The organism is Nostoc sp. (genome assembly GCF_036919575.1).
Lineage (GTDB): Bacteria > Cyanobacteriota > Cyanobacteriia > Cyanobacteriales > Nostocaceae > Nostoc.
This window is the reverse complement of record NZ_JBALBY010000028.1, coordinates 1-55,055: the sequence shown is the minus strand read 5'-3', so window position 1 is coordinate 55,055 and position 55,055 is coordinate 1. Positions and strand designations below refer to the sequence as shown.

Annotated in this window: 57 protein-coding genes and 26 tRNA genes (1 of these 83 running past the window's edge); 50 read left to right on the top strand and 33 right to left on the bottom strand. The window is 43.1% G+C overall.

The genetic code is table 11. The features are described 5' to 3' along the window. Positions 1-389, bottom strand: the 5' end (the start) of a protein-coding gene (locus V7K27_RS09395) for a hypothetical protein (protein ID WP_334946436.1). The gene continues 1,138 nt to the left of window position 1, outside the view; the window shows 389 of its 1,527 coding nt (coding positions 1-389); its start codon is at positions 387-389; its stop codon lies beyond the left edge, outside the window. A 548-nt stretch (positions 390-937) separates the two neighbouring features. On the opposite strand from V7K27_RS09395, the gene V7K27_RS09390 reads away from it, so the two are divergent. Then, complete coding sequence (locus V7K27_RS09390) at positions 938-1,633, top strand: esterase/lipase family protein (protein ID WP_334946434.1); 696 nt, start codon at positions 938-940, stop codon at positions 1,631-1,633. 358 nt (positions 1,634-1,991) lie between these two features. Next, entirely contained in the window at positions 1,992-2,603 is a 612-nt protein-coding gene (locus tag V7K27_RS09385) for a cytochrome b N-terminal domain-containing protein (RefSeq protein ID WP_334946432.1), read from the top strand. A 139-nt stretch (positions 2,604-2,742) separates the two neighbouring features. On the opposite strand, the gene V7K27_RS09380 is transcribed toward V7K27_RS09385, so the two are convergent. Then, the gene (locus tag V7K27_RS09380) at positions 2,743-4,662 is read right to left on the bottom strand and encodes a cation:proton antiporter (protein WP_334946430.1); all 1,920 of its coding nucleotides are present in this window, start codon (positions 4,660-4,662) and stop codon (positions 2,743-2,745) included. A 326-nt stretch (positions 4,663-4,988) separates the two neighbouring features. Between V7K27_RS09380 and V7K27_RS09375 the strand changes: the two genes are divergently transcribed. Further along, a tRNA-Glu gene (locus V7K27_RS09375) sits at positions 4,989-5,061 on the top strand. Between the two features lie 201 nt (positions 5,062-5,262). Here the strand turns inward: V7K27_RS09375 and V7K27_RS09370 are convergent. The 3 genes from V7K27_RS09370 to V7K27_RS09360 form a co-directional block, all read right to left on the bottom strand. Then, complete coding sequence (locus V7K27_RS09370; RefSeq protein ID WP_334946429.1) at positions 5,263-5,871, bottom strand: SRPBCC family protein; 609 nt, start codon at positions 5,869-5,871, stop codon at positions 5,263-5,265. A gap of 141 nt (positions 5,872-6,012) precedes the next feature. After that, positions 6,013-8,031: a GAF domain-containing sensor histidine kinase gene (locus V7K27_RS09365; RefSeq protein ID WP_334946427.1), complete on the bottom strand. Its 2,019-nt coding sequence runs from the start codon at positions 8,029-8,031 to the stop codon at positions 6,013-6,015. A gap of 985 nt (positions 8,032-9,016) precedes the next feature. Next, entirely contained in the window at positions 9,017-9,352 is a 336-nt protein-coding gene (locus tag V7K27_RS09360; protein ID WP_334946426.1) for a hypothetical protein, read from the bottom strand. 71 nt (positions 9,353-9,423) lie between these two features. Between V7K27_RS09360 and V7K27_RS09355 the strand changes: the two genes are divergently transcribed. From V7K27_RS09355 to V7K27_RS09345, 3 genes are all read left to right on the top strand, one after another. Further along, positions 9,424-9,672: a hypothetical protein gene (locus V7K27_RS09355; RefSeq protein WP_334946424.1), complete on the top strand. Its 249-nt coding sequence runs from the start codon at positions 9,424-9,426 to the stop codon at positions 9,670-9,672. 110 nt (positions 9,673-9,782) lie between these two features. Further along, positions 9,783-10,289 carry an HNH endonuclease gene (locus tag V7K27_RS09350; RefSeq protein ID WP_442947601.1) on the top strand — a complete coding sequence of 169 codons (507 nt, stop codon included), beginning with the start codon at positions 9,783-9,785 and terminating at the stop codon, positions 10,287-10,289. A 16-nt stretch (positions 10,290-10,305) separates the two neighbouring features. Next, positions 10,306-10,698, top strand: a complete 393-nt coding sequence (locus tag V7K27_RS09345; protein ID WP_334946422.1) for an alr0857 family protein — start codon at positions 10,306-10,308, stop codon at positions 10,696-10,698. A 332-nt stretch (positions 10,699-11,030) separates the two neighbouring features. Here the strand turns inward: V7K27_RS09345 and V7K27_RS09340 are convergent, their stop codons facing one another. Then, the gene (locus V7K27_RS09340; RefSeq protein ID WP_334946420.1) at positions 11,031-11,882 is read right to left on the bottom strand and encodes a polysaccharide deacetylase family protein; all 852 of its coding nucleotides are present in this window, start codon (positions 11,880-11,882) and stop codon (positions 11,031-11,033) included. A 468-nt stretch (positions 11,883-12,350) separates the two neighbouring features. Between V7K27_RS09340 and V7K27_RS09335 the strand changes: the two genes are divergently transcribed. From V7K27_RS09335 to V7K27_RS09225, 23 genes are all read left to right on the top strand, one after another. Further along, positions 12,351-12,424 (top strand) — tRNA-Asp (locus V7K27_RS09335). Between the two features lie 4 nt (positions 12,425-12,428). Then, positions 12,429-12,550, top strand: a tRNA-OTHER gene (locus V7K27_RS09330). A 3-nt stretch (positions 12,551-12,553) separates the two neighbouring features. Further along, positions 12,554-12,626, top strand: a tRNA-Cys gene (locus V7K27_RS09325). Positions 12,627-12,636: 10 nt separating this feature from the next. After that, positions 12,637-12,712 (top strand) — tRNA-Met (locus V7K27_RS09320). 3 nt (positions 12,713-12,715) lie between these two features. Beyond that, a tRNA-Trp gene (locus V7K27_RS09315) sits at positions 12,716-12,787 on the top strand. Between the two features lie 77 nt (positions 12,788-12,864). Further along, positions 12,865-12,937: transfer RNA gene (locus V7K27_RS09310), tRNA-Glu, on the top strand. Between the two features lie 7 nt (positions 12,938-12,944). Further along, positions 12,945-13,027: transfer RNA gene (locus V7K27_RS09305), tRNA-Tyr, on the top strand. Positions 13,028-13,031: 4 nt separating this feature from the next. Further along, positions 13,032-13,117: transfer RNA gene (locus tag V7K27_RS09300), tRNA-Ser, on the top strand. A 4-nt stretch (positions 13,118-13,121) separates the two neighbouring features. Further along, a tRNA-Arg gene (locus tag V7K27_RS09295) sits at positions 13,122-13,196 on the top strand. 22 nt (positions 13,197-13,218) lie between these two features. Further along, a tRNA-Phe gene (locus V7K27_RS09290) sits at positions 13,219-13,293 on the top strand. A gap of 6 nt (positions 13,294-13,299) precedes the next feature. Then, positions 13,300-13,374: transfer RNA gene (locus V7K27_RS09285), tRNA-Asn, on the top strand. 5 nt (positions 13,375-13,379) lie between these two features. Then, a tRNA-Gln gene (locus V7K27_RS09280) sits at positions 13,380-13,452 on the top strand. 3 nt (positions 13,453-13,455) lie between these two features. Continuing rightward, positions 13,456-13,531 (top strand) — tRNA-Gln (locus V7K27_RS09275). Between the two features lie 6 nt (positions 13,532-13,537). Continuing rightward, positions 13,538-13,614, top strand: a tRNA-Leu gene (locus V7K27_RS09270). Positions 13,615-13,620: 6 nt separating this feature from the next. Next, a tRNA-Leu gene (locus V7K27_RS09265) sits at positions 13,621-13,695 on the top strand. 4 nt (positions 13,696-13,699) lie between these two features. Next, positions 13,700-13,772: transfer RNA gene (locus V7K27_RS09260), tRNA-Pro, on the top strand. Between the two features lie 4 nt (positions 13,773-13,776). Continuing rightward, positions 13,777-13,849, top strand: a tRNA-Leu gene (locus tag V7K27_RS09255). Between the two features lie 10 nt (positions 13,850-13,859). Next, positions 13,860-13,936, top strand: a tRNA-Met gene (locus V7K27_RS09250). A gap of 8 nt (positions 13,937-13,944) precedes the next feature. Next, positions 13,945-14,017 (top strand) — tRNA-Thr (locus tag V7K27_RS09245). Between the two features lie 103 nt (positions 14,018-14,120). Continuing rightward, positions 14,121-14,194, top strand: a tRNA-Ala gene (locus tag V7K27_RS09240). Between the two features lie 6 nt (positions 14,195-14,200). Next, a tRNA-His gene (locus V7K27_RS09235) sits at positions 14,201-14,274 on the top strand. A gap of 7 nt (positions 14,275-14,281) precedes the next feature. Further along, positions 14,282-14,364 (top strand) — tRNA-Ser (locus V7K27_RS09230). Between the two features lie 137 nt (positions 14,365-14,501). Then, a tRNA-Lys gene (locus tag V7K27_RS09225) sits at positions 14,502-14,572 on the top strand. A gap of 104 nt (positions 14,573-14,676) precedes the next feature. Here V7K27_RS09225 and nagZ read toward each other — a convergent pair. Both nagZ and V7K27_RS09215 read right to left on the bottom strand, forming a co-directional pair. Then, entirely contained in the window at positions 14,677-15,762 is a 1,086-nt protein-coding gene (gene nagZ / locus V7K27_RS09220; protein WP_334946418.1) for a beta-N-acetylhexosaminidase, read from the bottom strand. A gap of 721 nt (positions 15,763-16,483) precedes the next feature. Further along, positions 16,484-16,672 (bottom strand): hypothetical protein, encoded by a 189-nt coding sequence (locus tag V7K27_RS09215; protein ID WP_334946416.1) that lies wholly within the window; start codon positions 16,670-16,672, stop codon positions 16,484-16,486. A gap of 29 nt (positions 16,673-16,701) precedes the next feature. On the opposite strand from V7K27_RS09215, the gene pds reads away from it, so the two are divergent. The 4 genes from pds (at position 16,702) to V7K27_RS09195 (ending at position 20,790) form a co-directional block, all read left to right on the top strand. Next, a complete protein-coding gene (gene pds / locus V7K27_RS09210; protein WP_334946414.1) occupies positions 16,702-18,141 on the top strand; it encodes a 15-cis-phytoene desaturase in 1,440 nt (479 codons plus the stop codon). Then, positions 18,125-19,057, top strand: coding sequence for a 15-cis-phytoene synthase CrtB (crtB, locus tag V7K27_RS09205; protein WP_334946412.1), 933 nt, complete (start codon positions 18,125-18,127; stop codon positions 19,055-19,057). Before pds ends, crtB begins: the two co-directional genes overlap by 17 nt. Before the next feature lie 126 nt (positions 19,058-19,183). After that, positions 19,184-19,275, top strand: a tRNA-Ser gene (locus V7K27_RS09200). A gap of 192 nt (positions 19,276-19,467) precedes the next feature. Then, positions 19,468-20,790 (top strand): ABC transporter substrate-binding protein, encoded by a 1,323-nt coding sequence (locus V7K27_RS09195; RefSeq protein ID WP_334946410.1) that lies wholly within the window; start codon positions 19,468-19,470, stop codon positions 20,788-20,790. A gap of 289 nt (positions 20,791-21,079) precedes the next feature. Here the strand turns inward: V7K27_RS09195 and V7K27_RS09190 are convergent, their stop codons facing one another. After that, positions 21,080-21,928: a hypothetical protein gene (locus V7K27_RS09190; RefSeq protein ID WP_334946408.1), complete on the bottom strand. Its 849-nt coding sequence runs from the start codon at positions 21,926-21,928 to the stop codon at positions 21,080-21,082. Positions 21,929-22,125: 197 nt separating this feature from the next. Between V7K27_RS09190 and V7K27_RS09185 the strand changes: the two genes are divergently transcribed. The 3 genes from V7K27_RS09185 to V7K27_RS09175 all read left to right on the top strand — a co-directional run bounded on the left by V7K27_RS09185 (position 22,126) and on the right by V7K27_RS09175 (position 24,799). Next, entirely contained in the window at positions 22,126-22,386 is a 261-nt protein-coding gene (locus V7K27_RS09185) for a hypothetical protein (protein ID WP_334946407.1), read from the top strand. Between the two features lie 104 nt (positions 22,387-22,490). Beyond that, positions 22,491-22,808 (top strand): hypothetical protein, encoded by a 318-nt coding sequence (locus V7K27_RS09180; protein ID WP_334827145.1) that lies wholly within the window; start codon positions 22,491-22,493, stop codon positions 22,806-22,808. A gap of 263 nt (positions 22,809-23,071) precedes the next feature. Beyond that, entirely contained in the window at positions 23,072-24,799 is a 1,728-nt protein-coding gene (locus V7K27_RS09175) for a succinate dehydrogenase/fumarate reductase flavoprotein subunit (protein WP_334946405.1), read from the top strand. An 86-nt stretch (positions 24,800-24,885) separates the two neighbouring features. Here the strand turns inward: V7K27_RS09175 and V7K27_RS09170 are convergent, their stop codons facing one another. From V7K27_RS09170 to V7K27_RS09160, 3 genes are all read right to left on the bottom strand, one after another. Next, positions 24,886-25,086, bottom strand: a complete 201-nt coding sequence (locus tag V7K27_RS09170; RefSeq protein ID WP_334946403.1) for a DUF6887 family protein — start codon at positions 25,084-25,086, stop codon at positions 24,886-24,888. Between the two features lie 15 nt (positions 25,087-25,101). Continuing rightward, on the bottom strand, positions 25,102-25,311 hold the full coding sequence (locus tag V7K27_RS09165; RefSeq protein WP_334946401.1) for a DUF6888 family protein: 210 nt from the start codon (positions 25,309-25,311) through the stop codon (positions 25,102-25,104). 76 nt (positions 25,312-25,387) lie between these two features. Then, on the bottom strand, positions 25,388-25,933 hold the full coding sequence (locus tag V7K27_RS09160; protein WP_334946399.1) for a T4SS efffector SepA family protein: 546 nt from the start codon (positions 25,931-25,933) through the stop codon (positions 25,388-25,390). Positions 25,934-26,227: 294 nt separating this feature from the next. Here V7K27_RS09160 and V7K27_RS09155 point away from each other — a divergent pair, with 294 nt between their 5' ends. Then, complete coding sequence (locus tag V7K27_RS09155) at positions 26,228-27,826, top strand: serine/threonine-protein kinase (protein ID WP_334946397.1); 1,599 nt, start codon at positions 26,228-26,230, stop codon at positions 27,824-27,826. A gap of 732 nt (positions 27,827-28,558) precedes the next feature. On the opposite strand, the gene V7K27_RS09150 is transcribed toward V7K27_RS09155, so the two are convergent. Next, positions 28,559-28,643, bottom strand: a tRNA-Ser gene (locus V7K27_RS09150). 340 nt (positions 28,644-28,983) lie between these two features. Between V7K27_RS09150 and V7K27_RS09145 the strand changes: the two genes are divergently transcribed. Further along, positions 28,984-29,847, top strand: a complete 864-nt coding sequence (locus tag V7K27_RS09145) for a class I SAM-dependent methyltransferase (protein WP_334946395.1) — start codon at positions 28,984-28,986, stop codon at positions 29,845-29,847. 57 nt (positions 29,848-29,904) lie between these two features. Here the strand turns inward: V7K27_RS09145 and V7K27_RS09140 are convergent, their stop codons facing one another. Then, on the bottom strand, positions 29,905-30,081 hold the full coding sequence (locus tag V7K27_RS09140) for a hypothetical protein (RefSeq protein WP_334946393.1): 177 nt from the start codon (positions 30,079-30,081) through the stop codon (positions 29,905-29,907). Positions 30,082-30,098: 17 nt separating this feature from the next. Between V7K27_RS09140 and V7K27_RS09135 the strand changes: the two genes are divergently transcribed. Further along, positions 30,099-31,103, top strand: a complete 1,005-nt coding sequence (locus V7K27_RS09135) for a 2-hydroxyacid dehydrogenase (protein WP_334946391.1) — start codon at positions 30,099-30,101, stop codon at positions 31,101-31,103. Between the two features lie 441 nt (positions 31,104-31,544). Then, entirely contained in the window at positions 31,545-32,780 is a 1,236-nt protein-coding gene (locus tag V7K27_RS09130) for an RNA-guided endonuclease InsQ/TnpB family protein (RefSeq protein WP_334946389.1), read from the top strand. 42 nt (positions 32,781-32,822) lie between these two features. Here V7K27_RS09130 and V7K27_RS09125 read toward each other — a convergent pair whose 3' ends face one another. The 6 genes from V7K27_RS09125 to V7K27_RS09100 form a co-directional block, all read right to left on the bottom strand. Further along, positions 32,823-33,566 (bottom strand): M50 family metallopeptidase, encoded by a 744-nt coding sequence (locus V7K27_RS09125; RefSeq protein WP_334946387.1) that lies wholly within the window; start codon positions 33,564-33,566, stop codon positions 32,823-32,825. A 258-nt stretch (positions 33,567-33,824) separates the two neighbouring features. Next, entirely contained in the window at positions 33,825-34,703 is an 879-nt protein-coding gene (locus tag V7K27_RS09120) for an FHA domain-containing protein (protein WP_334946385.1), read from the bottom strand. Positions 34,704-34,904: 201 nt separating this feature from the next. Then, the gene (locus V7K27_RS09115; protein WP_334946383.1) at positions 34,905-35,069 is read right to left on the bottom strand and encodes a hypothetical protein; all 165 of its coding nucleotides are present in this window, start codon (positions 35,067-35,069) and stop codon (positions 34,905-34,907) included. Between the two features lie 2 nt (positions 35,070-35,071). Beyond that, the gene (gene pgl / locus V7K27_RS09110) at positions 35,072-35,794 is read right to left on the bottom strand and encodes a 6-phosphogluconolactonase (protein WP_334946381.1); all 723 of its coding nucleotides are present in this window, start codon (positions 35,792-35,794) and stop codon (positions 35,072-35,074) included. A gap of 263 nt (positions 35,795-36,057) precedes the next feature. Then, positions 36,058-36,801, bottom strand: a complete 744-nt coding sequence (rph, locus tag V7K27_RS09105; RefSeq protein WP_334946379.1) for a ribonuclease PH — start codon at positions 36,799-36,801, stop codon at positions 36,058-36,060. A gap of 171 nt (positions 36,802-36,972) precedes the next feature. Continuing rightward, the gene (locus V7K27_RS09100) at positions 36,973-37,596 is read right to left on the bottom strand and encodes an adenylate kinase family protein (RefSeq protein ID WP_334946377.1); all 624 of its coding nucleotides are present in this window, start codon (positions 37,594-37,596) and stop codon (positions 36,973-36,975) included. A 332-nt stretch (positions 37,597-37,928) separates the two neighbouring features. On the opposite strand from V7K27_RS09100, the gene V7K27_RS09095 reads away from it, so the two are divergent. Beyond that, positions 37,929-38,465 carry a P-loop NTPase family protein gene (locus tag V7K27_RS09095; protein ID WP_334946375.1) on the top strand — a complete coding sequence of 179 codons (537 nt, stop codon included), beginning with the start codon at positions 37,929-37,931 and terminating at the stop codon, positions 38,463-38,465. Between the two features lie 53 nt (positions 38,466-38,518). On the opposite strand, the gene V7K27_RS09090 is transcribed toward V7K27_RS09095, so the two are convergent. From V7K27_RS09090 to V7K27_RS09075, 4 genes are all read right to left on the bottom strand, one after another. Next, complete coding sequence (locus V7K27_RS09090) at positions 38,519-39,091, bottom strand: deoxycytidylate deaminase (RefSeq protein WP_334946373.1); 573 nt, start codon at positions 39,089-39,091, stop codon at positions 38,519-38,521. Between the two features lie 24 nt (positions 39,092-39,115). Then, a complete protein-coding gene (locus tag V7K27_RS09085) occupies positions 39,116-39,574 on the bottom strand; it encodes a nucleoside 2-deoxyribosyltransferase (protein ID WP_334946371.1) in 459 nt (152 codons plus the stop codon). A 123-nt stretch (positions 39,575-39,697) separates the two neighbouring features. After that, positions 39,698-40,546 carry a hypothetical protein gene (locus tag V7K27_RS09080; protein ID WP_334946369.1) on the bottom strand — a complete coding sequence of 283 codons (849 nt, stop codon included), beginning with the start codon at positions 40,544-40,546 and terminating at the stop codon, positions 39,698-39,700. A gap of 247 nt (positions 40,547-40,793) precedes the next feature. Further along, complete coding sequence (locus V7K27_RS09075; protein WP_334946367.1) at positions 40,794-42,287, bottom strand: thymidylate synthase; 1,494 nt, start codon at positions 42,285-42,287, stop codon at positions 40,794-40,796. A 181-nt stretch (positions 42,288-42,468) separates the two neighbouring features. On the opposite strand from V7K27_RS09075, the gene V7K27_RS09070 reads away from it, so the two are divergent. Beyond that, a complete protein-coding gene (locus V7K27_RS09070) occupies positions 42,469-42,684 on the top strand; it encodes a chlorophyll a/b-binding protein (protein WP_334946365.1) in 216 nt (71 codons plus the stop codon). A 143-nt stretch (positions 42,685-42,827) separates the two neighbouring features. Then, a complete protein-coding gene (locus tag V7K27_RS09065; protein ID WP_334946363.1) occupies positions 42,828-43,433 on the top strand; it encodes a thioredoxin family protein in 606 nt (201 codons plus the stop codon). A gap of 182 nt (positions 43,434-43,615) precedes the next feature. Here the strand turns inward: V7K27_RS09065 and V7K27_RS09060 are convergent, their stop codons facing one another. The 4 genes from V7K27_RS09060 to V7K27_RS09045 form a co-directional block, all read right to left on the bottom strand. Further along, positions 43,616-44,128, bottom strand: a complete 513-nt coding sequence (locus tag V7K27_RS09060) for a hypothetical protein (RefSeq protein ID WP_334824965.1) — start codon at positions 44,126-44,128, stop codon at positions 43,616-43,618. A 592-nt stretch (positions 44,129-44,720) separates the two neighbouring features. Continuing rightward, positions 44,721-44,864 (bottom strand): hypothetical protein, encoded by a 144-nt coding sequence (locus tag V7K27_RS09055; RefSeq protein WP_334946362.1) that lies wholly within the window; start codon positions 44,862-44,864, stop codon positions 44,721-44,723. Between the two features lie 619 nt (positions 44,865-45,483). Continuing rightward, positions 45,484-45,774: an Asp-tRNA(Asn)/Glu-tRNA(Gln) amidotransferase subunit GatC gene (gene gatC, locus V7K27_RS09050; RefSeq protein WP_334946360.1), complete on the bottom strand. Its 291-nt coding sequence runs from the start codon at positions 45,772-45,774 to the stop codon at positions 45,484-45,486. A gap of 94 nt (positions 45,775-45,868) precedes the next feature. Continuing rightward, a complete protein-coding gene (locus V7K27_RS09045) occupies positions 45,869-46,390 on the bottom strand; it encodes a photosystem I assembly protein Ycf3 (RefSeq protein ID WP_334946358.1) in 522 nt (173 codons plus the stop codon). Between the two features lie 22 nt (positions 46,391-46,412). Here V7K27_RS09045 and V7K27_RS09040 point away from each other — a divergent pair, with 22 nt between their 5' ends. Beyond that, positions 46,413-46,559, top strand: a complete 147-nt coding sequence (locus tag V7K27_RS09040) for a hypothetical protein (protein ID WP_334946356.1) — start codon at positions 46,413-46,415, stop codon at positions 46,557-46,559. On the opposite strand, the gene V7K27_RS09035 is transcribed toward V7K27_RS09040, so the two are convergent. Continuing rightward, on the bottom strand, positions 46,556-47,299 hold the full coding sequence (locus V7K27_RS09035) for an SOS response-associated peptidase (protein ID WP_334946354.1): 744 nt from the start codon (positions 47,297-47,299) through the stop codon (positions 46,556-46,558). The genes V7K27_RS09040 and V7K27_RS09035 overlap by 4 nt on opposite strands. A gap of 418 nt (positions 47,300-47,717) precedes the next feature. Between V7K27_RS09035 and V7K27_RS09030 the strand changes: the two genes are divergently transcribed. Continuing rightward, entirely contained in the window at positions 47,718-48,329 is a 612-nt protein-coding gene (locus V7K27_RS09030; protein ID WP_334946352.1) for a glutathione S-transferase family protein, read from the top strand. Between the two features lie 186 nt (positions 48,330-48,515). Here the strand turns inward: V7K27_RS09030 and V7K27_RS09025 are convergent, their stop codons facing one another. The 4 genes from V7K27_RS09025 to V7K27_RS09010 all read right to left on the bottom strand — a co-directional run bounded on the left by V7K27_RS09025 (position 48,516) and on the right by V7K27_RS09010 (position 50,932). Then, entirely contained in the window at positions 48,516-48,743 is a 228-nt protein-coding gene (locus tag V7K27_RS09025; protein ID WP_334946350.1) for a DUF167 domain-containing protein, read from the bottom strand. Continuing rightward, positions 48,721-49,137 carry a ribosomal maturation YjgA family protein gene (locus tag V7K27_RS09020; protein ID WP_334946348.1) on the bottom strand — a complete coding sequence of 139 codons (417 nt, stop codon included), beginning with the start codon at positions 49,135-49,137 and terminating at the stop codon, positions 48,721-48,723. Before V7K27_RS09020 ends, V7K27_RS09025 begins: the two co-directional genes overlap by 23 nt. 183 nt (positions 49,138-49,320) lie before the next feature. Further along, entirely contained in the window at positions 49,321-49,872 is a 552-nt protein-coding gene (locus tag V7K27_RS09015; protein ID WP_334946346.1) for a DUF2231 domain-containing protein, read from the bottom strand. A 484-nt stretch (positions 49,873-50,356) separates the two neighbouring features. Next, a complete protein-coding gene (locus tag V7K27_RS09010; protein ID WP_334946344.1) occupies positions 50,357-50,932 on the bottom strand; it encodes a Uma2 family endonuclease in 576 nt (191 codons plus the stop codon). Between the two features lie 145 nt (positions 50,933-51,077). On the opposite strand from V7K27_RS09010, the gene V7K27_RS09005 reads away from it, so the two are divergent. The 5 genes from V7K27_RS09005 (at position 51,078) to V7K27_RS08985 (ending at position 54,660) form a co-directional block, all read left to right on the top strand. Beyond that, a complete protein-coding gene (locus tag V7K27_RS09005) occupies positions 51,078-51,644 on the top strand; it encodes an HD domain-containing protein (RefSeq protein ID WP_334946342.1) in 567 nt (188 codons plus the stop codon). 176 nt (positions 51,645-51,820) lie between these two features. Continuing rightward, positions 51,821-52,357: a hypothetical protein gene (locus V7K27_RS09000; RefSeq protein ID WP_334946340.1), complete on the top strand. Its 537-nt coding sequence runs from the start codon at positions 51,821-51,823 to the stop codon at positions 52,355-52,357. Positions 52,358-52,733: 376 nt separating this feature from the next. After that, positions 52,734-53,570 (top strand): CheR family methyltransferase, encoded by an 837-nt coding sequence (locus tag V7K27_RS08995; protein ID WP_334946338.1) that lies wholly within the window; start codon positions 52,734-52,736, stop codon positions 53,568-53,570. Positions 53,571-53,573: 3 nt separating this feature from the next. Continuing rightward, the gene (locus V7K27_RS08990; RefSeq protein ID WP_334946336.1) at positions 53,574-53,717 is read left to right on the top strand and encodes a hypothetical protein; all 144 of its coding nucleotides are present in this window, start codon (positions 53,574-53,576) and stop codon (positions 53,715-53,717) included. A gap of 163 nt (positions 53,718-53,880) precedes the next feature. Continuing rightward, positions 53,881-54,660 carry a hypothetical protein gene (locus V7K27_RS08985; protein ID WP_334946334.1) on the top strand — a complete coding sequence of 260 codons (780 nt, stop codon included), beginning with the start codon at positions 53,881-53,883 and terminating at the stop codon, positions 54,658-54,660. Positions 54,661-55,055: the final 395 nt, after the last annotated feature.

Here is a 55,055-nt window from a genome sequence, read left to right as displayed (position 1 = left end):
GACTGCCTTGTAGGTAAGGAAGAAACCCGATAGCTATTCGATGCTGGGGGTAGCGGAGGCAGTACTAGCTGACTGGATGGCGCTGGTGCCAATGGGGGCAATACAGTTTGGGCGCTAAAGTTGGGAGGAGAAACTGGCGCTACTGGAGGAAATGGTTGTAAACCAACTTGGGGTGTGGTTTGCGGCAAACGGTTTTGGTCGGCTTGGCTCAATTCCAAAAGTCCGACTGTTTTGGATGATGCTGTTTGGTTGGGCTTGCTAGAATCCATAGGCATCAATGGCACAATCATGGCGATCGCACCGTGGATACCAAGAGAGGCTATAGCTGCTATCCCAATTGGCTGGCTTAAGATTTCTGGTATATTTTTCAGCAGGGAGACGTAAGACATAGCTGTTATCGTTCACTCGGCTCAGTTGCAGTTTACTAGCGATTTTATCTTTCCGACCATATTGCAATATTTTGCAAAAGAGGCATCCGTCTAAGGAAATAATAACTTCCTATGCTAGCAATCAAAATGCCAAAATTGCAATTTATTGTTCTGACGCACACAATTAAGATTACTATCTGGGATATTTATAAAGTTTAAGTGAACGCACAAGTTTTAGTACTTCACAACATCTGCTGAAGTTGCCTTGTTTTTTCTACTGTTTTCCAGTCAACTAGGCTTCTGTGGCAGATGGCACACCTGCTGATCCCAGACTAACCCCTATGTAAAAATACTACCACATCAGCAGCCCCTAAAACTGTTGCAAATTGTACAATCTTATTGACTTTTGACTTCCCCGAAGGGGCTGACATTCCCGCCCTAAACGCCACCAAAGCTATTTGGGTTTTTATAAAAGGAGTCAGTCGCGCGATCGCAATTCTAGTTTCTGAATCTGACTACTTCTTCGTCAAAAATGTTCAAACCACCAATCATTGCATCCAAAATCTAAAATGCCGTTACCGACAGTTATTTTGCCTGGATATTTAGAAAGCGCGATCGCTTACCGTCAACTAGAACAATCCCTACAACAGTTAGGTTTTCCCACGGTTACAGTACCACTGCGACGACGTGACTGGCTACCCACTATTGGCGGAAGACCAGTAACACCGATTCTGCAACAACTCGATCTGACGATCAAGCATACATTGCAGCAACATAATGCTACTCAAGTTAATTTGATTGGTCACTCAGCCGGAGGTTGGATATCCCGCATCTACATGGGAGAAAAGCCCTATTTGGTACGTGGTGATGTCAAACCATTGATCTGGGAAGCGCATCCCCTAGTTGCGACTCTGATCACCTTGGGTACACCCCATATTAGTCAAGAACGCTGGACACGCTCCAATCTAGATTTTGTCACCAATAACTACCCAGGAGCTTTTTATAAAAACGTTCGTTATGTTTGTGTCGCTGGCAAAACTATCTATGGGGAAAGGCGACGTGGTAGTTGGTTAGCTTACAGTAGTTATCAATTAACCTGTGGTAAGGGTAACACCTGGGGAGATGGAATCACACCCATCCAAGCTGCTCACCTAAAAGGGGCAGAAAATCTGGTAATTGAAGGTGTGAGGCATTCTCCGAGAAGTCCTGGAATTTGGTATGGTTCAGCAGAACCTTTAAAAGCTTGGGTACAATATTTGATTTAGAAAACTTTATCGAACAGCAATATTGGCACCAGTCGTCAGAATTCAGTTGGGTATTCTGTACGACACAACGACCGGCTCAGTGCATCGCTGGCGGATGAATAACCTCTTTTTAGACCCCCACAAAATCCTAGATTTTGTGGTCAACTTTCGTAGTCGCAGGTCCCAATCCCCGACTGATGGTTACGTAGCTCTGCCGAAGTATTGATTCTGAATTCTGAATTCTGAATTCTGAATTCTGAATTCTGAATTCTGCATTCTTCTTCAACTTTTTCGGAAAATTGCAACATTTATTAATATTTCTTAGCTAAAATTGTAATAAGAAGAATAAATACTTAGTTAAGAACAGGAGGGGTGAGCCATGCAAAGCACCCAGTTCGATAGGATTTTGCGAAGAATAGCGACGATATTATCAGTCGTGATTTTGACTCTGTGCTTAATTTATGTATCTACCGGAGTTTTGCTTGCTTTTTACTATGAACCGACAGCAGGCGGAGCTTATAACTCCTTAAAGATGATTAATACACAACTGCCATACGGCTGGTTGTTTCGGAGAGCGCATGATATTGCTGGTAACGCGGTAATTGCGATCGCTCTAATTCAAATTGTGGTGATGTTTTTAGGTCGGCAATTTCGCAAGAGTTGGCTAGCGGCTTGGATTAGCGGGATTTTGTTGACCCTAAGTGCGATCGGGCTGGATTGGACAGCGATGATTTTAGATTGGACTCAGGAAGGATACTGGCGTTTTAACATTGAGCTAGGAACCATCGAAGCCATTCCTTTTATTGGTGGGCAACTGCGCGAGATCCTGACTGGTGGTGGAGCCATTAACACAGTTACCGTCGAACACCTTTATACAATACACAGTTATCTGATTTCGCTGGTAACGCTAATTCTTGCCATAGTAAATTTATCAGCTTTAGTGTGGCAGGAATGGCAAATGTATCAAGGTGAGTTAGGAGTTAGGAGTTAGGAGTGGGGAGTAGGGAGTGGGGAGTTAGGAGTTATCTCCCTCATCCCCCTCATCCCCCTCATCCCCCTCATCCCCCTCATCTCCCTCATCCCCCTCATCCCCCTCATCCCCCTCATCCCCCTCATCCCCCTCATCCCCCTCATCCCCCAGGAGCCTCACTAGCGGAAAGTTGAGACAATTGCCCCAAGGATACGTCTTCAACCTCCGGTAACTTTTCTAGCGAGAGGGGAGTGGATTGGGTGGCACCAGATAAGCGTTTTAAAAGGCTAGGTCTGGGGTCGTGCAACAGGTAAATAATGCGATCGCCAACTTCCCAATCTTGATTAGCTGGCATTACCTGTAAGCGTTCTTCTCGTTCTAGCAATAGCGGTATCAACACCCCAGTCCGAATCATTTCTTGAATGCGATCGCATTGAGTGGAAAATTCCGACTCATTCAGCGTGGTTGTCCCTAGCTTGACTCGCCCATCATTCAAATATTCATTCCAAGTTTTAATCGCTAAGTCTGGGATAAAAGCTTGATTAACTTTATTACTAACCGAGGTACTCGCTTGCGGATCACGGGGGAAAACAGCTAAGACACGCGGCGGATTAAATTCCTCAGCTGCCCTTTGAGCCAAAACAAAATTCACCTCACCATTATTTGTCATAGCCAAAAAAGTACCCATAGAGGCAAGTCCTGCCTCTTCCAAAACAGCAGCATCCAGCGCACTGCTGGCAATAACCCGGAGATTTTGCGCCTCAGCTTGCACAAGACATTGGGGGTCAGTATCAATCATCACCACGTTTTCTTCGCGTTCTTGAAAGAACCGGGCAATCAAAAGACTCAAGGGACTACAACCCACAATCACTGCCCCAGTTACATCTTTGGAGGTGATTTGCAGCCATTTAGCAACCCAGCCAGCTGTTAGCCCTTGACAGACAACAGTCATGATAATTGTCAGGAAAACTAGAGCTTTGATGGAATCACCGCCGTTAATGCCGCGCTGTGTCAGCGAAATCGCAAAAAAAGAAGCTACGGAGGCGGCAACAATTCCTCTAGGTGCAACCCAGCTTAAAAATAGTTTCTGTCGCCAGTTTAGGTCACTGTTCCAGGTACACAACAGGATATTAATCGGGCGAACGACAAACATTAGTACCAAAACAGTGAATAAACTACCCCAACCCAAAGCAAACACACTCGCAATCGATAGGTCAGCAGCTAATAAGATAAATAGCACCGAGACGCTGAGAATTGTCAGCTGACCCTTAAAGCTGCGTAATAAGCGTTCTTCTGGGACTGAGGAGTTAGCAAAGACTGCCCCTGCAACTACTGTTGTCATTACTCCCGATTCACTGCGGATCATTTGCGATAAGGTAAACAGGCTCCAAAGTATCGCTAACACCACTAAGTTTTTTAGCTCAAATGACAGAAAACTGGCACGTTTGAAAATCAAACTCATCAGATAACCGCCAGCACCACCAATTGCTGCGCCAACACCCAGGCGCATCAATAAACGGACGATCGCATTGATGGGGTCAGCATCGCCGCTCAAAATGGTATCGAGGACAACGAAGGCGAGGATCGCCCCTACAGGGTCAATTAAAATCCCTTCTCCTTCCAAAAGTGTTGCCACTTGCCGATCTACATTGATTTGTTTGAGCAAAGGACCAACGACGGTTGGGCCTGTCACCACAATTATGGAAGCATAGAGAAAAGCTATGTTCCAGGGAAATTCACCCAGCCAGTGGGCTGCCATACTCCCACCCAGCAATGTGATCAGCGTTCCGAGAGTCACAAGCAATTGCAGGCTGACTGAAACTCTGCCTAACTCTCGCAGATCCAAGTTAAGCCCGCCTTCAAACAAAATTATTGCCGTTGCTAGGGCGACAATAACTTCTAGCCCACTGCCTAGCAAATGGGGATGCAACAGTCCTAAGCCATCAGAGCCAAAGAGGATGCCTAATAGCAATAACAAGACGATGCTCGGTAAACGAAGGTATGCAGCCAGCACTTGGGCGCTAATGCCTGCAAAGACAGCGATCGCCATCTGTAGGGTGATTTCAAAAGATGCTTCCATGTTGTAGATTTTGAGCTATTTATTTCAAAATCTTTTGTCAGAAACCGTAGATATTAACTCTACAGGGTACAACATCATACCCTTTCTCCTTTCCTGAATTCAGCGTTTTTTCGATCTGTGTATCCCCCGAAGTTGCGATCGCCCGATGCTGACGCACCCTGCGGGAAGCTGCACAAGCATCTACAGATTTCTCTTTGTGTTTCCATGTCTTTGTATCCTCTTCAAGTTTTTGCCTCCACCCAGTTTAGCTGTCACAAACTTTTTTTGGCAAAAGCTGTTGACAAGAGCCAGGAAATTCGTTACCTTATAAAAGGTCTGAGTCCGATGCCCCCATCGTCTAGAGGCCTAGGACACCTCCCTTTCACGGAGGTAACGGGGATTCGAATTCCCCTGGGGGTACTTAAAATAATTCGTAATTCGTAATTCGTAATTAAGTTTTGTGAGGGGCATTTCAATTAGGCTTCAATTCGTGCTGCCGTCGTTAGGCAGGGGAATTAAACTGAACATACTTTGTTAACAACAATAAAAAGCAAAAGCTTTTTTACTCGAAATCTAGGAAGCAAAACGATCATTCAAGATTCTTCCTGAATGATCGTTTAACTAGACATCAGGTTCTTTGCTCGCTAACTCTTCTACACGTTGGTAAATAGCCAGAAGATTTAATCGCAAATCTTTGCTCAGGCGATTTTCAATGATTCCCACTGGCATAGTGCGTTTAGGCCAAACTTGAATTATATAGCACAGATTTGTTCCTATATACTCACCGAGGGAATAAGGCTCTAAGCACCAGCTACCAGAAAAGTCTTTAAAATCTCCCTCTACCATGCGGAAATTAATTTCTTTAGGGAAGTATTCTTCCAGATCCAGAACTACCCGCGCACTAAAGTTGAAATTTAGTAAGCGCTGGGAGCCTACTTGTTCCAGTCGAATACCACCATTAGGATGCTCGATTAGACGACTCTTGGCGAGGTTGGGGAGAAAGTCAGGTAAGGCTTCATAATCTGTCAGAACCTTCCAGATTTGTGCCACTGGGTGGGGAATTTGGACTTTAGCAGTAATTCGCCGTTGCCGCTCTGCTATTTTCTCAATTTCAACTTCTACCTTAGCCGCCAAAGCAAATGCATGAGTAGGTAAATCCTCCTCTTGCTTGGTGCGATCAGTGAGAGACTGGAAATCAGGGTTCTCTGTGGTGTTTTGTTTTTTAGTCACTTTCAGAATTATCAAAAAATTGGGTTTAAAACCCCGTGCTTCTAGCACGGCTTTAAGTTTTGTGGCTCTTGTCTTTCATCCCCGTTACAAAAGTACAGACGCGATTAATCGCGTCTCTACGACTTCCGACTTCCGACTTCATTAAGGTTTGCTTTCGTCAGAAAACTGAGGCAGAGTCAGGGTGAAGCAAATTTCGCTCTGCTCAGAATCCGAGATTTGGAGACTTTCAACAGCGATCGCTCCATTCAGATGTTGCACTAAAGACTTGACTAGAGCAAGTCCCAAGCCAGTTCCGGCAGTCCAGCGCCCTTTGCCGCGACGGAACTTGTCAAAGATGTAGGTGGCTTCTTCTTCGGAGATGGCACGTCCTGTATTCGTCACCTTTATGATAACTTGATCAATTTGTTGATCAACTCGGTGAGCAGCTTGCAAATGTACAATTGTATCACGCTCTGAGTATTTACAGGCATTTGTTAACAACTCTTGCAGAATGCGGTCAAAACTCTCTAGTTCAGTTTGCAGTTTTAGCGACTCTTGGGGCAAATCTACAGAAATCTTTAATCCCTTATCTGCGAGTTTTTTCTCAAAAGATGCTGCTATATCCTGGATTCTAGTATTTAAATGTATAGGTTGTAATTGCGGAGCTTCGTGAGGCGACTCTAGTTTCTGGAGTGTCAACAAGTCATTAATCAAGTTGATTTCCTTTGTACATTCCTCCTCTAGAATATCCATATATCTAACTTGACGCTCTGGTGTTATCCCTGGCAAACGTAAGTTCCGAATTGACATCAGCATATTTGTCAGAGGATAGCGCAAGCGATCGCTCATGTTGCTCAAAAATTCATCTTTGAGTTCGTTAAGTTTCCGCAGTTGCTCAACATACTGCCGTGTTCTTTCATGCAATTTCGCCTGGAGTTCCAGACTACTCTGGAGTTTCGCTGTGCGCTCATCTACCAAAGTTTGCACTTGGCGCAATGTCTGTGACTGAATTATGGCGTTACTCACTTGAGCAGAAACCATTTCTACAAGATTTAATTCTGCTAGTTGCCAACTGCGAGTCACAGATTGCTGTAGCACCAAGAATCCTAAGATTTTACCCTGAGTCTCTAATGGCACTAATAGTACCGCAGGAAATTCCTCGACTGCAAATAATGCAGCAGCTGGCGAGGTATCGTTTTGGTCTGTATAGTCATCAAAGCTTAGTGGTTTTGCAGAATCGATGAAGGCACGCTGGCATAAACCACAGTCTGAAAGCAAGAAAGACTGATTTAAGGCATTTGGTTTACTAGTGCGGAGGCTTTGCATTTGCCCAGTCCATTCACCAATCACAGTAGCTTTCGCTTTCGGAATTTGTTTTTTAGCTTGAGTCCTAAATAGGGGATCTGTATATTTTAGTAGTATAAGTAAACCCCGATCTGCCTGTAGAGATTCGGCAGTCGATGCGATAACTAGCTGGAGCATTTGATTAAGCTCCAAGTTGCTACGACTCAATATAGTTAATTGCTTGATTAAGCTTTGATGCTGCTTGCTCTTTTCCAGGTACTGCTGTTGATGAGCAATTAGTTGAGCTTGTGCCACACCCGAAAAAGCGAGCGCGCAAGCCCACTCCACTTGTTTGAGCAATTGTATTTCTGATTCACTCCAATCATAAGGTTGGAATTTAATCAGACCAATCACCCCATTATTATTGCCACCAAATCGGGTGGTAATTGCCAAAACTGCTTTTATCGGTAGTGGCAAATATTGACAACCAATTACCAGACTGTTGTGAATCAGGGAAATATCTTCAATAGTCAATGGTTGGGCAGCACATTGCAGCACTGGCGAGTGCATAAGCAACTGTTCCATTGAAAACATCTTTTCTGGGTGTGGCAACCCTAGATACTCATCAGCACACCAATTAGTACTAATTGGTTCGTCGGATGTCTCACCCGTTACTGAAACCAAACAGCAACAATCTACTTGAAAGACAACCCCTAGCAAATGGGCAATATCTTGCAGTACCAATGCCGTCGCCGAGCTATTGGCAATGATTTGGTTAATCTTCTGTACCAACTGGTGGGCAGATTCTTCCTGATGTAGCATCAGCTCCCCTTGGTAAGGTTGTAGTCGATCTATCTCATCGACGTAATCTTGCGGCGACGATAAAGGCTTTTTCATTCTTAGTACGCCCTTGGATAATAACACCATTGTTTTTGCACCCAACCTCTTGGCATATTCTTCACCATTAGTTGTGTTGTATTGCTACACCCTGATAATTGACATATCTTGTATAGATACTTCGTCTCACCTGTTATAGCCCTTTTCTATCTCAGATCGTCAAGTTACCACTTGCTCAAGTAAATTGCTACATTGCTATATAAGTAACTGAATACTTAAGATATCCTATAACTGATTCATTTAGCTTATTTTTGACTGCTCTATGTTGAAATTATGTATTAACTTTATCCGATATTTAAGTATACACAAACCGTAATTTCTCTGGAATTTCACCAAAACTGCCTTTAATTTCACGTAAAATTACTTAAGTTATTCTGATTTCTTTAATAAATTTTTATTACATTTTGTCTTAAACCGAGTAGGTTCAACAAGCTACTCTTTGATCTCCGTAACTCTCAGTAAGATTTTCTTGAAGAAGAATGCAGAATCCAGAATTCAGAATTCAGCAATCTTTCAGTCGGGGATTCAGCGCAAAGTGCGGTCTTGGGGTCTCCCCCGCCGCAGGATGCGCGAAGCGCTGTAGAGGAGCAACTTTGTAAGAGAGACCCGCCACTAAACTAAATTGTTGCACCACCAAATCATAGATTTGGTAAGGGTCTTAAACCCAGTTATTCAGACGCTCGCGGACTCGCTAACGCTGCGCTATCCGCTTTTTCGTTCAGAATTCATTCTGAATTCTGAATTCTGACTCCTGACTCCTGAATTCTGTTCGATAAAACTAAATTTTGAATGCAGCCCAATTATTTTTACCTTACTGAGTGCTGAGTAATGCAAAAGTACCCATCAGTGATGTACTTGGGTTTTTGCCCCGCCCTTTGTGGAGCCACTGCGGTCTTTTTAATTTCCACGGAGGAGCAAATGGCGTGGCGGTCTTTTAACTCAGCACTCTTGATTAATAATCGGGCTGCATTGCCGAAATATAAGACTAGAGAGCCAAACTCTCGACACTCAGAGGAACCATATCGCCATTCCTCGTTAGTCCTAACAACATCGGTTGTTGGGGTTGAATTAGTTGACCTGTAAGTACACAGCGTTCTTCTTGTTGAGCTGTGGCAGCTATGCTAGCTCGAATGTCGGATCGCGAAAATCGCGGCTTCCACTCACCTGATTTTTGCTGGACATAATTCCAAAGGATATCTCGGATCAGAGCTTGATATCCCTGATTCCCAGCTATTTCTTTGAGCTTATCTTTGAGTTCCCGCTCCAGGCGGATGCTGGTAACTTCCATATCGGTGGTTGGGGTGCGAGCGATCGTATGCATCACTTTTTCTCCTTGAAAGTATAGACAGGATAGTAATACAAGTGTAGTATGTTTAAAGGAATGTTCAATAGGTGAAATTTTCTGTGAAATCCATTTACCCCATCTCTACTTCTTTGGGCGCTACCAATTGCCGAGCCGGTTGGGAATCAGCTGCTATGGGATTGGAGTATTTATTTATGGGCGATGGTAGCCGAAATCATGGGCAAATCACAGAGGGTAATTATGATTTTAGACATCTCAGCATTAGTGCGCTGATTGCAAAACCACAACTAGACGAAAAAAGCGGGGGGTACAGGCAAAGAAATACTGTACCAATATAGACCAGAAAATTTTCCGGTCAATTCTAACCCCCGCTTCACCCAAACGAAGCGGGGGTTTTTTTATAAGGAGTTAAGCTGTGACGATATCTTCCATGCGCGGCGCGATCGCAATGCAAGTGTTAGAGCAATCTGTGGTGGTGTTTTCTCAAAATTACTTGCCACTGTGTCGGGTCAATATCAAGCGGGCGATTGTGCTGTTAGTAACCAACAAAGCCCAAGCGCTGGGTTTTACCACAGAAGGCGGATGGCGAGTTCACTCACCCAGTTTGGTAATTGATGTGCCAAAACACATTCGCTTGACAATCACTTCCAATGAGCGGATGTGGAAAGTTCCGCCAGTGAATCGGCGGGAAGTGTTGCGACGAGATCATCACAGTTGCCAATATTGCGGTAGCGGCAAACATCTAACGCTAGATCATGTGATGCCGCGATCGAAAGGCGGTTCTCACACTTGGGATAACGTAGTCACAGCTTGTGAGAGATGTAACTCCCGTAAAAGCGATCGCACCTTGTTTGAGGCTGGTATGCAACTGCGTACCAAACCAAAAGCACCAATGCACCCTGCGATTTCTTTTGCTGAACAGTTTTGGATAGATATGCAAGGAAGCCTGGAATAACAGGAGAGCATAAGGAATGCTGAAATTAACTTACACTGAAAGTAGCTTTGATTTGGAATGTATCACTCTGTCGCTAGAAGAATGGGTAGCGCAGCGAGTGATTTTAGCCCTGCGAGTTGGGCAAAGTTTATGCATTGAACCCAGTACCGCTTCCTTTTTGCTTCCTGTTGATTTGCCAGGAGTAGAAGTACTCAGGGCTGAGGTAAAAAGAGATGACAGAGGAATCATTGCCCTCTGTGCCTGCGATGCCGAATATATGGAAGTCACCCTGCGGGGTTCTTGGCTATCAGATAGTTATAAGGATGCTGTAGGTGTGTTTGTCACCACTATGAGCGATCGCGCTGAGTTCTTTTTGCATAAACTTTGGCAGGAAGCTCAAGAGAGCAGTGCTTCTGTCATGAGCGAATAAACAAATAGTAGGGTGACTCAATTTTGGATTTTGGATTTTGGATTTTAGATTTTAGATTTGTTCTCAGGTTGAAATTCGGGGGCAACTTTCAATACGGTTCGCATAAGAGTTGATCCCCCCAACCCCCCTTAAAAAGGGGGGCTAATAATGGCTCTATTTCCCCCTTTTTAAGGGGGACTAAGGGGGATCTTTAAGGACTATGCACCTTAACCGAACCGTATTGGGGCAATTCTTGGAGAAACTGCGAGAACAGACCTTTTTGGATTTTGGATTATTCAATCCAAAATCCAAAATTTAAAATCTAAAATTCGGTGAGTAGAATTTCTCACCCTTTATTGTCCCATTTCCAGTAGTTCGGGAATTGTCACAAATCGGTAGCCCTGCTCTTTGAGTCCGTTGATGATTTGTGGCAAAGCTTGTACAGTTCTTTGGCGATCGCCACCACCATCATGCATTAAAACAATAGAACCAGGTTTGGCGCCTTTCAGGACATTATTTACAAATGCCTGCGGTTTGGCGTGAGGATCAGTATCAGCTGAAGTTACTGACCACATAATTACAGCGTCCTTCTGGCTTTTGGCGTAAGCGGCTAGTCCGTTATTTAAAACACCTCCAGGAGGACGAAACAGAGCAGTTTTGACTCCTGTAGTTTTATATATCAGGTCAGATGTGCGATCAATTTCACTCTTGGCTGTGGCTTCATCCATTCGCCGATACCAATGATGCCAAGTATGGTTGCCAATGGCGTGTCCCTCGGCTACCTCACGCTTGGCTAGGTCAGGACTGGCTTTCAAGGCTTGTCCTACCCAAAAGAATGTCACCTTAACATCATTTTGCTTCAAGATATCCAGCATTTCTAGGGTTGTCTTTGGCCAGGGTCCATCATCAATGCCTAAAGCAATAACCTTCTCGTTGTTCCTGGGATGCACCTGATAAACAGTTTTTCCCTGAAATTTAGCTGGGACTGTAAAGGTAGGGTTTTCTACTTTGGCTGATGGCGGTAGTTGGGCATTAATTTGGCCTTTTGCTGGATGATCTGGATCTTGTGCAGTATGGATTTTGCTTAAAGGCTGGTTCAACCCCAATTGTGGGGAGGTGCCTGGAGCAATACTACAAGCTGTAATCCAAGAGGCGATCGCAACAACACTAATTATCTTTTGTCGCTTGAGGTAGTTGTCTGTCACGTCAGGCTTTTAAATACTCACCCAATCATAACTGTAGTTTAACTTTTCAGAGGGGTTAGCAAGTTCAAACCTAAGTGCAGCAGCTTTTCTAGACAATTTCAAAAAAACTTTCTCAAACCCCTTGACACCTCTTGTAGTATTTTGTAGTATGCATGTAGTGAGGCGAAAGACAAAGCTTCGCAAGGGTCAAAGTTATGTTCTACATCCAACTAAAGGACAGGCGTTGGAATAAACCAAAGTCCACAGTCAACAAAGCTGCTTTTACTTGCAAACCATCTAAGTTTGCACTCATGAAAACCACTGAATACATCCGTAATACACAATAGGGTTGCTACCTAGAGTTTCGGTTGTTTTCCTAACAGTTTCTATAATTTTTCTGAACCTTGAAAACTAAATAAGAAATGGGCAAGTTCACCAAAAAAATCTGTGCCTAAAAACCTCAAAGTTTAGGCACAAATTCCAAAAAATCGGGGTGTAGCTCAATTGGCTAGAGCGTTCCGTTGTCTGCGGAAATGTTGCGGGTTCAAGTCCCGTCACCCTGGTTGTAGTCCCGTAGGCGAATAGTTTAAGCCGTCAGTCTACGGCAGTCGCTACAACGGAGGGAACCTCCGCAACGCGCTGCCTCCTCAAGCTGAAAATTGCGAGTGCGAATCTCGTCGGGACTCCCAAATGGCTGAGTAGCCAAGTGGTCGAAGGCGTCGGTCTGCAAAACCGATATCGTGAGTTCAAATCTCACCTCAGCCTTTGGTGCGATCGCAGCGTAGCTTAATTAGCAAAGCCCCAGGTTCATACCCTGGTATATGCGGGTGCAAATCCCGCCACTGCCACCAAATGCAGGGATGGTGTAACGGCAACACCTCGTGACTCCAAATCCGATGTTCTAGGTTCAAATCCTAGTCCCTGTGTCAGACAATTTTGGATTTTTTAGATTAATAAATTTAATCCAAAATCTAAAATCTAAAATCCAAAATTCGATAAATTATGCCCTCGTGGACGAATGGTTAAGTCATTGCTCTTTCAAAGCAAAGATGCGAGTTCAATTCTCGTCGGGGGAATGATTATGGGTCGGTGGCCGAGTCTGGCTGAAGGCGACAGTCTGTAAAACTGTTCTTTTTTGCACGCAGGTTCAAATCCTGCTCGACCCACTGTGGAGAGGTGGCTGAGTGGCTGAAAGCGGCAGATTGCTAATCTGTTGTACGGTCTCCGTACCGAGGGTTCAAATCCCTCTTTCTCCGCCTTGAGAGTGTGGTGTAACTGGATAACATCTCAGTCTACGAAACTGAAGACTTGAGGGTTCGATTCCCTCCGCTCTCGTTACATCATCTCTCCTCTTTATCTCCCGGTAGCTCAGTTGGTAGTTAGCGCCTGTCTGAAGAACAGGAGGTCGTCGGTTCGATTCCGACCTGGGGGGCTTCGTTGCCTCATAGCTCAATGGTAGAGCAAGCGGCTGTTAACCGCGCGGTTGTAGGTTCGAGTCCTACTGAGGCAGCCATTCATTGCCGGGTGGACGAATTGGTAAGTCGCATCGCTCTGAACGATGAGGTTGCAGGTTCAAACCCTGCCCTGGCAATAAAGCCCTGTGGTGTAATTGGCAACATAGCGCCCTTTGAAGGCGAAGATTCCAGGTTCGAGTCCTGGTGGGGCTGCCAAACTCTGCTCTTGTAGCCCAATTGGAAGAGGCTGCCGTCTCAAAAACGGTATGTTGTGGGTTCGATTCCCACCAAGAGTACCAAAACTTGCTCCTGTAGCCCAACTGGAAGAGGTGGCAGACTTAAAATCTGTTTGGTTGTGGGTTCGACTCCCACCAGGAGTACTATCTGGGTGTGGCGCAGTTGGGAGCGCGGGAGTTTTGGGAACTCCAGGTCGCAGGTTCAATCCCTGTCACTCAGACTTTGCCCTTGTAGCCCAACGGAAGAGGCGCTTCGCTTAGAACGAAGAGGTTGCTGGTTCAAATCCAGTCAGGGGTATTGGTGAATATGCGGGGATAGAGCAACGGTGGCTCGTCAGGCTCATAACCTGAACATCAGCAGGTTCAATTCCTGCCCCCGTCACCAAAAACAGTGCTGGTGTAGCTCAATTGGCAGAGCAACTGATTTGTAATCAGTAGGTTGCAGGTTCAATTCCTGTTACCAGCTTGATGCGGGTGTGATGTAACGGCAGCATGAGACGTTGCGCTATGCCTAACAGCAGGCTACGCCAACGCGAACGCTCCAACTGTTAACTGGTAACTTATTTAATGGGTCTGTAGCTTAACTGGGAAAGCGTCTGCCTTGCAAGCAGAAAGATGTCGGTTCAAATCCGACCAGTATCCACTTTTGGTATCTGAAGCCAAAGTGGTCGAGGCACTGGTTTGTGGAACCAGTCATAGCGGGTTCAAGCCCCGTCAGATACCCCTGAATGGAAGATGCTGCTGAATGGACGGCAACCAAGCTTGAACCTTGGAGTATGGGCAACTGTAGGGGTTCGATTCCTCCATCTTCCTCTTTTCCACCTGAAGCCGAAAAGTGAGGCGCTGTGCTGATAACACAGAAATAGGAGGGGCAGTACCTCCCAGGTGGATTTATATCTAATATTGGTATTACAAATCGCACTTGCCCATTTCTTTATTTAAATTAACTAGGGTGGTTGGCATACCGGCTGTGCAGCGGGCTTTTAACCCGCAGAAATAGGTTCGACCCCTATACCACCCATTAAGCAATTCAAAATTCAAAATTCAAAATTCAAAATTAAGAAATACAATCTTAGCTGGCGTTTTGGCAATTGCTAATATGCAGCTTGAATGCACATTAGCTTATTAATAGGAACTAGCGATCGCTAGTTGAGCATGTTGCAGTAGTATATCTTTATCCAAAGTATCTATGGAATATTGCGGTGTTACTGCCAGTAGTTTATCGATTCTTTCTCTGGCTGCTTCCACTACTGATTCATCTAAGCTGCCCTTATTTAAGGAATCGGCAAAATCTTCAGCAATCTGATAAGTTCTTTCTATAGATGATGAGTTGATATTGCGCGAGACAATAAACAGGTCGCAGCCTGCATGAATTGACCGCGCCACAGTACCAGCTTTAATAAACATATCTGAGATCGCTTTCATATCCAAGTCGTCAGATACAACTACTCCCTCAAAGCCTAGTTCCTCTCTAAGTATGGTTTTGAGGATAGCCTGAGAAAGCGTTGCTGGCACATCAGCATCTATCTTGGGAAATAAGATATGAGCAGTCATAATTAAAGGAATCTGTATTTCGATTAGGGCTTTGAAAGGTATAAGTTCTCGAAGTCGCAGGTCTTCTAGAGTTAAATTCAGTATTGGTAGCTCAATGTGAGAGTCTTTGCTGGTATCCCCATGTCCGGGGAAGTGCTTGGCGCATCCCAAAATTCCTGAATCTTGAAGTCCAAGGTAGTAGTTACGGGCACCTTGAGCAGCAGTATCGGGAGTGTTACCAAAGGCACGAGGCCCAATGACGGGGTTGTGGGGATGGGAAAAAATATCTGCTACAGGTGCCCAAGATAAATTAATTCCCAGTGATTTTAGTTCTACTGCTGTGGCTTTTGCTACTTCGTAGGCGTGCGATCGCAGCAACAAGGCATGAGGAAAGCGGGTAATTGGTAGTGGTGTACGAATTACACGACCTCCTTCATGATCGAGGGTGATGAACATTAAATCACGTTCTGTATATTCTCGTATCTGGCTATTCAAATCTTTGAAGGTTTCCAGCCAAACCGGATATGGGGTGCCATCCAAAAAGTTCTTAGCAAAAAAGATCACCCCAACCGGCCTCAATTCATTGAGTGCAAGTTTATCATCATCGCTTAATGTAGTGCCGGAAATACCTAGAATCAGATGATGTCCAAAGCGCCTTAGCTCCTGCGATACACCCATAATCTTTTACCTATAAGTTGTGTGCGGTAAACAACTGAGTTGTCCAACCTAGAGAATATAAACTTTTATCCTACATCCTTATGGGGAACGGGGAGCTTTCAAAGGTAGATTTTTTATTCTCGTTCCCATGCTCAGTATGGGAATATATAGGGGCTGCTGCCTAAGAGAATTAAGCCAAAATATTCAGCATAATTACTGACGCTGCCAGAGATTAGTTTTCCCGCAAAAGCATTTTTACGATCGCATCCAGCTATTTCAATAGGTCAAAATTATTGGCAATAGCTGCTAAATATTTAACAGTTAAAATACTTAAATACAAATACAGGACTAGTATAAGATTAGTGAAATGCACGTAGTAGACCCTCTAGGCTAAAACAGTGCATTAGACGTAGGTTGGGTGGAGCGGAGCGCAACCCAACTAATTATCAGGATGTTGGGTTACGCAAAGCTCCACCCAACCGACAATTTTTTTGCAACATTTTAGGCAAGAGGGTCCACTACAAGACTACCGAGATTTTTTCAGAAATCAAATATTATGATTCCTATATAATTTGTCATTTTTACATGATTGATGTATTCACCGAAGAAAAATATATCGGAAATCAACTAGCAGTCTTTAACCAATAGCCCAGATATTTTCAAGAGAGCAAATACACGGATTAGCAAAGAAATCAACTACTTTCAGACAACATTTAAGATTACCTACTTTTAGTCAAAGGAATTACTTTTGTTTACCTATATCTAGATGAAATACTCGCCGCAAATCCATTGCCAATAATGGTATTGGCAATTTGATTGGGCAGGTGCGCCGAGGTAAAATTTCCTTTGGCAAAAGTTTTTTGGGGAAGCGATCGCACAATAACTGCCAAATGTAACAGATTGCAACGTATAATGAGAACGACAAAACCATAAAGAAATATTGAAGGGCATTAGGGTTAAATGCGAGTAGCGATCGCGGGTGCTGGTCTAGCAGGACTTTCCTGCGCGAAATATCTCACGGACGCAGGTCACACTCCCATTGTCTTGGAAAGCCGGGACGTACTGGGTGGTCTGGTTGCGGCTTGGAAAGACTCTGACGGCGACTGGTACGAAACCGGGTTACACGCCTTCTTTGGGGCATATCCCAATATGCTCCAATTGCTCAAGGAGTTGGGCATTGAAGACAGACTTCAGTGGAAACAGCATACGCTGATTTTCAATCAACCGGACAAGCCTGGGACACTCTCACGTTTTGATGTTCCAGATATTCCATCTCCTTTCAACGTGATTGCGTCGATTCTTCGCAACAAAGACATGTTGACTTGGGAGCAGAAGATTCGATTTGCAATTGGCCTACTTCCAGCAGTGGTTCGGGGTCAAAAGTATGTTGAAGACATGGACAAGTACAGCTTCTTAGAGTGGTTGAAAAGGCAAGGTGTTGACGAGCGGGTAACTAGTGACGTTTTTATTGCCGCATGTAAAGCCCTCACCTTTATCAATCCCGATGAAGTTTCGGCAACCATCCTATTAACTGCACTGAATCGATTTTTGCAAGAACGATATGGTTCCAAAATTGCATTTTTGGATGGTTCCCCCACAGAACGGCTATGCAGCCCGATTGTCGATTACATCACAGAACGCGGCGGGGAAGTGCGGTTGAATGCCCCCTTGAAGGAGATTTTACTCAACGCCGATGGTACGGTGAAAGCGTACTTGATTCGGGGCTTAAATGGTGCAGAAGATGAAATTTTCACGGCTGATGTCTATGTATCTGCCATGTCAGTTGACCCTTTGAAAATCATGTTGCCTAATTCTTGGAAGCAAATGGAGTTTTTCAAGAAGCTAGAAGGATTGGAAGGAGTACCAGTGATTAACCTGCATCTGTGGTTTGACCGGAAACTTACAGAAATTGATCACTTGTTATTTTCGCGATCGCCCCTCCTGAGCGTTTATGCTGATATGAGCAATACCTGCCGTGAATACGCCAACCCCAATCGTTCGATGCTGGAATTAGTTCTAGCCCCGGCAAAAGATTGGATTGCCAAATCCGATGAGGAAATTGTGGCTGCAACGATTGCCGAACTAGAAAAACTCTTCCCCGACCACTTTGGGGGAGATAATCCAGCAACATTGCTGAAATCTCATGTAGTGAAAACGCCGCGTTCAGTTTACAAAGCGACCCCTGGTCGTCAACAGTACCGTCCCGCACAAGTTACGCCCATTGCCAACTTCTATCTCGCCGGAAGTTACACCATGCAACGCTACTTAGGCAGTATGGAAGGTGCCGTACTTTCTGGTAAGCTGACAGCGCAGGCAATTTCTGAGGCTCTCCCGGTAGCAAATTCCTCAAACCTGCAAACGCTCACCCGACCGCCCGCAACGAATGCTGCAACTGCCTGATTCCCCGCCGCGCATGAAAACGCTGGTCTCTGTAGACGAGTCATACAAACTTTGTCGGCATCTCACAGCCAAGTATGCCAAAACTTTTTACCTGGGTACTTTGCTGATGAGTCCGGTAAAACGTCAATCTATTTGGTCAATTTACGCTTGGTGTCGCCGTACAGATGAATTGGTGGATGGACCCGCATCTGCTATTACCACGCCAGAAACCCTAGACCTATGGGAACAGCAGCTGGAATCGATTTTTGCGGGACGCCCATTAGAAAATTACGATGTAGCTTTAGCTGATACCCTCCAGCGCTTTCCGATGGACATTCAGCCCTTTCGGGATATGATTGCCGGTCAGCGCATGGACTTATATCGCAGTCGTTATGAAACCTTTGAGGAGTTATACCTCTACTGTTATCGCGTTGCTGGCACTGTTGGCTTAATGTCAACAGCAGTTATGGGTGTGGATAACACCATATACACAGCACCGTGGCGGCAGAACAAACAACCATATATTCCCACAGAAGAAGCGATCGCTCTGGGAATTGCCAATCAACTCACCAACATCCTGCGGGATGTGGGAGAAGATGCCAAACGGGGGCGAATCTACATTCCCCTTGAGGACTTGGCAAAATTCAACTATACCGAGCAAGACTTCTTCAAAGGTGTGGTAGATGAGCGTTGGCGGGCATTGATGCGCTTTCAAATTGACCGTGCCCGCCAATTCTATACCATATCAGACCGGGGAATTACTTATTTAGCAACCGACGCCCGTTGGCCTGTGTGGGCAGCATCAATGCTATACGGTCAGATTTTAGAGGTGATTGAACGCAACGATTACGATGTATTCAGTCGGCGGGCTTACGTTCCCCAGTGGAAAAAGTTACGCACTTTGCCCATAGCTTGGATGCGATCGCAAGTCCTTTAAAAAATTAGTCATTTGTCCTTAGTCCTTAGTCTTTTATAAATAACCAATGACAAATGACAAATGACAAATGACAAATGTCTATTGACTCTTCCCAACAAATCTGCTAACATTAGTATTCGTGAGTCAGGAGAGGTGGCTGAGTGGTCGAAAGCGGCAGATTGCTAATCTGTTGTACGGCAGGCAACTCCGTACCGAGGGTTCGAATCCCTCCCTCTCCGTTTTTCAGCCTTTAATACACGGAGTATATTCTGTGTAGAAAAGTAAATATTAATATAGGGGTAAATACTTCCACTCCCAAAGATGGATGATATGATCTATCCTTTGGAGTCTTGATTAAGTTCAGCTAACTTACAAATTTAGTTTGAATCTTACTTTTAGGCTCCTAAATATCTGAGGAGTGAAAGTGACTTATGAGAAAAATTAGCGCCGCCTTAACCTTAAGTATAGCGACCCTAGCAACTGGGTTCCTAGTTGGGGCTTGTGGTGATACCAGTACCCCCAATGGCACAGCTAACAACGGAAGTACTGCTACCCCAGCAGCAAACTCAACTACCACAAGCAGTACTCAAGGGCTAAAAATTGGTTCCCTACTACCGTCAACAGGCGACTTGGCTTCTGTGGGACAGCAGATGCTAGGTTCTGTCCCTTTACTCGTTGATACAGTCAACGCTTGCGGTGGCGTGAATGGCGAACCAGTTACCTTGGTGCAAGTAGACGACCAAACCGACCCCAGAGCGGGTGCTGCCGGGATGACCAAACTGGCAACTTTAGATAAAGTGGCGGGTGTAGTTGGTTCCTTTGCCAGTAGCGTTTCTAGTGCAGCAGTCTCCATTGCCACGCCGAATAAAGTCATGCTGGTTTCCCCTGGTAGTACCAGCCCTGTTTTTACAGAAAAAGCTCAAAAAGGCGACTTTAAAGGCTTTTGGGCGCGTACTGCTCCCCCGGATACCTACCAAGCACTAGCTTTAGCCCAACTCGCCAGAAAAAAAGGTTTCAAGCGAGTTTCTACAGTTGTGATTAATAACGACTATGGCGTTGGCTTTGAAAAAGCATTTGTGCAAACTTTTGAAAAATTGGGTGGAACCATAGTTAATAAAGATAAGCCTGTCCGCTACGACCCGAAAGCCCAGACATTTGATACAGAAGCGGCTGCCGCTTTTGCTGGTAAGCCAGATGCAGTCCTGGCGGTACTGTACGCTGAAACTGGCAGTCTGTTCCTGAAAGCTGCGTATCAGCAAGGTGTGGCGAAGGGAGTACAAATTCTGCTGACAGATGGGGTGAAATCACCTACTTTCCCAGAACAAGTTGGCAAAGGCAGTGATGGTAAATATATTTTAACTGGAGCGATCGGTACAGTACCGGGTTCCAATGGTAAAGCACTAGAAGCTTTCAACAAGCTGTGGAAGGATAAAAAGGGTGGTGCGCCAGGGGAATACGCCCCTCAAGCTTGGGATGCGGCTGCCTTATTGACATTGGCAGCGCAAGCTGCTAAGGAAAATACAGGCGTTGGTATAGCCAGTAAAATCCGTGAAGTTGCTGATGGGCCTGGCACAGAAGTTACCGATGTTTGCGAGGGACTGAAGTTACTTAAAGATGGTAAGAAGATTAACTACCAAGGAGCCAGTGGCAACGTAGATGTTGATGCTAACGGCGATGTGGTCGGTGTGTACGATGTCTGGACAGTAGGAGACGATGGCAAAATCAAGGTGATTGACAAAGTTACCCCTAAGTAGAAAGTTAGGAGTTATGAGTTATCAGTGAAACATTGCTAAACTACATTTATTTTGAGAACCATAGTTTTAAAAGTAGTGGGAGCATCTTGCTAAGATGCGGGTAGTAGCGGGCAAGATGCCCGCACTACTCCAGGTTTCAAAATAGACGAGGTTTAACAAAGTTTGGGGGTTTAATTCCCCAGCAAGACAGGCAGCAGGTTTTATGTCGGGGTTAAATCCCCGTCACAAAACTTAATTACGAATTACGAATTACGAATTACGAATTATTTTAATTCCTAACTCCTAACTCTTAAAGCCCAGTGAAATTGTAACCAACTCCGAACAACAAGCCCACATCAGTTTGATCAAAAAATCCGGCATTCACAGCAGCCGTTGCTGTGAATTGACGAGTTAGAGGCACATCAATGCCAGCAGATGCCAAAAATGCAAATTGCGAATCATCACCAGTTTTATAAGCTGCACCCACTCCGACGTAAGGTGCGATCGCTAACGGTTCGCTAAAAGCATCTGCTGACTTGAAGGAAAAATCGTAGGTGATCGGAAGTAGAATTGTGGTGCTGTCCCCAAATACGGCTGAGGGTCGCACCGATATAGAATTTGTCAGTCCGATTTTGCTGACTACCGCAAAGTTACCGTCGCCCAAAGACGTGCCACCATCACCACTTAAACCAATGTTAGCAGCGATGCCAATATAGCTGCTGCCACCATGAGTAGTTATACCTAAATCAATATCTGATTGCGCCACTCTGGTAGGAGATGGTTGAGAAGTAGTTTCAGAAGTCGTCGGTTGTATAAACTCAGAAGTGAGCATCGCAGATGAGGTTGCCACTGTGCCTGGAACAGGTGGAGGCGTTACACTGGTGTTTTTCTGTATTGCAGCGCTCTGGAACTGCTGTACTTTAGTTAAATTTATTACCGTAAATGTTTCAGTTGTTTGTGTAGAAAGATTTTGGCTTCCAGTGTCTAGTTCTGTACTAAACTCGTTGGGAGACGCTAGGGTTGCGGAAGGGTCGGTTGATGGCTGACTGCTCACCTTGTCTACTGTCTGGGCACTTGCAGATAAGCTGCTACTCAGGACTGCAAGAGTAGCTATGCTTGGCAACCAAAAAACACCTTTACGAAGAACTATAGTATTCACATTCACTCCTAAAACAATATTGCCAGGAAAAATAAAGGGTTTGTTGAGTTAATTCAACAAATTCGGGCAATACTCAAAATTTAACACCAAAAATCGGTTTTTACATCCTGATTTTGCTGGATTTATCTAGTTAACGCCGTGTGCAACTTTTACTCAAACCTAAACCCCCAGACCGCTTACCTAGAAGGGAAGCTACCGTGTACACACAAGTCGGAAAACCTCATCTACATTGGCTTGAATCTGGTAGTCCTAACGTACCGAAAATCTGGGATGGTGTCGTACCCGCAGCAATAACACACTCTTGTATTTTAGAAGTAGTGGTAGAGCGTAGTACCCCTGCTCTGAAAAGCCTTGCTACAGGCAGCGACGACTACAGAAGGGGGGCTTCTGGTAGGGTATGGTTGGTCTATTTACGCCATGCTGTACTAAGAATTGCTCTTTCTAACAATAAAAGTTGATTGTGAAGTGATATTACGAAGCTTGCAAAAATATTTAGAAATTGTCTACAAGGCAAACATGGTTCTAACGTAGAACCTATTAGGAGAGACTTGAGGCAAATGTGATGAGCGGAAATAATATTCAAAAGTATCGGTTTGTCTGTACCCTGACTTTCGGTGATATCTACGGTCAAATAATTGTTTGGTTGATTACAATTACCCTAAGTTTGGCATCAGCCTTGGCGCTGATGGGTGCCAAGCGACCTGTGTATGCTCTAGCAACAGCAGGTCTGGTCGTTCTGCTATCGCTACCTTTCTTGTTGTTTGCGTTTGTCACTACCTTATTAAATCATATTGAAGTCATGCCTGTAGGGCCTGGAACCAAAATGGAACCTATCCCAGGTAATGTGTCTCAGCAACAACCTGTACAAGCAACTAGCTAAAGCGTTAGGAGTAGAGACGCTATTAATCGCGTCTGTACAGGAGTTAATCAATAAACTACTTCAGGAAACAGATAAGTAAACCTTATCACAAATCACCAACTACCCATTGAGAGCTTATTTCAATGGGTTTTCTATTATCAGTTGCACAGAAGAAAAAAGGCTAGGGTACACCCTCCCCTGGAAGTGCTATGTTTTACTAACACTTTTAGTGTTACTTTGAGTGCTAGTAAAGAACAGCAGTGGTTTGCAGTCGGGGGCTAATTATGCTGGAACATGACGTGATTATTGTCGGGGGTGGATTGGCGGGATGTCGCGCTGCTGTGGAAATTGCCCGGATTGACCCCAGTTTAAATATTGCTGTAGTTGCCAAAACTCACCCAATTCGTTCCCACTCGGTGGCGGCTCAAGGTGGTATGGCTGCATCGCTGAAAAATGTTGATTCGGAAGATAGTTGGGAAGCACACGCTTTTGATACTGTCAAGGGTTCTGATTACTTGGCAGACCAAGATGCTGTGGCAATTCTCGCCCAAGAAGCGCCAGATGTGGTAATTGACTTGGAACACATGGGCGTTTTGTTCTCTCGCTTAACCGATGGGCGCATTGCTCAACGGGCTTTTGGTGGACATTCTCACAATCGCACTTGCTACGCGGCTGATAAGACCGGTCACGCGATTTTGCACGAATTGGTGAACAATTTGCGGCGTTATGGGGTGCAAGTTTATGAAGAATGGTATGTGATGCGTCTCATTTTAGAAGAAAATGAGGCCAAGGGTGTGGTAATGTTCCATCTTTTGGATGGACAGATTCAGGTGGTGCGAGCCAAGGCGGTAATGTTTGCTACAGGTGGCTATGGTCGCGTTTATAACACCACCTCTAATGATTACGCTTCTTCGGGTGATGGTTTGGCAATGACTGCGATCGCAGGTTTGCCCCTTGAAGATATGGAATTTGTCCAATTTCATCCCACTGGTTTATATCCGGTAGGGGTGTTGATTTCGGAAGCGGTACGGGGTGAAGGGGCGTATCTAATTAATAGTGAAGGCGATCGCTTTATGGTGAACTATGCACCCAGTCGCATGGAATTGGCTCCTCGTGATATTACCTCACGAGCGATCGCTTACGAAATTCGCGCCGGTCGTGGTATTCATCTCGACGGAAGTGCTGGTGGCGCCTTTGTCTATCTCGATCTACGCCACATGGGGAAAGAAAAAATTATGAGTCGCGTTCCCTTCTGTTGGGAAGAAGCCCACCGTTTGGTAGGTGTTGACGCGGTAACTCAACCGATGCCAGTCCGTCCGACAATTCATTATTGTATGGGTGGTATCCCAGTGAATACTGATGGTCAAGTCCGCAGCAGTGGTGATGGTTTAGTTGATGCTTTCTTTGCTGCGGGTGAAACATCTTGTGTTTCCGTACATGGGGCGAATCGCTTGGGGAGTAATTCACTACTAGAGTGTGTAGTTTATGGTAAGCGAACTGGGGCTGCGATCGCAAAATTTGTCCAAAAACGGAAGTTGCCCTCTGTAGATGAGCAACGTTATGTAACAGAAGCCCAGCAACTAATTCAAGCTTTGCTAGAACAACCAGGGCAGTATCGCATTAACCAAGTCCGTCAAGCCTTCCAGGATTGTATGACGGAGTACTGTGGCGTTTTCCGCACTGAGACATTAATGACTCAAGGTTTGCAGAAACTAGAAGAAATACAACAGCAATATCCGCAAATTTATTTAGATGATAAAGGTAGTTGCTGGAATACAGAACTTGTGGAGGCTTTGGAATTGCGAAGTTTGATGGTAGTGGGACAAACTATTTTGGCATCAGCCCGGAATCGGCAAGAAAGCCGTGGCGCTCATTTCCGCGAAGATTATTCCCAGCGAGATGATCGCAACTTCCTCAAACACACAATGGCTTACTATTCACCAGCCGGAATTGACATTCAATATCGGCCGGTGGCGATAACTATGTTTGAGCCAAAAGAGCGGAAGTATTAGCCAAAGGTAAATTTATGTGAGAAATCGAGGGGACTACAAAAATTTTGTCCACCTCGATTAAAAATATGAAATAAATGATTAAGTTATCAATCAGAACCTAATTGTTTCTGAATCACAGCTATTATCTTTTCTTCCCAACCCGGATCATTTAATTTTATTGCAGCATCACGATGACGAGATTTTCGTCTATCCATGTAAGCATAAAAGGCTTCCTTATCATCCTTGTGGGTGAGAAGGTAATTTTTTAGCCCTTGGTCACTCATTGCTGCATAGTTTACCTTATTCATAGTTCTATACTACATTCATGGTTCTATACTACCATCTGGTGTAATTTCTAGCTCTATTTCTTCATTTTGTCCAGATAATATAAATATATTGAGCGATCGTTCATCTAATCGCACGATGTGAATCGGCTGGAACATCACATTTGTAAGTTGATGGCAAAGTCTATATAAGCATTGTAGCTGTTCTGCTGTTGGTTGTAGCTCGTCATCTCTGAGTTTTTTTATCATATATTTATATATAACAAGCTATATAATCTCATATAAAGTCATCCAGTTATGTTCTCCTAATTGAGACTCTCACATCCTATTCAGGATTCCAAATGAGCTTACCCTTCTCACCGGGATATGCTGCTCCCTCTTTGTCGCGCCACTCGAAGTATATTTCAATTGGCATTTTCAAATTCTTCATTAAATGCAAAGTATTACGCCAAGCAAGATTTGAATCTACACCTTGTATCGAAATGTTTACCTCTGGCAAGTAGTGAAAACCAGAGTTAATTTTTTCACCCTTAACAACGTGAGCAAGGGTTAGTTTGATGAGATTCTCTACAGAAAGTCCTTGCCGAATGGCAATTTCGTGCGCTGCATCAACGATTTTGTTCCAGTTCGGTTGATGAATTTCCTGATCACCAATGACGGCTCGAACCACTCTGGTATGATGCAAATTGCTTAGAGTATCAGGTTCAAGAACTCTATAATTCTCGGTTTCAGAAACTTGCCCAGGCTGGTAACGTGCCTCATATTCATTCAATAACTTCTCAATAACAGTGATAGGTGTATCCTCGAAAGGGACAGCCAAGGCTTGAAGTCTCTTGTAAATGGGATCAGGTATTCTGATAACTGGCATCATATATGCTTGTGTATTTGTTCTCTCTATATTTAGATGTAACACAAATATATTTAAAATGCCAGTTACTTTCTAATCTGTATCAGTCCATCCAGGTTTTTCGCTACGGCCAAAAATTGAAACCGCTTTATAATTCAAGCTGGCTTGAACGATGAGATTGCAGTCATAATTGATCAATATGGGAATTGCAAACAGGCGAAAACCCTGCTTTAGATAAAATATGGGAAAATTTTTTGGAAATCCCTCAAGACTCAGAACTCGCTACTTAATCTGCTCACTCAGGACTCAGGACTCTTTATGTTCGCAGGCACAATTTTGCAGGATGGAAAATATACCCTAATTCAAGAAATAGGGCGGGGTGGCTTTGGCATTACGTTTAAAGCTACCCATCACTACTTGGATCAGGAGGTGGTGATGAAAACCATCAATGAACGGCTGCGACAACATCCTGATTTTGCGAAATTCGAGCGCCAATTCCAAGATGAAGCCAGACGATTAGCTACGTGTATCCACCCAAATATAGTCAGAGTCAGTGACTTTTTTGTTGAAGGTGGACTGCCTTACATGGTGATGGAATACATTCCTGGCGAAACCTTGGGAGACGCATTTGTATTACCAGGAATACCAATGTCAGAAGCCACAGCAATTCATTACATCCGGCAAATTGGCGCAGCCTTGCAGGTAGTACATAACAATGGTTTGCTACATCGGGATGTCAAACCAGATAATATTATCCAACGCCTTGGAACCCAGGAAGTAGTACTGATTGATTTTGGCATTGCCAGGGAATTTAATGGCGGTGTCAGGCAGACTCATACGGGTTTGGTTTCTGAAGGCTATGCTCCAATTGAGCAGTATTTGACGCAAGCGCCGCGCACACCGGCTACAGATGTTTATGGTTTAGCAGCAACCTTGTATGCAGTGTTGACAGCCCAAGTTCCGATGCCAGCATTATTGCGCGATCGCCAGCAAATGCCTTCCCCCCGCGAACTGCAACCACATTTGAGCGCTGCTGTCAACCAAGCGGTAATGCGCGGTATGGCGGTAGAGTCTCGTTTTCGGCCAGCGACAGTTGCTGAGTGGTTACAACTGCTACCTGAAAATGGGGCGAATCTGACACCGCAAGCCACTTACGCAGTGCCAACTGTGAATTTATCTGGCCAGCAAGCAGCAACTTTAATTGGGAAAACTGCCCAAAATCGGATTCATAGACCATCTGCGATCGCACCGCCCAACGCAGCGATCGCTAAGGAAACTGTACTGACTAAAAAACTGGGGTCATCTAAGGTATTTATTGGTATGGGTGTAGCCTTAGTTGCGGCTACAGCAGGTTTTGGAATTACGAGCATATTACCCAAATCTCAGCCGCAGCCAACCGCAAAGCCGCTTTTTGAACAGCCAACTCAACAATCACCCGCGAAAGTACCTAACTTCGATCGGACATCTTCACCTCCGGGTGAAGAGACTAACACTACCTCCAGAACCGAATCAGCACCTGTCTCTAATTCTAAGCAGCGTCGGCGCAATCGTCGTTCTTCCCAAGAAGAATCTTCCAGCAGCCCTACACCAGAATCACAACGCGGCGATTCCCAACAATCGACACCTTCACCTAACGTTTCACCCACACCCTCGCTAGTGGAGAAACTACGGGCGATCCGGTCATCTCGTAAAGCCTCCCCCGCACCATTGCCACAAAATAACTTACCCACTTCTAGTCAAGATTCTACCTCCCCCAAACCTGTGAATCCGTCAAATCCTGTGGTCATCCCAGCCGCGCCACCAAGGGAATCCAAACAGTTAGATCCTTCTGCTGTAGTAGTACCAACACTGGAAAAACAAAATTCACTGCCTAATAGTCAACCCCAAAATGATCAGCAATCCGATGACAATAATTAGTTAATTTTAGATTTTGAATTGGGGATTTTGGTCGTTATCTGCTATTATGTACGACAATTTTCCCTTCTGATTAATCTTCACCGGATTTTTGGGAAAAGCTTGATTATTTAAATAACGCATAAGTATTACAGTCTGAAAATGCTGATAAAACAGGAGTCAGAATACAGAATTCAGAATTCAGAATACTCCACCCATAAAGAGATAGAGTTTTAAGGCGAGAATATGTTAATTTTTTTCGCCCACAATTCGGCTTGGTTTTAAACCAATATTCATTACTCAGTCGGACTCCAATTCAATTCTGAATTCTGACTCCTGAGTTCTGAATTCTTCTTATAAAACTAATTGTGAGCAATCTCCCTATGCTGCGATTTGCCATCGTTCACTTCTCATATCATGTCTGCCAAGTTACCCATAATAAAAGAACCCCACCCCCAACCCCTCCCCGCCGGCGGGGAGGGGAGCTAAAACGCAGCTTTTGCAGGGTGAGATTCCGGGTATTATGCTTAATTGCCCGGAGATCATATCACACGATGGCATTAGTTTATCGCAAAAATCTGTTCTGTCGGTATATATTTTAGTGTTTGTGAAAAATATTTGACGAAGTAAAAAGGGAAATATAATCCCGTTTTAGACAACATCCGTTACATATATATAGTTGGGGGCGCACAGATGTATGCCCTTACTTGCAAATAATCATACATACCATCTTTAACATTCGGCAATCTTTTTGAACGGAGAGGGGGGGATTCGAACCCCCGTTGAGTTTCCCCAAAACGCATTTCGAGTGCGTCACCATCAACCACTCGGACACCTCTCCAGGTATATCATTCACACATTTGAGTATCTATTCTACATTCAAATGGCGTGAAGTAAAGGAAATTTTAGCCTATTTCCGATACTACTATAACATTATCGCTTTATCTGCGTAACGGAATGCTTCGGTAAGAACAACTTTGTAAACCAAACGTTGGGAATAATTTCAACCAAGTATCAGTAAATCGCTTTGATTATTGAACTGACTTGCGTAGGCTGGGAGTGGGGAGTAGGCAGTGGGGAGTAGGGAATAAGCCTTTTCGATTAGTACTTAATTTATTCAAAAATCAAATAGCAGTCCTATATAATACCCTAAAACTTACTTAATTCATCAATATTCATCAATGCTTAAATCAAAATCAATCAACATTCCCAAACCAACTCGCTACCAAAATGCGGCGATAGATTATTACATGGGACTCACAAATTCCCCCTACCTCCATTACGGATATTGGGAGCCACTACCTAATGCGGGTGAGGAATTGACCATAACTCGCTTTCGTGCTGCTCAAGAAGCTTATGCAGCCAAGCTTTTCAGTTTCATTCCAGAGAGTACAAAAACTGTGCTTGACGTCGGCTGTGGTATTGGTGGTAATGCAGCATATTTGTGCGATCGCGGTTTCATTGTTGAGGGATTAGCGCCCGATGCAATCCAACAAGAGAAGTTTATCAAGAATACCAACGGTAAAATACCTTTCTACTTAACGAGATTTGAAGATTTTCACACCTCACACTCCTATGACCTAGTTTTGTTCAGTGAAAGCAGCCAATATATTGCTGCTGAGGATTTGGCTCAGGGTGCAGCTCGTTTATTAAGTAGTGGTGGCTACCTATTGCTTGCGGATATGATGCGTTCTGATGCTGGATATCGAGAGGGCATTTTTTCTAATTGTCATGTCGCTAGCGAGCTTCAGACAGCGTTGATACAGGCTGGATTTAAGTTAATTAAGACTGAGGACATATCTACCCAAATTGCGCCAACAATTGACTTATGTCTTAATAACTTTCGTACTTTTGGACTGACTACCATCAAATATATTGGTGATGTTGTAGCGATCGCACTCCCACCATTACACGCACTTGGTCGTTTAGCATTCAAACGCTGGTTGGAAAAGCCAATTATCGAGGGGTTAGCAGCACGCACCATTTTTGATAGCCATCTCTGTTATCAAATCCAACTCTGGCAGTTATCAATTCATTTGGATTGAATTTGCTGTCAAATGCAACTACATGAATATAGAAGTAGGACGAGAAGTTTATGCAAATTACAACCAAGTTTTATCCGGTTTGGTGAATATGATTAGTAATCCATCACCAAGATTTGAGAAATCGTTAATCTCCCCTGCTCTCTCAGCATTTTCCAAAATCGCGTTGCTTGCGATCGTCGTAGACATCGCTTTTCTAACTGCCAAGCTATTATGTAGTCGAACATTGTGCAGCATACAGCTTGAGGTTTTGCATGAAAGTAGCAGTCTTCAGTACAAAAGCCTATGATCGGCAGTTTTTGTCAGCTGCAAATTCTCCCACCCAACAGAAGTTAGTGTTTTTTGAACCCCGTTTAAATCGGGATACGGCTATCCTCGCCGCCGGATTTCCGGCGGTTTGCGTATTTGTGCACGATCAGGTTGATGGCCCAACTTTAGAGCTTCTCGCCTCACGGGGAACTCGGCTGGTTGTCCTCCGTTGTGCAGGGTTTAACAATGTAGACTTACAAGCCGCCGCAGACTTAGGAATTACCGTTGTACGTGTTCCCGCCTATTCACCCTACGGGGTAGCAGAACATGCTGTGGGATTGATTTTAAGTTTGAATCGCAAAATTCATCGTGCCTATAACCGTGTCCGAGAAGGCAATTTTTCCATAGATGGACTGTTAGGATTTAATTTGCATGAGCGCACAGTGGGGATTGTTGGCACCGGCAAAATCGGTTTGATTTTAGGACAGATTATGAAGGGGTTTGGCTGTGAATTACTCGCCTATGACGTTTATCGCAATCCCGAATTGGAGGCGCTAGGTGGAAAGTATGTACAACTACCTGAGCTATTTGCCAACTCTGATATTATCTCTCTGCATTGCCCCCTGACTCCCGAAACGCATCACTTGATCAACACTGAGGCTATAAAACAGATCAAGTCAGGCGTGATGCTAATTAACACTAGCCGAGGAGCGCTGATTGATACCCAAGCAGTGATTGAGGGATTGAAGTCTGGTAAGATTGGCTATCTCGGTATGGATGTCTACGAACAAGAATCGGAATTGTTCTTTGAGGATTTGTCTGGCGAAATTATTCAAGATGATATTTTCCAGCGTCTGATAACGTTCCCCAATGTACTCATTACCGGACATCAAGCCTTTTTTACAGCAGAAGCCCTCCATAATATTGCAGAAACAACTTTTGCTAATATTGCTGATATTGAAGAAGGTCGTCCTTGTGCTAATGAAATTCGCGCTCAACCGTCAGTTTAGGTAATGCTTGGCGATCGCTAAGGGAGCATATTCATTTACTCTGAACGATAGGCAACGCCAAGACTTTGGACTAAAATCACCATTCAATCCTCACCATCGGGCAAATTTTCCATTTCCTCAGTAATTAGCGTCTGAAAATCTTCGTCACAATGATTATGCAGATGAACTGTAGCAGCTAGGAGTTCTGCGAGAATTTCAGCTTCTTGGTTAACAGTTAAACTAGGTAACTGTAACTGCTAAACTAAGGCTTGTACTTTCAGGCATTCTGTACCTAATTCAGCAATCAAGGTACTGAGGGTTGAATTCGTGACTGCAATAGGGCGATCGCTAATCTGCATATTCATTGTCCCAATCTTTTACCGAAAAGCTGGGTAAAAGCCCCGTGCTTCTAGCACGACTTTATATTGTATTATCTGGAATGTTCCATGATAAAATATAGAAATGATAGCAAGAGAAGCCAAGCTGCTAAACGGAACTAAGGAACAATACCAAGCTCTTGATGATGCGATTCGCGCTGCCCAATTTATTAGAAATAAAGCAGTACGTTATTGGATGGATAATCAAGGGGTTGGTAAAGCTGACTTATACAAGCTGTGCAAAGACTTAGCAGCAGAATTCGACTTTGCTTTGAAGTTAAATTCTGCTGCACGTCAAGCCAGTGCCGAAAGAGCTTGGGCTGCTATCTCAAGTTTCTATAAGCGTTGTAAAAAACAGCAGAAAAAGAAAGGTTATCCGAAATTTAAAAAGCATTGTCGTTCAGTGGAGTACAAAGTCTCAGGCTGGAAATTATCTGATGATTGCAAAATTATTACTTTCACGGATGGCTTCAAAATTGGTTCTTTATCTGTATTCTGCAATTCATCCACGCGAGAAGACCTTCATCAACTTAAAATCAATCGTGTCCGTGTAGTAAGGAAAGCGGATGGGTATTATGCCCAATTCTGCTTTGATGCTGACCGGAAGGAAGAGGGCGTATATACAGGTAATGTTGTTGGGTTGGATTTAGGATTAAAATATTTCACTAAAGACCAAAATGATAATGCTGTAATTTATCCCCAATTTTTGAGAAAGTCAGAACGGAGACTAAAAAAAGCTCAAAAGCGGTTAAGTAAAAAGTTTGTTTTAGGTAAAAAACCTCAATCAATCAATTATCACAAGTCACGAAAACGATTAGGTAGAGTTCATCTAAAAATCACTAGACAGCGTAAAGATTGGGCTATAAAGCAAGCCCGATGCGTGGTTCACTCTAACGATGTGATTGTCTATGAGGATTTAAAGATTGCAAACATGGTCAAAAATCACCATTTGGCTAAGTCAATTTCTGACGCTAGTTGGTATCAGTTCACCCAATGGTTAGAGTACTACGGAAAAATCTGGGATAAAGCAGTAGTAGCGGTATCGCCTAACTATACATCTCAGGATTGCAGCCATTGTGGATATAGGGTAAAGAAGTCACTTAGCACCCGAACTCATTCATGTTCTAACTGTGGGGTTAAAATATGCCGTGATACGAATGCGGCGATTAATATCCTCAATTCGGGTATGAAGATATTAGGAGTTAAGTGGCAAAACAGTACTTCTGGGCAAGAAGAATCTGCATCAAAAGATGGAAAGCATGGGGAGAAGACCACCAATACTATTGATGGGAAACTTGATATAGCAAGCGGATTTCTGTGAACCATGAATTAGAATCCCTGAACATGACGGTCAGGGAGTATGTCAATCCGAACGATAGGCAACGCGGAGACTTTGGACTAAAATCACCAGAGATGCGATCGCCATCAACCCACCCCAAAACCAGTAAGGTAAAAGCAAATACCGTTGCATTTGCGCTGTATCAGAAAGTCCAAGTGAGCCAGCAGAGCTACTAAATAGATAATCAAGTTGATGGTACGTACTTACACAAGCTTGTACACCCAGAAATTGAACAACAAACCCTTGCATCCAACGAGGGGCTTTCAGAGCGATACCCAAAATGATTAAACCCAGTAAGGGAATTGCCAGCAATCCAAACCAGGAACGTACCCAAATTAATGTAGAAAATAGCAAAAAACTCCCTAATATTTTTAAACAGAGGGTTGCTGCTCTAAAACTCCGGGAAGCTAGAATCAAAGCTGCACCAGCAATAGGCGGTCCCATTGGCCCTGCTGCTGCGACCATTGCCGGGACAATTGGCCCCAATGACGACCGAATGCCATAAGTTGCTACACCAGAACCATTGCTAAAAATCTCTAATTTCTGAAACTGTCCCCCGAATACAAGTGCCATTAAACCGTGACCCATTTCATGAAACCAGGTTGCCAAAATCGTAAATGGGTATAATATATAATCTCCTCCTGGTAATTGCCAGAGTAAAGCAGTTGCGATCGCTGCTGCAATTAGCCAGGTTAGCCCCATGCGTTCAACAACTGGCGGGGCTTCTTTGGTCAGCAAGGTTTCAAAATTTTTGCTTGGTTCCCTCATCGGTCACTTTCCTGAAGTAATTAGCCTAACTGTTGGAGTGTATTTTCATCCATGCTAGTGTAATTATTAAGGTAATGGAGTTGCTGGGCAATGCAACAATTCGCACCAGGAAGCGACGGCTGTCAACTATGGCGCTATCAAGAACAACATAGTTATCCGTCGCTTGTCAGATGCAGTTCATTTGTTTCTCCTCCAAAATGGATGCCGGAGGATGGGCAGAAAATGCCTAAACTGATGTCACAATTAATCGAGAATCAGTTAAGCAAGTTGAAACAGGAATGTCATTAAGTCTCCTTTACCTAAGCTGATGCGATCGCCTGGACGCAAGCGGTGACGATTCCCTGGTAAAAGCGGCAAATTATTAATATAAGTGCCATTAGAACTCCCCACATCTTCTACATAGTGAGCGTCTCCCTCGACGCGAATATCTGCATGAATCCGCGAGACAATTTCTGAATTGGGAAATCCTGAAACATCTATATCTGGGGGAATCCGATCATTGGGCTTGCCGATATGAATCACAGAAAGATTTTGCGGTAATTCAATTAGCAGATCGGTTTGAACGTGGATTAACCGCGCTGTAACCTGCTGTAATTGCGTTTTGGAAGCAGTTGCAGTTGCTACTGGTGTTGCTGACGGGGATACTTCAGCTTCAGAGGCTGGCGCTGGTTCCAAAGGTGGTGGAGTCGGAATACTTTTTTCAAAGACTACGGGTTGAGCTGCGAGAGTTGGGGCTGGTTCTGAGGGGCTACTTTCTCTAACAGATACTTGTGGCGGAGCTTCTGGGGCAACTGCCACCTGTGTTGGTGGTAAAGATGAGCCGGAGGGATGGGCGTTAGTAGATTCACTCAGTCCCAAGGCATCTGGTTGTAAAAGTTCTAACAGTGGATCTGGTGGAACTAACGGCGGTACTTCCACAGGAATATCGGGAGTAACTGTTGCAGCTACCGCAGGATGAACGTGTGGAACTCCTGCGGAATGAAGGTTATAGCCACACTGACCGCAGAATGCAGCATCTGCCTGCACAGTTGCCCCACAACTGGGACAGTTAGTAGTCGCAGGTAACGGTGTATAGCAAGCTTCACACTGGACAGCGCCATCAGGGTTGGGATGATTGCAATTAGGGCAGACGATCATCGATATTTAGCCTTTGTTCAAGATCATCATAAAATTATGTAGGACTGGCAAGCAGAGGGCGGCCCTAACTTTAGATTCTAGCAATTACTGCTCATGGAACAATGAATTGGACACTCTTACGCGGGGAACAGGGAGTAGGGGAGATGAGGGAGATGAGGGAGATGAGGGAGATGAGGGAGACAAGGAGAATAACCACAGGACTTACGCAAACAATAGCCGAAAAGAGTGATTTTCTGGTAGGGGCAATTCATGAATTGCCCCAGAGGGCGTGTGGTTTTGCGTAAGTCCTAAACCAATGCCCCATGCCCAATGCCCCATGCCCCATGCCCCATGCCCCATGCCCAATGCCCAATGCCCAATGCCCAAATTCAATGTTGGAGTTCTAAACCTGCTGCCGCATCCAGCAGCCACCAAAGTTCTCCTTGGGGCTGAATCAAGCGGGATGGGTAAGTGAAGTCATCGGCTACAGGTGCAAAGACTTGCGCCAAAGCTGGTCGTTTATTAGCACCAGCAACTAGAAAAATCACGCAACGAGCAGAGTTGATGAAGGGGTATGTGAAAGTTATCCTGGGGTTTCCGTCTTTGTTACCCACAGTAACTAGGCGATCGCCTACTTTGAGAGCCTCTGTGTGGGGAAACAAAGATGCGGTATGTGCATCATCACCCATTCCTAGTAATACTACATCTAAGGAGGGAAACTCGACCCCAGAAGAATTGAAAAATTCTTTGATCTGTTGTTCATACTTAGCAGCAGCCAGTTCTGGATTAGCTGACAAAGTTGGTACGGGGTGAATGTTAGCTGCTGGGATATCAACACGATCTAGCCACGCCCGACGCGTCATCAGTTCATTGCTATCGGGATGATCTGCTGGTACATAACGCTCATCCCCCCAGAATACATGAATTTTATCCCAAGGCAGTTTTTGAGTAGCAATCGCTTCGTATAACGGTTTAGGTGTACTACCGCCAGATAAGGCGATGGTAAACTGCCCACGCTGCTCAATAGCAGTTTCTAACTTGGACAGAATTAATTCTAGCGCTCGTGCAACCAGCGCTGGCTGATCCGGTAGAACTTCAACGGTTTTATTCATGGCTTCATCATATTGCTGGCTTCCAGCAATACAATACCGAACTTATTACAATCTCCCTTTTTAACTTTTGAAACATTTAACATCCTGGATTAGGTAGGCTGGAAAAACGTAGACGCTCCTTATCACCTTCAACGATAAGTTGTCAGTAGTCAGTTGTACTAACTACTTTCATGATTATTTTTATTTACACCCAGTTACTTGATACTTTGTTGATTAACGCCACAAAGGATATATTTATTAATTCTTATTAAAAATTAATAAAACTAATTAATCACAAACAGCGCTTCCCAGTCAGCGATCGCTTCACGTTGGGCGATTAACAATTCCTGAATTCCCTTTTCGGCGACATCTAGCAGTTGATTTAACTGAGTACGGCTAAAACTGCCTTCTTCGGCTGTTCCTTGGACTTCAATGATTCCCAGGTGTTGATTCATCACCACATTAAAATCTACTGTTGCAGCCACATCTTCGATATAATTCAGATCCAAAAATGGCTCGCCCTCCAGTAATCCTACGGAAACTGCTGCTACCTGTCCACACAAAGGCGATCGCTCCAACACGCCCTCCTGCAACAATTTAGAAATCGCATGAGCCAACGCCACAAATGAGCCTGTAATCGCTGTTGTCCGAGTTCCAGCGTCAGCTTGTAAAACATCAGCATCCACAGTCAGCGTGCGTTCTCCTAGTGCCTCAAAATCCACTGCTGCGCGTAAGCTACGTCCAATTAAACGTTGAATTTCTTGCGTCCGTCCAGATAATTTCAATAATTCCCTTTCTTGCCGTTTTTGGGTAGCAGATGGTAGCATCCGGTACTCAGCAGTTAACCAGCCTTTACCAGTTCCTTCAAGAAACTTTGGAACTCCCTTAGTAACACTAACAGTACAAAGTACTTGAGTATCACCGGATCTTGCAAGAACAGAACCGGGGGCAAAGTGGGTGAAACTAGGGTAAAAGCTAATCGGACGTAGTTCGTAGGGAATCCGACCGTCTGGACGCTGCCAAGCCATTGGAGTTGCCTCAAGTTTTAGAATACTGCCTTAAGGTTAGCTTAGTGTTGCAAATGATCTGAGTGGGAGTAGGGAGTGGGGAGTGGGAAAGAGGAGGCAGAAGTTCTTTAATTTTGAATTTTGAATTTTGAATTTTGAATTTTGAATTGATTTGTCTCCCCTGCTTCTCCTTTAAGGAACTGAAAGCAGAGTCAAAATATTTTGCTCCACCATCTCTGGTGACTGGTCGCCGTTGATGGTCAACAAGCAGCGACGACGGTCGTAATATTCAAGTATTGGAATAGTGCGATCGTAGAATAATTCTACACGGCGTTGGACGATTTCGGGTTGGTCATCTGGTAGCGATCGCCCCAAGGATCGGCTAACCATGACTGCTTCTGGTACTTGGAGATAAATCGCCCAATCGAGCTTTTGCTCTAAATCATCCAAGAAAAAATCTAATTCTTCAGACTGAAAGGCAGTACGGGGATAGCCTTCTAACACCCAATCGCAGTTAATATCTGGTTGTCTGAGGCGAATTCGGATCAACTCAATGATCATTTCGTCTGGAACTAACTCCCCTTTTTGCATGTAAGACCGTGCGCGATCGCCCAGTTCACTCAGGCTAGCGTAAACCGAAAGAGAAGTTCGGGGGTCAGTTTGGGACCATCGAAACTCCGATGGCAGATTATCGCCAGATATTGCTTCCCGTAAAATCTCACCTGTAGAAATCAAAGGAATATCAAAGTATCTGCAAAGCCTTTGTGCTTGAGTGCTTTTACCCGATCCTGAACCTCCCAGAATCACCAATCTCACAACAATTCACTCCTCATCCTGTCAAATTCACTACTTTCTCAGTCTTTTTTGCCCAAACAACCGGGAAATCTAACATTTAGCGGTTTTCAGACGTTATGCCCAGATTTTTTAAATAATTGCAACTGTAACTCTTATGTTTTCATTTTTACAACTCCTTTCAGAGAAAAAACGAAAATAACTCTTGACTTCAGCACAAACCTAGTGTTTGACTAAGAATGCAATTTGCTAAATCCACCACATCTGTGAAAAACAGATTGATTATACAGGCAGATTTGTCAGAATTACCGCCAGCAGAAACCTTTAATTTATTGTAACTTTTTGAACTTAGCCCTATGGTTGCCCAGCTAGAAACCCAAAGTATCAATTCAACCCTTACCTTACCATATCCAGTTGAAGGACTAGTGCAAGTTTTCACTAGCTCCAATCGCAACTTTTTTACAAGCGTTATGGCTCAATCACTGAGAATAGCTGGACAAGGAACGCCAGTATTAATAGTGCAGTTCCTCAAAGGAGGTATTCGTCAAGGACAGGATCGACCCATACAACTGGGACAAAATTTAGATTGGATTCGGTGTGATTTGCCTCGTTGTATCGATACACCACATTTAGATGATACGGAAAACCAAAGCTTACAAAAGCTGTGGCAATATACACAACAGGTAGTGTGTGAGAGTAAGTATTCTCTCGTTATCTTAGATGAGTTAAGTTTAGCGATTAACTTTGGTTTAATTCCTGAAACCGAAGTTTTAGCGTTTCTGACAAAACGCCCTCCCCACGTCGATATCATTCTCACAGGGCCAGAAATGCCCAAATCTCTCTTGGATGTAGCAGATCAAATTACAGAAATCCGCCGGAGTTATCGACCTTAAACAATCTCAGGATTTGAGATTTTGGATTTAATAATCTTTAATCAGAGGGTGTGTTAAAGTTCATGAACACACCTTACTGTTCTAGCAACAGATGTCGGATTGAGAAGAAATTGAGCAGATTGTTGTGCCGTTAGTTGAGATAACTGAATCTGTTTGAGGAAGACTAAACCTTCATTGACAAAGGAATCTCTTACTAAGGCTTTATCGCCGCTATTGAAAGAAGTTTCATAAAACACTTCCTTAATTCCTGCGGAGATAATTAACTTTAAACAAGACAGACAGGGTTCTAGAGTGACGTAAATACTTGCACCATCTGTAGAAGTCCCATGCTTTGCTGCTTGTGCGATCGCATTTGCTTCTGCGTGTACAGCCCTTGATGGTAAAGTTTTACTAGCATCACAGCTACTCAATCCTGGATAACAGTAGCCCTGAGCCGTACAATGGGCTGAACCAGATGGTGAGCCATTGTAACCTGTTGCTACGACCTGCTTGTTTTTCACAATCACAGCACCCACGGGAAAAGCTAAACACGTTGAGCGAGTTGCTGCAAGTTTAGCTAACATCAAAAAGTATTCATCCCATGTTGGTCTTTGATGGCGTTCTTCGATTGGGGAAATATCTTGCATAATCTGTCAATTTCAAACTTTATTCTACTGCCTTGCTGACAACGAAAACTGTGGATGCTCTGGGTTCCACTTCGCCAAAATATTTTTAAGCTGATTCAAAGCATCTTCATGATCGTAAAACTGTATTTCAGCAATCACAGTGGGAATGCCCCGTGGAAATCTTGATATTTTTTTACCTGTTTCGTATAGAAGAATAATAGGAATGTTGTTTGTCTCTGCGAAAGCTAACTCCATTCCAACACCAAAGGATAGTGAGCCAAGGTAAGCAATAACTAAGTCCGAATTGCTTACCTGATACTTATCTTGGTCGAAAACTTCACGAGGACTAATATCGGGATTATTTACGGGATCAGTTTGTTTGTGTGGAACATAAGCTTTAAGACCAATTTCTTCGCAAAGTAAGCCAATTTTCTCATAAAGTGCTTTGCATTCTACCGGATTTATTACATCAGTTAATGCACCAGAGATATATATATTGGACATTTTTAAGAGCTATCTTAAACTAGAATTTACATTTACTTGAATATTCAATACCCAAACAATTCATTTTCTCATAAAAGACATTAGTGATGATACAAATATCTCCTCCAATCCAAATAGATTTTCTTACTTATCTAAGGTTGGATTTACTGTTTTCTTCGGGTTTGCTTGTATCTGAGGAGTAGGAGTCTTAGTCGGGCTTGGGGTAGATGAAGGGGAAGGCTTAAACAACGCAATGCCTGCAATAATTACTGCTAATAAGGATGCAATTGCACTGATTGCTGTCCATCTAACCTGTTCATCTGAACCTAAAAGATTTAAGAATGTGTCTTGAACACTTTTTTTAAGGTTTTTATACTCATCTGACTCTATCATCAGTTTTTTTAGTAAATTTTCATCATCTTTCATCCAACGAAGTTCTTTTTGATTAAAAAAATCATCTATTTCGTGGCGATTAGGTCGTCCACGAAGAAGATCAAGTCTTGCAGAGCTATCAGAATTGCCATTACTTGAAGACTTGGAACTTAATTTTTCAATAGCTAAATAAGCAATTGGTCGCTTAACATCTCTCACATTAATTCGTATTGCTTTATCTGAAACATTATGAAGCGGTATACAAAGAACAGCTGACCAACAAGGATTGACTCTGGTTCCAATGTGTCCTAAACCCTCTGATACTAGTTCAACTACAGAATAAAGCGGGCCTCGAAATCGATTACTAAGCCAAACTGATTCATCAGTCCACACTAGGGCTGTATCTCTTGGTGGGATGTAGAAAAACTTCTTTTCCTTACCCGGCTGGTCTTGGTTAGATTCCGTTTCAATAATTAAACGTTGTTGCTGCCCAATCGCATAAGCATACTCGCTAGCAGTTAGACATAAATCACAAGCTTTTATACTACCTGGTTTAAGAGGATGAAAAAGTATACCTCTACCAAGTTCCCTAATAATATCCCGATCACTCAAGACTGACATCTAAATACTCCCTAATTCCACAAACCACCAGAATTTTCCACAAAGGCATCCAATATAGTTATAAAGTCAAGCACATCGTGTCAGTAGCTACATAGGACGCTCTGACTGTCTTGATCAAAAGACTACTTTGATCACACGTATTTTAAGTTATATTCTGGCGTGTTGCAAATTACCTTATACATTTAGCACGGCGATATCCACCCTAGTATTGCTGTTTATTTATTATTATGAATTACAGTTTTTTCACTTACTGATCCTGAATGTAAGACTGACTACTTTTAATACAGTTACTAGCCTTTTGTAGTTCGATACCTAAATAACCAGTATGTTCAGGCTGAATTGCTGGAGAGGTAGCACAAATCTCTCTTAATAAGCTAAGGGGGTTTTTCCCACGATAAGACTTAATCACCTCACCACTACCAGGGGTTGTGTGGGTAACGAATATCTCTTTGCCATCAACCTCAATTAGGAAATTGCCGGAGGGGTCATAATAGCTACGCTGGTTAAAAATTGCAGCATATTGATTCGCAATCAGCCTCTCTGCATTGTCCCAGGTATCATCATATATATGAGCACTCTGACTAATAGTTATGAGCGGCCCCATTTTCAAATCATACTCAGAACGCTTATAAATTTCATCCCTAATACGTTGTTGCAAAGCCCTCAATCCCATTGCATTTGCAGGCCAGGCAGCAAACATATCATTACTTCTAAAAGTTGCAGTTAGTGATAATTCATTATCAACCACTCTCAACCAAATGTGATTCAGACAAGGGCTACCACCTTTTTCATGGTCTTTTACATCCCATAAGTTCATCACTGCACTAGCAGCATCAATTTCTCCAATTAACTTCTGAATTACCTGGTCAATTTGGTCATACCCAAACCAGGAACGTAAACGTTGACCGTATGTATATTTCAACCCTTCCCTATAAGGTGCATCATCTAAAATCTGCGAAACGTATTCTTCAAGAAAAGGAGGGTCAACTGGCAAATAATTAGGCTCAGGAAAGTAGAATTTAGGAGGCTCATCAGTAACAATTGCTATCAAATCAATTAATTCTTGCCATTGTCCATCATAGCCAGTTGGTCTAATTGTTCCTGTTGTCTTAATCCGATGAATGATTTTTACCCAAGTTTCAGCTATAGTTTTACCTTCTATTCGATGCCCATAACGTGGCCCTGGTAAAACACTTGGTTCAACGATAGACATGAGAAATTTTACAGGCGTTCCCCAAGGAGAAAGTGCTTCAAATTGGGCATAAGATTTAATTAGACTAACGGCTTTAGAGATGGATTTGGTTTCCTCATACTTTATTGACTCCCGCAGGTGTTGTAGCGCACTAGCTTTCACTTCAAGATCAATATATCCAGGGATAGGAGAGCGAATTACCCAGCAACGCAACCCAGTATCACACACACCTTCTTCAAAGCCATTGCGGAAAAAGTCCAGCAAGCACTGACACGCACCGGCGTTATTATCTTCCCTTGTGGCATTGAGAACAACTAAATAGCGGACGTGGGGATTATACAGTAAATTGCGAATTAATAAGTTTATCCCCCTTGTGGGCGAGTATAGTTGCCCAATTACAGCATAATCTTCGGGTTGCAAATGTTTAGCAATCGCCTGCTTCACCGTCCACCCTGTAATCACTGCTGTTTGACCTAGACCATAAATAAGCTGGTTTGGCTTGTACAGTGCTTTGTACTCGAATTGGGTTGCCTTACCCGTTGCTGTCATGATTGGCTAAAAGTAAAAAATTAACGATCTTTGACTATATCACTAAATCTAAATTGGTAATAGTTTCATAGAAGGTAGACTTTGAAAGTCTACCTAATAAATCAATGCAATGCGCTTGCTTTACAAATATTAACAACTTTGTTACACTTATTTACATAACAGAGAAGACAGGGAAAAATCCATGCGTACAAACACTGCTATAATTGATGACCAAGGCAAGCTGAACAACTTTGCGATCGAGCCAAAAGTTTATATAGATGAGCAAGGCGATCGCACAGGCTTCACTCCTTACGCAGAACTGCTCAACGGTCGTTTAGCAATGATTGGTTTTGTCTCTCTGATCGCATTAGAAGTATTCACAGGACACGGCATCGTTGGTGTTTTGGCAAGTCTGTAAAAACTAATTTCTGTAACAGAACTCTCAACAAACGTTAAGAGACGGTAAATTTACCGTCTCTTAATTTATGGGAAAACTTAGTGCTAGAGTAAAAATATACTGATAGCAAAAGCCGTTATCAGCGTAAAAATATAGGGTGAACTATGGCTTTAACTGCTTCAACTATGTTGCCGCTAGGCACAAAAGCACCCGATTTTCATCTACCGGAAGTGGTATCTGGGAAGGCAACTTCACTTTCCACCTTTGCAGATAAAAAAGCACTCTTGGTAATGTTTATTTGTCGGCATTGCCCATTTGTAAAGCACGTCCAACAAGAATTAGTGCAGTTAGGAAAAGATTATTTTACAAGTGATTTAGCGATCGTTGCCATTAGTGCTAATGATGCAAAGAATTATCCAGATGATGCGCCAGAGTCGTTACAAGCATTTGCCACAGAACTAGGGTTTAATTTTACCTTGTGTTACGACGAGAGCCAGGAAACGGCAAAAGCTTACACAGCAGCTTGCACACCAGATTTTTTTGTATTTGATAGCGATGGCTCCGCCAAGGCCAAAGGCGATCGCCAACTTGTTTATCGGGGACAATTAGATGATAGCCGCCCCAGTAATGGTAAACCTGTAACGGGCGCAGATTTACGCGCAGCCATTGAAGCAGTGTTAGCGGGTAAACCTGTTACGAGTGAGCAAAAGCCGAGTGTTGGTTGCAATATTAAATGGAAACCTGGAAACCAACCCAGTTATTTTGGTTGAAAGGCATTGGGCATTGGGGGCATTGGCCAAACAGGGCAATTCAATTTTGGATTTTGGATTGACGATAGCGGAGCGTTAGCGAGTCCGCGAGCGTCTTTTGGATTAAATTTCAATTCTTTAATCCAAAATCTAAAATCTAAAATTCTCACTCCCCACTCCCCACTCCCCACTCCCCACAACTATCAGTGTTTAATTTCCAAATTAAGTATGTAGCATCCTAGTTGGACTTTTTCTGCCCACAATTCATATTCCAGACGCAAATGCTCTGGCAAAGGATGTCCGTTGAGAGTTAGGCTACTAGTAAAATTTCGTAAACGAATAGGATTGTTAGGTTGCAATGATTCAGTTGGCAACCAATAGCGACTAATGCCATAAACGCCCTGTTCCCAAAAGTGACGATAACTCACTTGAGCGTTACCTTGCATAGTCATAATTACTCGGTAAGGGGAAATCTCCAGCCACAAAATTCTGGGACTGCTAGGAGCGTAAGCTTTGCTCTTACTTTGGGGAAGTGTGTCCTCTGGACTTAGGACACTCTCTACTTCGCAGCTAATTAGGGGCGGTGCAGTTAACAGCAAATGGAACCGGTCAGTGTCTTTTTGATACAATGTCCCGGCAGTTTCGACAACAGACCAGATTGGTAGGTCAGTAGAAATAAGTGATAAGCACACGGGCTTGCGGTGATGGGTCAGCATGGGAGCGATAAGGGCTAATAACTATTGAACAAAGTCAAATCAACACTCTAGCTGTCTAATAGGTCAGGGTAAGAAACTAAATAGTAAAACAGGCTTAATATAAATGAATCCGCTAATTTGTTAAGCTACACAAATGCTGATATAAACAGGTAGAATGTCAGCCTAGTCAGTAAAAACGATACTTTTTCTAGAGAGAGCTAATTTGTAAGTAAAGCTTGTAAATATTCTAAGGCTATACCTCAAAACAGTGCGAGTCGTTATAGATGCTAAGAAACCTTCTTGAGGGAGACTTCTTGTAGATTGGAGTAAGTTTCATATAGCAAAAAGGGATAGGATACTAGGCAGGAAGTCACTAGCAGCAACTTTGTTTATTACTGCTGAACTTCCGGTGTATTCAAAAGCCAGTGTATCCTAATGTCGGCTTCTGTTATAACCGTAGAAACTCACGAAGACCTTTCTCACAAGTTAATTATTCAGCCGCCCCATTTTGGCTCTCTTTACAGCAGGGTGGTTTCATACGAAAAAAGAAAAATACTTAATGAAGTCGGAAGTCGGAAGTCGGAAGTCGGAAGTACAGTTTTGTCACGGGGATTTAGCGAGAAACGCGGTCTTGGGCAAAGCCCCAAGTGGAGCGATTTCTCAAGACAGACCCCGCCACAAAACTTAAAGCCGTGCTTCTAGCACGGGGTTTTAAACCCAATTTTTTGATAAGTTTTGATTTCTTGTCTTGTAGCATGGATTTTTACCCCGCTTCCATTCCTCTCCCCCGGTGGAGGAGAAGCTTTGAAACCCAGTTTTGGTTTTTCTCTGCTTGTATGAAACACCCTGCTTTTTGGCTATCTTTACAGGTTCACATCCAGGTGGCTGGGGATTCTTCACCATACTCAGCATCACAGTGCCAAAAAAGATTTTTTGTACGCTAAGAAAATTTCAAGTGCCTGAAACAACGATTTTTCATTCAAACTAGAACAAAACTAGTACAGCACGGCGGAAGTAAACCACCCATTCCAAATCAATGAAACGCTTACGCTGTATTAATTTTAACTAGTTGTTTTTAAGCTATAGATGCCCAAATTTCTGAAGTTGTAAGCTTGGAGTTCTACAATTAACAGATTACCGTGGGTTTAAGTCCCCCGGTTCAAAATCGCGCAAGTTTTGGGTCGGGGTCTGTCTTGCAAAGTTGCTCCTCTTGGGGAGACCCCAAGACCGCAATGCATCGCTAAATCCCTGTCACAAAACTTAATTACGAATTACGAATTACGAATTACGAATTACGAATTATTTAACAAGTCTGTGCCATTAAAGCTGCTGGTGAGATTTAGCCTGATACGATTATTGAAGTCAATAGCTTTCGACTATTCAGCATTAAGGATTTTTGGTACTTTGAAAAATTCGCCTTCCTGTTCCGGCGCACTGTTGAGAATACTTTCCCGGTCAGGATAGGGTTGCAATTCATCCTTTCGTGTGATATTGCTGACATCAATTGCCCGTGTTGTTGGGGCTACATTACTGACATCAAGTTCATCTAACTGTTGAATATAATCCAGAATACTTCCCAACTGAGTAGTGAATTGTTCTTCTTCTTGTGGAGTCAATTCTAAACGAGCAAGATTAGCTACTTTGTGAACTTGTTCTTGGTCAATCATATTTTTTTAGTTAGGAGTGAGGAGAGACGCGATTAATCGCGTACAGGAGTGAGGAGTTAGGAGTTAATGATTCATAATTCCTAACTCTTCACTTTTAGAAGAATACGTCAATTTGCGATCGCCCGGTGGTTTTTAGCCAGTTTTGAGCTTCGATGTAGTTATTGGGAGCCATGCGAATCGCTCGAATCCAATAGTCTGCGGCTTGGTCAAACAGTGCTTCGCCAGCCTCGTTATCTCCAACTTCTTTCTCCTTTTCGCCTTGGTAGTGATAAATCACGGCGATGTTGTTCAAGGCTTGGGGCATACGTGGGTTTAACTCAATTGCCTGGTGATACAGTTCTAAAGCCTTTTGGTGGTCGCCATTGCTGGCATAGATTAGCCCCATATTGTAGAGAATATAGCCGCGATCGTTGGTATCTTCCTCTAGTGTTAGAGCTTCTTCATAATATTCCAATGCTTCAGCATATTCCCCTTCTGCTTGGGCTGACATGCCATCTCGATAATAAACAAACGCTTCTTTAGCTTTTTTGTTGGTTGGCAAGATCTTCAAGATGATATCCGCCATGACTGTAAAGGATTTATCAATAAAATTATCGTTTTTTTGCGTTCTTGGCATATTTGTTTCTGGGTATTGGGTATTGGGGCATTGGGCATTAGGCATGGGGCATTGGGCATTAGGCATGGGGCATTGGGCATTGGTTACACCCTATCTCCCTTATCTCCCTCATCTCCCTCATCTCCCCCACTCCCCACTCCCCACTCCCTACTCCCCAATCTCAATTTAACTGATTTGGGGGTGCATTTTTTCACTGACGGGTATGATGCATTGCGGACTATTATGACGAGAGTTGTTTACCAAGGTGCTAACTGGATAGGCAGTCATTGCTGGGGCTGGATAGGGACGCAATAGCTGCTGTAGGGTTTGGGGCGTTTGCACTTGGGAATCTAGCCATAAATCGTAATCTTGTGGCTCTAGAATCACTGGCATCCGCTCGTGGATAGGTTGGAGTAATTCGTTAGCTGCCGTTGTCAAAATTGTACAAGAGATTATTTCTTCGTTAGCAGGCGTTCCCGCTTCTCCTGTCGGAGACGCTACGCGAACGGGTTGCCGTAGGCATCGCCATTTCTCCCACAAACCTGCAAAGCCGAAGGGTTGCCCGTCTTGAAGGTGAAAATAAAACGGCTGCTTCTTACCTTGTTGTCGTTGCCACTCATAAAAGCCATCAGCTATCACTAAACAGCGTCTGTGCTTAAAAGCCGAACGAAAAGCGGGTTTTTCGGCAACAGTTTCTGCCCTAGCGTTAATCAGCTTTGCCCCTATTCCTGCATCTTTCGCCCATGACGGAATTAAGCCCCAACGCAACTGCTTAAATTCACGCTTTTCGCTTTCGGGATTTTGTAACACTGTTGCCACCATTTGCGTAGGTGCAATGTTATATTCTGCTGCCAAATCTGGAACTGGCTCAACATGGAAAAGTTCAGCTAAATTTGCTGCCGACTGGTTTAGAGTAAATCTTCCACACATACTTTTATTCTCAACCACTGACTAAGTTAAACATCTCAAGCTAGAAATAAATAATACTTTTTTGATTTTCTGGAATGATTTTATCAGAAGAATTCAGAACTCAGGAGCGGAGCCGGAGACGTTTCCGTTAGCTCCGGTCAGAATGAGCGTATGAATTCTGTACGAGTGGGTAATGAATATTGGTTAAAACCTCGCCCGAAGTCAAGCGAAAAAAATTAAAATATTCTCGCCTTAAAACTCTATCCCTTTATGGGTAGAGTATTCACAATTGGTGAATTCTGAATTCTGACTCCTGTTTTATCTAGTACTCAGAAGCCAAATATAAAAATAATTATCCGGTTTTGGCAAAATCTTTTGGTAAGATATTGTATTTTGAACCTTCAATTATCTATCGACATATTCTTAACTGTATTTTAACATGGAACTACTGCGTTTGTACGATTTTTTACCTTCTGGCAATGGTTATAAGATACGTCTTTTATTGACACAACTAGGTATACCTTTTGAGAGGGTAGAGCTTAACATCTTGAAAGGCGAGACTCGAACACCAGAATTTTTAAGTAAAAATCCTAATGGTAAGATACCCGTTCTGGAAATTAAGCCAGGGAAATACTTGGCAGAATCAAATGCCATATTGGTGTATCTGAGTGAATGCACAGAATTTTTGCCCTATGACCGATTCTTACGAGCGCAGGTGCTGCAATGGTTATGTTTTGAACAGTATAGCCATGAACCTTTTATTGCTACATTAAGATTTTGGATTTCTATTTTAGGTAAAACTGAAGAATATAGTGAAGCTATCAAGCAAAAACGTGAACCAGGTTATGCAGCACTTAACTTGATGGAAAAACATTTAAGTTCTCACACTTTTTTTGTGGGAGAACGTTACACGATCGCTGATATCGCCTTGTTCGCTTATACTCATGTAGCTGATGAAGGTGGGTTCGATTTAACACAATTTCCTGCTATCCAAGCTTGGATAGAAAAAGTCAAAGCTCAACCCAGATATATCAGTATTACACAAGCTTAAACAATTCCTAATTCATAAGTAAAAAGGAATACAGCGTAAGCGTTTCATTGATTTGAAATGGCTGGTTTATTTACGCCCTGTTGTACTAAGCTGAAAAACATCTAATTTGCATAACGGAATTAAACATAATTCTTGTGGGGTGGGCAACATGAGCGCCCTAATTATGCAAGTTGAATGTGGAACAACTTAGATACCTGTATCAATTTCTATGAGCTTTTGCCGAGAGGACAAACCTGACTTAATTCTGATATCAGATTTGCTTAGATCAAATTTCTCTGCTAGTAGTTTAATTAACTCTTCATTCGCCTTACCATCAACTGGGGGCGATTTTAAATACACAGTCAGACTGCCATCAGGTTGTTCTTCAATCTTTTGCTGTTTTGAATTAGGTTTAACCTTGACTTTTTTTTGCATAACCTATTCCGTGTAATTGTCGCAGCCACAACCAACCTAAAACAGAACCTAATACATAATGAGGAAAATCCCACCAAACAAAGGTGGTACCAAGTAACAATTTACCTATCAAGGTGGCGCGAATCTCCTCTAATAGTGGTGGATGCCAAAGTTGTAAGAATTCTAGTATACAAGTGATGACAAAAACCCATATCGGAATTTGGATTACCGCCGCCCGACTTCTGAAAAACCAAAATGCGAATAGACACCAAAATATTTCGTAAAATATAGCTGCTCCGTAGTCATTAAACCACTGATGGGCAGGCCCAGTGTAGTACTTAAACAAAAAGCCCATCGGTACAACGATGAGCAGAGAAAGAATAACAAATATTGTTTGGTTACGGTTTCGGCGCATTTTCTGAAAGCTTAGAGACTAAGCAAAATTTTAGCCTCTGCACCGCTATTTGAAAATCTTGTTTTTAGGTTCTAAGGCCATATCGGCTGTGTTGCTTGTAGAGGAGGCGGAGCCTCTGAATGGGCATTCCCAGTCAGAGACTGGGAACGAGGTATTTTAAATTACGAATTACGAATTATTTGGTTATGGATATCTTCTGCTACCAGCACCCACTACACCGATTTTGTGGCGATAGGAAAGTTCAGCACCGAACCAGCCGGAAATGCTAACCAGTGTACCCACAATCAGCGATAGTAAAAGTCCCCAAGGTACTATTCGGGATTCAGCGTCGCCCAAACGTAGGAGAAAGTTGACGAGTGATAAAACTAGTAGAGAAACGTTAATTATCAAATGCACCCAACCGGCGGTGCGCTTGCGAACTCGTTCAATTTTCAAAAAGTCGCTGAGGCCGATCGCTGCTGCAAGAACGCCTCCAGCTAATCCGAGTCCGATTAACCATAGGGAAGCCCTAGCCCAAAAGAAATCACCAGTTAACCAGTAGCCAATGTCGCTTCCCAAGGCGGCGGCTAAAAAGGCTATGGGAAAGATTACACTCAGGGGATGTAGGGGATGTCCTGCGATCGCAACTGTACTGGGTACACCGCTATCAAGATACTCACTATCGTTGCTTTCAATAACTGGGGGAATATTTGGAAAAGGTGTTGAACTTGTTTGCGTTGTTTCTGTAGTTTCCATTATTTAGTATCCTGAATTTACCTGAATTTATTAGCGTCCTATTTTTAATCAGAAGGAATTTGTTCAATATAAGGGTTTACCTACTTCTACATTTATACTTATATATTTAGTTTTTCTGTCGCTTTATTCAGCACCTGATCTCTTAGAGGTTGTTTGAAAAGTCCTATTGTCGGTATCAAATAGTTTTAGATCCCCCTAAATCCCCTGATAAATTGGGTGACTTTCATTCTGGTTCCCCCCTTTTTAAGGGGGGTTAGGGGGGATCTAAAAGTGCCTAAAGTCACAGCGAAACACTTTTCAAACAACCTCTTAATCCAGGATTGTCTGGCATTATTAATTAATTTAACTCCTCCTGTCCTGCTGTAAATAGCATATCCTTGAGTAAATATAATAAAATACCATCACAAATTTATCTATCTGGCGATGGAATATAGATTTAAATATTGTCTATCTAAAAGTATAATGAGAGGGGTAGGCATCGCTTTTACAATATTTTTTTCAAAGGCAACATAAACCCTGGCACAACATCTTCACCGCTTAATATTGCCGTAGCCGGATATTGAGTAATTGAACCATCCCGGCGATAAACTAAAGCTTGCTGATTTTTACTATCAATTAACCATCCTAATTGAACACCATTAATAATATATTCTTCCATCTTGGCTTTGAGTTTTGCCAAGCTATCATTTTTAGAACGAATTTCAATTACAAAGTCGGGTGCTAAGTTGATAAATTTGTCCTCTTGCTGATCCCAACCTTCTGGTAAACGTCCTTTAGCCACAAAAGCAGCATCAGGTGATCTGACAGCAGTATTTGCTAATCTAAAACCAGTACTCGGCCCAAAAACTTCACCTAGATTCTGACTTTCTACCCAATTAAACAGATAGGCTCCTGCTTTTATTTCTCGATTACCAGAAATTCCACCAGTCGGGGGCATAGTTTCTAAAGTACCATTAGCATTGCGTTCAAACCGCAGTTCTGAGTTTTGCGAACTCATCAGCATTAATTCTTCATCAGTGACAGTATATAAAGACTGCATCGTTATTTTTTCGCTGTTCATGATGATACCATAGCAAGCTTGATAGATATTTCAATTTTAGCTCTCTACCGCTCTCATCCTTTGCAACCTCTGCGCCTGGAGCGGTTTGTTATAAAATTGACACAAACCCTTTTTTCGGTAGAGTTATATTGACTCATTTTATACAATGCTCTCAGAACGTTTTACCGCAGCCCTCACCTACGCTACCCAACTGCACGCCAACCAAGTTCGTAAAGGTTCAGGTGTTCCCTACGTTGCCCATTTATTAGGTGTCGCCAGTATTGCTTTAGAATATGGGGCAAATGAAGATGAAGCGATCGCAGCCCTCTTACATGATGCGATCGAAGACCAAGGTGGCGCGGCAACACGGTCAGAAATTCGCCGCCGCTTTGGTGACAATGTAACAGCAATTGTAGATGGTTGTACTGATGCTGATACAACTCCCAAACCGCCTTGGCGACAGCGCAAGGAGGCATATATTGCTCATATTCCTACCGCTTCCCCATCAATACTGCTCGTGTCATTAGCGGATAAACTTTACAACGCCCAATCTATTCTCAAAGATTATCGCGTTTTGGGCGAATCAGTTTGGGAACGTTTTCAGGGGCGTAAAGAAGGTACTCTTTGGTATTATCGGGCGCTTGTGGATGCCTTCAGGAAGACTGGAACTACTGTAATTATTGAGGAATTAGAACGGGTTGTTGCAGAAATTGAGGTATTAGCATCTCAATAAAAATTTTATTTATCCAGAAGTAAATAAAAGATTCATGGAAACTAGACAAATAGCCTTTTTACATACACTATATAGTCATGTATCTCACAAACAAATTACGCTTCTCTCTCTAGATAAAAAATCTTTCCCTCGGTAGATAGGTGTACTTACATTATTATGGCTGCTATGTTACCAATATGACGATAGTAAGACAAAACACTCTAAATACAACCGTAAGTCCTTCAGTAAGTCCTCCAGAAAACTTGGCAGAAAAGTATATGGAAGCAGAGCGGATGCATGATGTTCTGCTTTTACTGCAAAATTTGATTAACAGTGAAGAAGCCACTGTGAAACTAATTCTGGATTGTCTCTATGATGTTGGTTCAGTCAATCTGATCAATCAAAAGCTTCGCTTGAAGCCTCTAAACAGGTTGATGAAATTAATTGCTCGAATGTCCAAACCAGTTTTTAAAACCTTAGCTTTAAATTGGTTTAAAAAGAACTGTCCCCAACTGATTACGAATTGGCTACAGACGCAGGTTTCTTTTGCAAAACCCCAAAATACACCCCAACAAGTAGCTATCGAAGTTGTAGAACTGGAACCATATTCCATACCACAGAGAGAAAGTCTGAGCCAAGAGATTAAAAATCTCCGCTCCCAGGTCAGATGGCTAGGTGGGATTTCAATAACAGCGATCGCTATTTTAGTAGTAACAATCACTTGGTTAAACTGAAACCCCTAAGTAGCACCGCGATCAAATTTCATTGATTCACCAAGCTATTTTAGGCGTAAAATCTACTTGAGTTTTATAGCAATCCTAAATTGTTTGTAAACAGTTTCTCTATTTCTTTCTTCTGGTGCATTTGCTGCGCCTAGCTTGCTTAACCGTAGGAGTACGCGGGTTGTTGTCATAATTTTTCGGTAATGACCTATCCGGGATTCTTGTATGAGCAAAATTATTAATTTCTAATCCCTAATTGATGTTAAAGAGCAACTAAATTGATTTATGGAAATTACCCCAAGTCCAGCATCATTATTTAAAAAAGCCCATTCATGCCTGGGGTAATAATTATTAATTACGAATTACGAATTACGAATTACGAATTATTATGCCTTTGCCTAAACCGACCTTGGAGGACATCGAAATACATCTGCTTTTAGAAGGACTGTATCAGTACTACGGTTATGACTTTCGTGATTATGCTCTTTCCTCACTCAAGCGCCGCATTCAGAGCTTCATGAACTTAGAGGGGTTAGCAAATGTTTCTGCATTGCAAGAGCGGTTACTCCACAATCGTGCTTATTTGGAACGGTTTTTGCTTGCTCTGACGGTGAATGTAACATCAATGTTTCGTGATCCCAGCTTTTATAACACCTTCAGAAGTCAAGTTATCCCCTTCTTACAAACCTATCCATTTATTCGCATCTGGCACGCTGGATGTTCAACTGGTGAAGAAGTTTACTCATTGGCAATTTTACTGCAAGAAGAAGGACTTTACCACCGTTGCCGTATATATGCCACTGACACAAACGAAAGGGTATTACAAAATGCCAAAAGTGGTATTTTCTCCCTGAAATTAATGCAGGAATATACTCAGCTTTATCTGAAAGCAGGTGGCAAAAAGTCATTCTCAGAATATTATACAGCAGCTTATGATAACGCGATTTTTCGAGCATCTTTAAGAGAAAATGTTGTTTTCGCACAGCATAATTTAGCAACTGACAGTTCTTTTAATGAGTTTAATGTCATCCTTTGTCGTAATGTCCTCATCTATTTCAATCAGGTACTTCAAAAGCGAGTACATGAACTGTTTTATAATAGCCTTTGTACTTTTGGTATCTTGGGTTTAGGACGACAAGAATCTATCAGGTTTACCCCTTATGAGCAGTACTATGAAGAGATAATCAAAGGTGAGAAAATATATAAGAAAATTGCAGGTGCTTGAATTATGAATTATCGTCACATCACTAATGCCCAATACAACTCTTGGAGAGGCTGCGCCAACGACAACGCTACTTCGACCCTTCTCTACGAGACGCTACGCGAACGACAAAGCTCAGGGCAACGCGCCGCTCAGTACAAGTCAGTATAAGTGCCTAATGCCCCAAAAATTATCAATAAAATTGCGTAGACGTAGCCCGTTGTAGGCATCGCTGTCAAAAGACAGTCTGTCATACATTTTTAATTGTGTTCAGAAGATATACTTGGCGATCGCTTAAGGTAAATTACCATTAAAGTCTTAAAGGAGATTGTCGATGCAACTTCTCGAATGTCCTCCGGTTGCAGTCATTGCTGGAGAAAATGCAGTTCATGTTTCTCAACTACCTTCTACATGGCAAGACATTGCTAGAGAAACCACGAGTGTTGGACTTGACCATCCCCAAAGCTATGTTGAGATGGCACAGTTGTTCCTATACAAATTAGAGCATGGTGATGTTGACTTGTTTAGCGATCGCCCCCAACTAGCTCACTTGATACCCTCATTTTCGCAGCTATTTACCCAATTGGCATGGGAAACCCTAGAGTTTTTTGGGCAAGACTTTCTCAAACACAGCTATCCGAACTTTGCAGAAATTCTCCGTGATGTGGAGTCAAAAGGGACAGAGTTCGCTGATGAAGTAAAAGTAGCTCGCATTGGTATAGATTTGTTTAACGAGTTTGGTTATGAACTACCTGCCAGCTTCTATCATGTGCATCTAGCACCAATTTACCGCGATCATGTTTTTGAAGAACGCGCCTTACGATTTGATCAGCGCGATATCGAACACAAACGCGCTTGGGATGCCATACTCCATGCAGGTAAGGTGTTTGCTATCCAGATGAAGGTGCAAAGTATTGCTTCCAAATACGGTTTTACTTATCAACACGGCTGTGGTTGCAACTCTCATCTATCTTCCATTGATGTATCTCGTGGGGCGTTTGAATATGAATTGAGTCCCGAAAAGCGTCAGCGATGGATTCGCAGTTTCTTATGGACTGCTTGGTATGAGTATGCCTTCTTTGCGATCGTGCCCAACACAAGTTATTTAGTTTGACAAAGAAGTAGACGGGAGCATCTCAGTGAAAGCAAATATACCCTAAATCGACCCCCCTTAGTACAGCTTTGCGTAAAAAAAAGCGTAGCGTTTTTAATAGACCTCTTGCATAAATCAAAAATAAGAAAGAACCCCACCCCGCCAAAGCTACGCTTTGTCTCCCCTCCCGAAGAGCTACAGTGTACACACAAGTCTGAAAATAGTTTACTCACCTAGTTTTTCGCGTCAGTTTTACCCCACCCTAACCCTCCCCTTATAAAGGGGAGGGAACTAGATTCCTGTTTCCCCCCTTTATAAGGAGAGGGAACTAGATTCCTGTTTCCCCCCTTTATAAGGAGAGGGAACTAGATTCCTGTTTCCCCCCTTTATAAGGAGAGGGAACTAGATTCCTGTTT

Bases quoted from the DNA above. Each gene is read 5' to 3' on its own strand.
- V7K27_RS09390 (WP_334946434.1), top strand. From the start codon at position 938: ATGCCGTTACCGACAGTTATTTTGCCTGGATATTTAGAAAGCGCGATC.
- V7K27_RS09385 (WP_334946432.1), top strand. From the start codon at position 1,992: ATGCAAAGCACCCAGTTCGATAGGATTTTGCGAAGAATAGCGACGATA.
- V7K27_RS09380 (WP_334946430.1), bottom strand. From the start codon at position 4,662: ATGGAAGCATCTTTTGAAATCACCCTACAGATGGCGATCGCTGTCTTT.
- V7K27_RS09365 (WP_334946427.1), bottom strand. From the start codon at position 8,031: ATGAAAAAGCCTTTATCGTCGCCGCAAGATTACGTCGATGAGATAGAT.
- V7K27_RS09360 (WP_334946426.1), bottom strand. From the start codon at position 9,352: ATGCATACGATCGCTCGCACCCCAACCACCGATATGGAAGTTACCAGC.
- V7K27_RS09350 (WP_442947601.1), top strand. From the start codon at position 9,783: ATGCAAGTGTTAGAGCAATCTGTGGTGGTGTTTTCTCAAAATTACTTG.
- V7K27_RS09345 (WP_334946422.1), top strand. From the start codon at position 10,306: ATGCTGAAATTAACTTACACTGAAAGTAGCTTTGATTTGGAATGTATC.
- nagZ (WP_334946418.1), bottom strand. From the start codon at position 15,762: ATGGGTGTATCGCAGGAGCTAAGGCGCTTTGGACATCATCTGATTCTA.
- V7K27_RS09215 (WP_334946416.1), bottom strand. From the start codon at position 16,672: ATGGTTTTGTCGTTCTCATTATACGTTGCAATCTGTTACATTTGGCAG.
- pds (WP_334946414.1), top strand. From the start codon at position 16,702: ATGCGAGTAGCGATCGCGGGTGCTGGTCTAGCAGGACTTTCCTGCGCG.
- crtB (WP_334946412.1), top strand. From the start codon at position 18,125: ATGCTGCAACTGCCTGATTCCCCGCCGCGCATGAAAACGCTGGTCTCT.
- V7K27_RS09195 (WP_334946410.1), top strand. From the start codon at position 19,468: ATGAGAAAAATTAGCGCCGCCTTAACCTTAAGTATAGCGACCCTAGCA.
- V7K27_RS09180 (WP_334827145.1), top strand. From the start codon at position 22,491: ATGAGCGGAAATAATATTCAAAAGTATCGGTTTGTCTGTACCCTGACT.
- V7K27_RS09175 (WP_334946405.1), top strand. From the start codon at position 23,072: ATGCTGGAACATGACGTGATTATTGTCGGGGGTGGATTGGCGGGATGT.
- V7K27_RS09170 (WP_334946403.1), bottom strand. From the start codon at position 25,086: ATGAATAAGGTAAACTATGCAGCAATGAGTGACCAAGGGCTAAAAAAT.
- V7K27_RS09165 (WP_334946401.1), bottom strand. From the start codon at position 25,311: ATGATAAAAAAACTCAGAGATGACGAGCTACAACCAACAGCAGAACAG.
- V7K27_RS09160 (WP_334946399.1), bottom strand. From the start codon at position 25,933: ATGATGCCAGTTATCAGAATACCTGATCCCATTTACAAGAGACTTCAA.
- V7K27_RS09155 (WP_334946397.1), top strand. From the start codon at position 26,228: ATGTTCGCAGGCACAATTTTGCAGGATGGAAAATATACCCTAATTCAA.
- V7K27_RS09145 (WP_334946395.1), top strand. From the start codon at position 28,984: ATGCTTAAATCAAAATCAATCAACATTCCCAAACCAACTCGCTACCAA.
- V7K27_RS09140 (WP_334946393.1), bottom strand. From the start codon at position 30,081: ATGCTGCACAATGTTCGACTACATAATAGCTTGGCAGTTAGAAAAGCG.
- V7K27_RS09135 (WP_334946391.1), top strand. From the start codon at position 30,099: ATGAAAGTAGCAGTCTTCAGTACAAAAGCCTATGATCGGCAGTTTTTG.
- V7K27_RS09130 (WP_334946389.1), top strand. From the start codon at position 31,545: ATGATAGCAAGAGAAGCCAAGCTGCTAAACGGAACTAAGGAACAATAC.
- V7K27_RS09125 (WP_334946387.1), bottom strand. From the start codon at position 33,566: ATGAGGGAACCAAGCAAAAATTTTGAAACCTTGCTGACCAAAGAAGCC.
- V7K27_RS09120 (WP_334946385.1), bottom strand. From the start codon at position 34,703: ATGATCGTCTGCCCTAATTGCAATCATCCCAACCCTGATGGCGCTGTC.
- pgl (WP_334946381.1), bottom strand. From the start codon at position 35,794: ATGAATAAAACCGTTGAAGTTCTACCGGATCAGCCAGCGCTGGTTGCA.
- rph (WP_334946379.1), bottom strand. From the start codon at position 36,801: ATGGCTTGGCAGCGTCCAGACGGTCGGATTCCCTACGAACTACGTCCG.
- V7K27_RS09095 (WP_334946375.1), top strand. From the start codon at position 37,929: ATGGTTGCCCAGCTAGAAACCCAAAGTATCAATTCAACCCTTACCTTA.
- V7K27_RS09090 (WP_334946373.1), bottom strand. From the start codon at position 39,091: ATGCAAGATATTTCCCCAATCGAAGAACGCCATCAAAGACCAACATGG.
- V7K27_RS09085 (WP_334946371.1), bottom strand. From the start codon at position 39,574: ATGTCCAATATATATATCTCTGGTGCATTAACTGATGTAATAAATCCG.
- V7K27_RS09080 (WP_334946369.1), bottom strand. From the start codon at position 40,546: ATGTCAGTCTTGAGTGATCGGGATATTATTAGGGAACTTGGTAGAGGT.
- V7K27_RS09075 (WP_334946367.1), bottom strand. From the start codon at position 42,287: ATGACAGCAACGGGTAAGGCAACCCAATTCGAGTACAAAGCACTGTAC.
- V7K27_RS09070 (WP_334946365.1), top strand. From the start codon at position 42,469: ATGCGTACAAACACTGCTATAATTGATGACCAAGGCAAGCTGAACAAC.
- V7K27_RS09065 (WP_334946363.1), top strand. From the start codon at position 42,828: ATGGCTTTAACTGCTTCAACTATGTTGCCGCTAGGCACAAAAGCACCC.
- V7K27_RS09060 (WP_334824965.1), bottom strand. From the start codon at position 44,128: ATGCTGACCCATCACCGCAAGCCCGTGTGCTTATCACTTATTTCTACT.
- V7K27_RS09055 (WP_334946362.1), bottom strand. From the start codon at position 44,864: ATGCTACAAGACAAGAAATCAAAACTTATCAAAAAATTGGGTTTAAAA.
- gatC (WP_334946360.1), bottom strand. From the start codon at position 45,774: ATGATTGACCAAGAACAAGTTCACAAAGTAGCTAATCTTGCTCGTTTA.
- V7K27_RS09045 (WP_334946358.1), bottom strand. From the start codon at position 46,390: ATGCCAAGAACGCAAAAAAACGATAATTTTATTGATAAATCCTTTACA.
- V7K27_RS09035 (WP_334946354.1), bottom strand. From the start codon at position 47,299: ATGTGTGGAAGATTTACTCTAAACCAGTCGGCAGCAAATTTAGCTGAA.
- V7K27_RS09030 (WP_334946352.1), top strand. From the start codon at position 47,718: ATGGAACTACTGCGTTTGTACGATTTTTTACCTTCTGGCAATGGTTAT.
- V7K27_RS09025 (WP_334946350.1), bottom strand. From the start codon at position 48,743: ATGCAAAAAAAAGTCAAGGTTAAACCTAATTCAAAACAGCAAAAGATT.
- V7K27_RS09020 (WP_334946348.1), bottom strand. From the start codon at position 49,137: ATGCGCCGAAACCGTAACCAAACAATATTTGTTATTCTTTCTCTGCTC.
- V7K27_RS09015 (WP_334946346.1), bottom strand. From the start codon at position 49,872: ATGGAAACTACAGAAACAACGCAAACAAGTTCAACACCTTTTCCAAAT.
- V7K27_RS09010 (WP_334946344.1), bottom strand. From the start codon at position 50,932: ATGAACAGCGAAAAAATAACGATGCAGTCTTTATATACTGTCACTGAT.
- V7K27_RS09005 (WP_334946342.1), top strand. From the start codon at position 51,078: ATGCTCTCAGAACGTTTTACCGCAGCCCTCACCTACGCTACCCAACTG.
- V7K27_RS09000 (WP_334946340.1), top strand. From the start codon at position 51,821: ATGACGATAGTAAGACAAAACACTCTAAATACAACCGTAAGTCCTTCA.
- V7K27_RS08995 (WP_334946338.1), top strand. From the start codon at position 52,734: ATGCCTTTGCCTAAACCGACCTTGGAGGACATCGAAATACATCTGCTT.
- V7K27_RS08990 (WP_334946336.1), top strand. From the start codon at position 53,574: ATGAATTATCGTCACATCACTAATGCCCAATACAACTCTTGGAGAGGC.
- V7K27_RS08985 (WP_334946334.1), top strand. From the start codon at position 53,881: ATGCAACTTCTCGAATGTCCTCCGGTTGCAGTCATTGCTGGAGAAAAT.